Here is a 57,080-nt window from a genome sequence, read left to right on the forward strand (position 1 = left end):
CGAAGACGAGGGTGGAGGGGATCGCCTGGGGGTTGAGGGTGCCGCGTTCGAAGCGGAGCATCAGCTTGCCCGTCGGGTCCCTCCCCACGAAAAGCCCTTCACGCCACAGAAGCTCAAGCCACCGAGGCGATCCGCATCCTGATGTCGTCCGGTGACAGCGCCCCCTTGGCCGTCACATGGTCGCCGGACGACTCCCCGCGCAGCCGGCGACCGATCCACGGCACCAGGAACTCGCGCGCCCAGTGGACGTCGTCCCGCCGGATGTCGAGGGTGCCGCGCGGCGGCAGCGGGGGCCACTCCTGCTCGGGGTCGGCCGGCACGTCGAGACCGAGCACCTGGCCCGCGCGGAGCGCCACGCGCGTGTGCCCCTCGGGCGACAGGTGCAGCCGGTCGGCGTCCCAGGCCCTGCGGTCCTGCACGCTGCGCAGGGACCACAGGTCGAGGACCGGGCAGCCGTACCGGTCGGCGACGGCCCGGACGTGTCCGTTGTAGGTGGCGATCTTGCCCCGCAGGTGCTTGAGCACCGGCATGCCACGCGTGTCGAAACCGGTCGTCACCATCACCGTGCCGGACACGGCGGTGAGCTGGGCGACCGCCCGCTCGAAGCGCTCGGCCACCTCGTCCGGATCCGTGCCGGGCCGGAGGATGTCGTTGCCCCCGGCGCAGAACGAGACGAGGTCCGGGGCCATGTCGACGGCCCGCGGCACCTGGTCCGCCACAATCTGGTCGAGGAGCTTTCCGCGTACGGCGAGGTTGGTGTACCGGAAGTCGCCCTCGGGCCGGAGGTCGGCGAGCAGGACGGCGAACCGGTCGGCCCAGCCGACGAACGCCCCGTCGGGGCCGGGATCACCGACGCCCTCGGTGAAGCTGTCCCCCACCGCCACGTACGACCCGATCACTGCTCTGCTGTCACTCTTCGAATCGTCTGCCACAGCCGTTCATGATTCACCCTCGAATGTGACCTACGCGACCGTAGGAAAGGGTTGACGGGCGGTGAGATAAGCCACTCCTAAAGTGTTCGCCAACTGAGGAATAGGCGGCCCGTCAGGGATGTTTCGGGGCAAGCCGCCAGACCCGGAAGTCCGTGATCCGGAAATGGCTCCACACCGTCCGGAAGGCGAAGTGGCCGCCGGTGTAGGGCCGCGGGTCGGTGTGGTCGAAGACGAGCCGCCCGTTGTTCCACCACCTGACCGTGGAGCCGTCGGAGACGATCCGGACCCGGTTCGGCTCGTTCGGGACCAGCAGCGGCTCGGCGTAGTCGAAGACCAGGGGGCGGACGCCGGGCTCGCCGACGTAACGGCGCAGCCGGGTCGTGGTGTTGTAGTTGGCGCCGTAGCCGGCGTAGTACGTCGTGAGGTGGTCGTACTCGTCGAGGGCCCCGCCGCGGGGCGTCGCGAAGAGGTCCTCCGGGGAGCGGACGTCGGTGGCGTTCCAGAAGTTGTTGAGGTCGGAGACGCGGTCGTTGACCCCGCCCTCGGAGACGGGGGTGGCGGTGTACCCGAGGACGTACGGCCCCTCCAGCCGCTGCCTGAACCAGACCGTCGCCCCGCTCGGCACGTCGATCTCCAGGACGCCGCGCGAGGCGGTGACGCTGCCGCCGTCCTGCAGTTCGGTCGCCCACCGGCCGAGTCCGTGGCGGAAGTCGTCGTGGGCGATGAGCCGGCGGTGCCGGGGCGCGGCGTGCGCGGCCGTCGTCGGGGCGAGGGCCGCGAGGGCCGCTCCGGCGGCCAGGGCTCCGAACGTTCTGCGGGTGGTCGGCACGGGACACAGCTCCTTCAGAAAGCGCTTGCACTCACGACGGGATCACTGTGTCCCAACTGCCGCCCGCTGTCGATCCCTTGGGCCCGTCGGCAGGCGGACACACCGACGGCCGGACCCGGGGATCGGGGTCCGGCCGACGGTCGCGTGTCAGGCAGGTGGTCGTGCGGTCGGTCAGCCGACGGAGACGCCGTGCGAGCGCAGGAAGGCGACCGGGTCGATGTCCGAGCCGTAGCCCGGCGCGGTGCGGATCTCGAAGTGCAGGTGCGGTCCGGTGACGTTGCCGGTCGCGCCGGACAGGCCGACCTGCTGGCCGGCGGTCACGGTCTGGCCGGCCGAGACGGAGAGCTGGGACAGGTGGGCGTACTGGGCGTAGTGGCCGTCGTTCAGCTTGACGACGACCTGGTTGCCGTACGCGCCGCCCCAGCCGGCGGAGACGACCGTGCCCGCGCCGACGGCCTTGAGGGAGGTGCCGGTCGGGACGACGAAGTCGACGCCGGTGTGGTAGCCGCTGGACCACATGCTGCCGGACATGCGGTACGGGGTGCCGACGGTGGCGCCGTCCACCGGGGAGGTGTAGCCGCCGGCGTTGCTCTCGGCGGCCGGCTTGGCCGCGGCCGGCTTCGCGGCGGTCTCCGCCTTCGCGGGCGACTCGGCCGCGGAGGACTTCTTCGCCGGCTTCTCGGCCGAGGCCTTCGGCGCGGACGGCGCCTCGGGCGCGCTCGCCGCCGCCTTCTTGCCGATCGAGAGCTTCAGGCCGGGGTGGATCAGCGACGGGTCGTCGCCGACGGCGTCACGGTTGTCCGCGTAGAGCTTCTTCCAGCCACCGCTGACGTCCTGCTCGTCGGCGATCTTCGCGAGACAGTCACCGGCCTTCACGGTGTACGTGCGCGCGCCGGTGGCCTTTTCGGGGGCCTGCTTCTCGGCGGCCGGAGCGGACTGGACGGCCTTTTCCGGGGCCGACTGCGGGGTGGCGGCGTGGGCGCCGGCGGCCCCCATGAGCGGAAGGGCGAGAGCGGCCCCGCCGGTTCCGGCGACGGCGATGGAGCGGGTGAAACGCTGGGTCTTCGGGCGGCGGTGCTTACCCTTCGCGGGCATGGCGAATTCCTCTCCGGCGCCTACGAGGTGAGCTGTCGGGTGCGGGCTGGAGATGCCCGGCCGCGCCGAGGCGTGGCTTAACCCCAAGCCGTTCCGGGAACCGGAACAGGCGTCGTACCTGTGGGTCCCCCGCTCCTGCCGTACACGGGTCAGTGTGTGCGGGCTCCGGGCGGCGGCAGGATTAGGCGTCCGTCCGGATTGGTGTGGAACGTAAGCGACCAAGACGCAACGGGACAAGCTTGCGGTTGCCTGTGACGGCGTTTTTCTTGACGCGCCGCCACATTTCCCGTCACCGAGCGTGGATTGCCGATCTCCCGTTTTCCGCAATGACCCTGAATAACGCCGGAATTACGTGAACATGGCGACAACGGATCGTCACGAATATGACGATGGTCACGCACCCCGACCCCATCTCCTTTACGATCGGGGCACGTTATATCCAAACGACCGAAGCGACCTATTCGGACAAGAACGACTACTTCCGCTTAAGACGGACGACAGTGGCATCCAGGTCCCCGCGCAGGCCGACCCGCAGCCCGTGGTGCAGCAGCACGGCGCCCCGGTGAACTTCGCCCGTTTCGAGGCATTCGTACACCGCTGTCGGGTCGAGACCCCGCAGCCGCAGCGCCGGCACGGGCTCGCCGAAGCGCTGCGCCTGGAGCCAGGCGAGGACCACGGTCTCGTCGCCGAGGACGTACTGCACCGCGCTCAGGCCGCCCTCCGGGGGCCGCAGCCGGTAGAGGTCGCCGCGCTGCACCACGGGCCGGATCTCCTTGTAGAGCTCCACCCATTCCCTCGCCTCGGCGAGCTCCTCCGGCGTCCACTTCGTGAGGTCCCCGCCGACCCCGAGCACCCCGGCCATGGCGCTGACGAACCTGAACCGCAGGGAGCTGGCCCGGTGGTTGAGCATGGCGTTCGGGCTGTCGGTGACCCAGGCGGCCATCACGCGCGCGGGGTGGAGCTGGCTGAAGCCGTGCTGGATGGCGAGCCGGTCGAGCGGGTCGGTGTTGTCGGAGGTCCACACCTGGTCCGTGCGGCTCAGCACCCCGAGGTCGATCCGGCCGCCGCCGCCCGAGCAGGACTCGAAGGCGACGCCCGGGTGGGCGGCCCGCAGGCGGTCCAGCAGGGCGTACAGGGCGTGCACGTGGTCGACCCAGAGCCGCTGCGGGTAGGGGTCGTCCGGCCAGCCGGCGTCGGTGAAGCAGCGGTTGAAGTCCCACTTGACGTAGTCGATCGGGGCGCTGGAGAGGAGCCCGTCGAGCTGCTCCCACAGGTACTGCTGGACGTCCTCGCGGGCCAGGTTCAGCACGAGCTGATTGCGGAACTCCGTCCTCTTTCGTCCCGGTTGGTACTGCACCCAGTCGGGGTGGGCCCTGTACAGCTCGCTGTCCGGGTTGACCATCTCGGGCTCGACCCAGATGCCGAACTGCATGCCGAGCCCGTGCACCTGGTCGGCGAGCGGCTTCAGCCCGCCGGGGAAGCGGTCGGGGTTGGGCGTCCAGTCGCCGAGCCCGGCCCGGTCGCTGGTGCGCGCCCCGAACCAGCCGTCGTCGACCACGAACAGCTCGACGCCCATGGCGGCGGCCCGCTCGGCCAGCGCCCGCTGCTGCTCCTCGGAGATGTCGAACTCGGTGGCCTCCCAGGAGTTGAACAGCACCGGGCGGCCCTGGTGGGCATCCGGGATCACGTGGGCCCGCTGGTAGGCGTGCCAGGCCCGGCTCGCCCCGCCGAATCCGCCGTCGGTCCACAGCCCGGCGAAGACGGGGCTCGTGTACGACTCCCCCGTGCCCAGCATCAGCAGGCCCGAGTCGTCGTGGCCGGCGCCGCCGGTGATCTGCACGCGCGCGTCCGGGAGCTGGGCCACGGCGATCCGCCACGACCCGGACCAGCCCAGGGCGCAGCCGTAGACCTCGCCGCGCTCCTCGGTCGCGTCGGTGTCGAGCGCGACCCACGGCAGGTGCTGGTGGGAGGTGTGGCCGCGGCGGCTGCCGATGACCTTCTCGCCGTGGGTGAGCGCGGAGCGCGTCAGCCGGGACTCGGCGCCCCAGCGGCCGTGCAGCTGGGACAGCCGCCAGGCGTCGCGGTCGGGCAGGGTCCAGGTGGCGGAGTCGGCGCGCAGCACCTCGACGGCGGGTCCCCGGTTCTCCAGGGTCACCCAGCGCTCGACGACATCCGACGAGGAGCGCATCCGGTAGTGCAGCGTGACGGCCAGGTCGCCGTCGCGGAAGCGGAGCCGCAGCTCACCGTCCTCGGCGTCATGGCCCTCGTGGACCCACTCGGTACCGCGCCGCTCGGGCGTGCGCACGGACAGGGCGGGCCGGGCGAACCGGGGGCCGCCCTCGACCGGGTACTCCTCGCGCCCGTCGAGCGGGGACTCGAAGGGCCAGTACTCGGGCAGCGGCCGGACGGCGAGGGCCTCGGCGTCGGCGAGGCCGATCCGCGCGCCCCAGTGGAGGTGCAGCAACTCGTCCCGGTCGGTGACGTGGACGGCGTAGCTGCTGGCCGGTCCCGACAGCACCCACGTACGTCCGTCTTCGGAGATCTCCAGCATCAAGCCCTCACAGATTCGAACAAGCCCGACCAGGTGCGACCAGGCCGCAACATCATCAAGGGCTCGGGGGGCTCCCTGCAACGCCTGTGGACAACTCATTTCCCCAGGCAGGCATGTCGTATCGTCGAGTGGTGCCCGTCGACGAGCCGCGCCGACGGCGCCGAAGGGGAGGAGCCCTCGTGACGCAGCAGGTCCCGTCGACCGAGCCCGAGCTGGCCGGAGTGCGCAACTTCCGTGATGTGGGCGGCTTGCCGACCGTGGACGGACGGCGGGTGCGGCAGGGCGTGCTGTTCCGCAGCGGCCACCTCGCCCACGCGACCGGTGAGGACGCCGCCTTCCTGTCCGGCCTGGGTCTGCACACGATCTTCGACTTCCGCAACGCGGCCGACCAGAAGCTGGAGGGGCCGGACGTCGAGCTGCCGGGCGTGCGCAATGTGAACCTGCCGCTGAGCGACCCGGCCGACGGCGCCGAGTTCTGGCGGATGGTCCGCGACGGCGATCTGGACCAGCTGCGCGCGATCCTCTCGGACGGCAAGGGCGCGGACCGCATGATCGCCTCGTACCGCATGATCATCGGAAGCCGCACGGCCGAGCACTCCCGCGTGCTGCACGCGCTCGCCGAGGACAGCGTCCCCGCGCTGATGCACTGCGCGGCGGGCAAGGACCGCGCGGGCCTGTCCATCGCGGTGACGCTGCTCGCGCTGGGCGTCGAGCGCGAGGCGATCGTCGAGGACTACCTGAAGTCCAACGCCAAGCACCGCCGTTACAAGGTGCACCGCAGCAGCTCCCACGCCTCGGCCTACTCCCCCGAGGTCATGGAGCTGCTCAGCCCGCTGTTCGACGCGCGCGCCGAGTACCTCACGGCCGCCTTCGACACCATCGAGGAGACCTGGGGCGGTGTCGACCCCTACCTGGAGAAGGGGCTGAAGCTCGCCCCGGAGACCCGGGAGCGGCTGCGCGAGCGGCTCCTCGACTGAGGCGCCGCCGGGGGGGCTACTTGGCACCCACCTCGAACAGCAGGTAGATGAACGCGGCGAAGACGTGTCCCAGGATGAGATAGATGAACAGCCGCACCCACAGGGCGCGCGGGAACTTCTCCTCCATGTCCCTCATGGCGTCTCTCCAGGCGTCGGGCCCAGGCAGAGGGCGGCCGAGGGGCTCTGCAGCAGGGTGTGGACGAAGAGCAGCTCGACGCCGTCGTGGTCCTCGGCGGCGATGCGGTGCGGGGTGAGCGAGTCGAAGTGGGCGCTGTCGCCGGGCGCCAGCCGGTGCGTGGTGTCCCCGAGGCGCAGCCGCAGCCGGCCGCGCAGCACATGGAGCCATTCCTCGCCGGGGTGGACGCGCACGATGTCGCCCTGGGAGCCGTACGGGACGTGGACCCGCAGGGCCTGCATCCCGCGCCCGGGGGCGCCGGCCTGCCAGTAGGTCCAGCCGCCCGCCGCGGTCGGTTCCATGTCGGCGGCGCGGACGACGGCGTCCCGGCCGGCGACCGTCTCGCCGAGCAGCTCGGAGACGGTCGTACCGTAGACCCGGGCGAGCGCGAGCAGCATCGGCAGCGAGGGCTGGCGCTGCCCGGTCTCCAGACGGGAGAGGTGGGCGGGTGACAGCCCGGCGGCGCGGGCCGCGGCCTCCAGCGTCAGGGAGGCCTGGCGCCGCAGCGCCCGCAGCTGGGGCGCGACCACGGCGGGCAGCGCACCGGCCGGCTGGTCGGCCGGCGAGTCGGCCCCGAGGGGCCGCTCGATCTCGGAGGAGCTCATGCCTCCATTCAGCCGGAGCCTTGCCTCAGCGGCAAATTTCTTGCCTCACAGGCAAAAAGCCGCGCGCCGCCGCGTGCGGCGCGCCTCAGCGGTTGGCCACCGCCTGCTTGACCAGTGTCTTCCCGAAGTCCCACACCAGACCGCCGTCGTGCGCGTCGTCCATCACGGCCGTGAAGGCGTCGACGAACCGGTCCACCTCCCGCTCGCCGATGATCAGCGGCGGGATCAGCTTGATCACCTCCATGTGGTCGCCGGAGACCTGGGTGAGGATCCGGTGCTTCTGCAGCAGCGGTACGACGACCATCTGCGCGAACAGTCCCTTGCGCGCGGCCTGGAGCATGGTCCAGCGGCTGCGCAGCTTCAGCGATCCGGGCCGGCCGAACTCGATGCCGATCATCAGTCCCCGGCCGCGCACCTCGGCGAGCATCTCGTACCGGTCCGTCAGCGCCGCGAGCCGGGACCTGAGCCGCTCGCCGGTGGCCCGGACGTTGGCGACGATCTGCTCGTTCTCCATCACCGACAGCACCGCCAGGCCCGCCGCCATGGCCTGCGCGTTCGACCCGAAGCTCGCCGAGTGGACGAGCACGCGGTCCATGGACGAGTAGACCTTCTTGAAGATCCAGTCCTTGCCGAGCGTGGCGCCCACGGGCACATAGCCGCCGGAGAGCGCCTTGGCCACGCACACCAGGTCGGGTTCCACCCCGTCCTCGTGCTGGTAGCCGTAGAAGTCGCCGGTGCGGCCGAGGCCCGTCTGCACCTCGTCGGCGATGAGCAGCGCCTTGTGCCGGTGCAGCAGCTCCTGGGCGGCGAGCAGGTAGCCGGGCGGGGACTCCAGCACGCCCTTGCCCTGGATGGGTTCGACGATCAGGGCGGCGACGTCGCCCTTCCTCAGCTCGCGCTCCAGGGCGTCGAGGTCGCCGAGCGGTACGGCCGTGTCGGGCAGCAGCGGGGCGAAGCCGTCGCGGAAGCCGGACTCGCCGTTGACGGAGAGGGAGCCTGTGGTCAGGCCGTGGAAGGCGTGCGCGCAGTACAGGACCCTGGGGCGGCCGGTGACGAACCGGGCGAACTTCAGGGCGCCCTCGACGGCCTCGGTGCCGCTGTTGCCGAAGAACACCCGGTCCAGGTGCGGACTGTGCGCCAGCAGCTTCTCGGCCAGCAGTCCGGGCAGCGGCTGGCAGTCGAACCGCGTGAGGTCGGCCAGCTGCGCGTCCAGGACGTCGTGCAGCGCCTTGCGGATCACGGGGTGGTGGCGGCCGAGCCCCATCACCCCGAACCCGGCGAGCATGTCCAGGTAGTCGCGCCCGTCCGCGTCGTAGAAGTAGGCGCCCTCGGCGCGCTCGTAGACCTTGTCGAAGCCGATGGTGTGCAGCATGCGCGGGAGCTGGTGGTTGAGGTACCGGGTGTGCAGCTCGTAGCGCTCGGCCCCGCGCTCGGCCAGCAGCGCGACGAGGTCGAATTCCCCGGCCTGCGACGACTCCGACGCGGACTCGGCGGTTGTCATTCCTGTGGCTCCTTGGACAGCTCATCCTTGACGGTCAGGCTCGCGCTGATCCGTCCGGCGATCTCGACGGGGGTCAGACCGATGTCGGCGAGCACCTCCGCGCGCTTGGCGTGCGCGAGGAACTGCTCCGGGATGCCGAACCGCCGTACGGGCACGTCGACGTCGGCGTCACCGAGCGCCAGCGCCACGGCCGAACCCACCCCGGCGGCCCGGCTGTTGTCCTCGACGACGGCGACCAGGCGGTGCTCGGCGGCGAGCCCGGGCAGCGCCGGGTCGACGGGCTTGACCCAGCGCGGGTCGACGACCGTGCAGCCGATGCCGCGGGCTTCGAGGAGTTCGGCGGCCTGGAGGCAGACGGGCGCCATCACGCCCACGGCCACCAGGAGCACCTGCGGCTCGGCGACGCGGTGCAGCACGTCCAGTCCGCCCACGCGGTCGACGGCGGGGATCTCCGGCCCCACCGACTCCTTCGGGAAGCGCACCAGGGTCGGCGCGTCGTCGACGGCGACCGCCTCGCGCAACTGGGCCCGCAGCTGGTCGGCGTCCCGCGGCGCGGCGATTCTGAGACCCGGCACGACCTGAAGGACGGACATGTCCCACATGCCGTTGTGGGAGGCCCCGTCGACACCGGTGACACCGGCCCGGTCCAGCACGAAGGTCACCCCGCAGCGGTGCAGGGCGACGTCCATGAGGAGCTGGTCGAAGGCGCGGTTGAGGAAGGTGGCGTAGACGGCGACGACCGGGTGCAGGCCGCCGGTCGCCAGGCCGGCCGCGGAGACGGCCGCGTGCTGCTCGGCGATCCCGACGTCCCACACCCGGTCCGGGAACCGCTCGGCGAAGGCGCCGAGACCCACCGGGTGCAGCATGGCGGCGGTTATCGCCACCACGTCCGCCCGTTCCTCGCCGATCCTCACGATCTCGTCGCCGAACACGGACGTCCAGGACGGGCCGCCGGCGGGCGAGAGCGGCGCGCAGGTCAGCGGGTCCATCACGCCGACGGTGTGGAAGTGGTCCTCCTCGTGCGCGAGGGCGGGCTCGTAGCCGCGGCCCTTCTCCGTGAGGCAGTGCACGAGGACCGGCCCGTGGAAGCGTTTCGCGCGCCGCAGGGCGGACTCCACGGCCCCGATGTCGTGCCCGTCGATCGGGCCGACGTACTTCAGGCCCAGGTCCTCGAAGAGGCCCTGCGGGGCGAACGCGTCCTTGAAGCCCTTCTTCGCGCCGTGCAGGGCCTCGTAGAGGGGGGTGCCGATCAGGGGCGTGCCCTGGAGCACGTCCTTGCCCCAGGCCAGCACCCGCTCGTAGCCGTCGGTCGTGCGCAGGGTCGCGAGGTGGTTGGCGAGCCCGCCGATGGTGGGGGCGTAGGAGCGTTCGTTGTCGTTGACGACGATGATCAGCGGGCGGTTCTTGGCGGCCGCGATGTTGTTCAGGGCCTCCCAGGCCATGCCGCCGGTGAGCGCCCCGTCCCCGATGACGGCGACGACGTGGCCCTTCTCCCCCTGCACCTGGCGGGCCTTGGCGAGCCCGTCGGCCCAGCCGAGCGCCGTGGAGGCGTGGCTGTTCTCGATGACGTCGTGCTCGGACTCCTCGCGCGAGGGGTAGCCCGACAGGCCGCCCTTGCCGCGCAGCTTGGAGAAGTCCTGGCGTCCGGTCAGCAGTTTGTGGACGTAGCTCTGGTGGCCGGTGTCCCACAGGATGCGGTCGGCCGGTGACTCGAAGACCCGGTGCAGGGCGACGGTCAGCTCCACCACCCCCAGGTTGGGCCCCAGGTGGCCGCCGGTTCTGGCGACCGCGTGCACCAGGAACTCCCTGATCTCGTCGGACAGTTCACCGAGTTCCGCCTCGGACAGCGCCTTCAGGTCGCGTGGTCCCCGGATGGTCTCCAGAATCGTCACGCTCGGGCCCCCTTCGCATTCCGTGCTGCTCAGCTCACGGTGACGGCCGGCTCCCCCGACCCCACGCCGTCCTGCTCCATCTGCTCGGCGAGCTTCATCGCCTCTTCGATCAGCGTCTCGACGATCTTCGACTCGGGGACGGTCTTGATGACCTCGCCCTTCACGAAGATCTGCCCCTTGCCGTTGCCGGAGGCCACTCCCAGATCGGCCTCCCGTGCCTCGCCGGGACCGTTGACCACGCACCCCATGACGGCCACGCGCAACGGCACTTCCATGCCCTCCAGCCCTGCCGTGACCTCCTCGGCCAGCTTGTACACGTCGACCTGGGCGCGTCCGCAGGAGGGGCAGGAGACGATCTCCAGCCGGCGCTCCCGCAGTCCCAGCGACTGCAGGATCTGGATGCCGACCTTGACCTCCTCGACCGGCGGCGCCGACAGCGACACCCGGATCGTGTCGCCGATGCCCCGGGAGAGCAGCGCGCCGAAGGCCACCGCCGACTTGATCGTCCCCTGGAACGCCGGACCGGCCTCCGTGACTCCCAGGTGCAGCGGGTAGTCGCACTGCTCGGCGAGCTGCCGGTAGGCCTCGATCATCACCACCGGGTCGTTGTGCTTGACGGAGATCTTGATGTCCCGGAAGTCGTGCTCCTCGAACAGGGACGCCTCCCACAGCGCGCTCTCCACGAGCGCCTCCGGGGTGGCCCTGCCGTACTTCTGCAGCAGCCGGCGGTCCAGGGACCCGGCGTTGACGCCGATCCGGATCGGTGTGCCGTGGTCCTTGGCGGCCCGGGCGATCTCCTTGACCCGGTCGTCGAACTGCTTGATGTTGCCGGGGTTGACGCGTACGGCGGCGCAGCCCGCCTCGATGGCCGCGAAGACGTACTTGGGCTGGAAGTGGATGTCGGCGATGACCGGGATCTGCGACTTGCGGGCGATGGTCGCCAGCGCGTCCGCGTCGTCCTGCGTGGGGCAGGCGACCCGGACGATCTGGCAGCCGGACGCGGTGAGTTCGGCGATCTGCTGCAGCGTGGCGCCGACGTCCGAGGTGCGGGTCGTCGTCATCGACTGCACCGACACCGGGGCCCCGCCCCCGACCGGCACCGGACCGACCTGGATCCGGCGCGACGCGCGCCGCTGTGCCACCGGCCGGACCGGCACCTCGGGGACGCCCAGCGGGATGGCGGTCATGACGTCACTCCCGGTTCCCGGAGACCGTCTCGCGCATGGCGCGCAGGGACTCCTTCAGCGATCCCATGGTGGCGAGGACGGCGGTGGGCTCGTAGCCGCAGTGCGCCATGCAGTTGGCGCAGCGCGGGTCCTTGCCGCGGCCGTACTTGTCCCAGTCGGTCTCCTCGACCAGCTCCCGGTAGGTCGGCACGTACCCGTCGCTCATCAGGTAGCAGGGGCGCTGCCAGCCGAAGAGCGAGTAGTTCGGGATCGCCCAGGCCGTGCACGGGAAGTCGACCTTGCCCTCCAGGAAGTCCAGGAAGAGCGGGGAGTGGTTGAGCCGCCAGCGCCGCCGGTTGCCGCCCGCGAAGGCCTTCTTGAACAGCTCGCGGGTCTGTTCCACGCCGAGGAAGTGCTCCTGGTCGGGGGCCTTCTCGTAGGCGTAGGCGGGCGAGATCATCATCTCGTCGACCTGGAGGTCGTCGTTGAGGAAGTTGAGCACCTCGATGATGGTCTGCGGGGTGTCGGTGTTGAAGAAGGTCGAGTTGGTGGTGACCCGGAAGCCGCGCCGCTTGGCCTCCTTGATCGCCTCCACCGCCTCGTCGAAGACGCCCTCCTTGGCCACCGACTCGTCGTGCCGCTCGCGCAGGCCGTCGATGTGCACCGCGAAGGCGAAGTAGGGCGAGGGCGTGAACTGGTCCATCTTCTTGCGCAGCAGCATGGCGTTGGTGCACAGGAAGACGTACTTCCGCTTGGCCACCAGCTGGCGGACGATCTCGTCGATCTGCGGGTGCATCAGCGGCTCGCCGCCGGCGATGGACACCATCGGGGCACCGGACTCCATGACCGCCCCCACGGCCTGGGCGACCGGCATCCGCTGCTTGAGCACCCCGGCCGGATGCTGGATCTTGCCGCACCCCTCGCATTTGAGGTTGCAGGCGAACAACGGCTCCAACTCGACGATCAGGGGGAACTTGTCCCGCCGGCGGAGCTTCTGTTCAGCCAAGTACGTAGCGACCTTGATGGACTGTCGGAGCGGCATGGCCATCTGGCTCACCTCCTGGGGAGCAGCAAGGAACGGTGCCATTCGAAGAAAGCGGGAAGGACGGAACGAAGAACACGGAAAGCTGATATTCCACCGCGCACCGTGCCGATCCGGACGAGTTCATGTTCAGGAGCGTCCACGACCACCCGGACGGCCGCAACCGGGCGCTCGCCCGCGCGCACGGCGCTCAGGAGCGTGGCCGCCGACTCCATGTCGACCGCGATCGCGCCGGTCGCGAGCAGCTCGGACCGTTCCTGGCCGCGCACGACGTGGTCGGAACCGGTGAGCGGCCCGGTGTGCACGGTCCGCCCGGGCACCACCCGGCCCAGCTCCTTGACCAGCAGCTCCGTCCCCACGCAGGGGGTCGTGGAGCGCGGGTCGCGGGTCTCCTCGGCGACGACCAGGTCCCCGGGGTGCATGCCCGGCGCGAGTCCCGCGCAGAAGCCGGTGGCCAGCACGGCGGCGTCGCGCAGGGCCGGGTCGGCGAGCACGCGCGTGACGGACCGCTCGGCCGCCGCGGGCCCCATGCCCGTGCGCAGCACGGTGACCGGCCCGCCGGCACCGCCCCGGCCGCCCGCGCGCAGGGCGAACTGCTCGATGCCGAGCGCACAGGCGATCAGCAGCGGGGCCGGGGCGGGCTGTGGGCTCATCAGCTCCCCTTGAGCCGGTCGGCGAACGGCTCCCCGTGCACGTACCGGCCGAGCGCGGTGAGCGGGAACACCTGCCGGTAGAGGTGGTAGTTGATCGAGAAGTCCCACGGGAAGCCGGTCCCCGTGAAGTACGGCTCGTCCCAGGAGCCGTCCTCCCGCTGGGTGGCGGCGAGCCACTCGACGCCGCGTTCGACGGCCTTGGAGTCCCGCTCGCCCGCCGCGAGCAGCGCCAGCAGGGCCCACGCCGTCTGGGAGGCGGTGGAGGCGCCCTTGCCGCTCCATTCCGCCACGTCCTTGTAGGAGCGCAGGTCCTCGCCCCAGCCGCCGTCGTCGTTCTGCACGGACTCCAGCCAGGCCACCGCCCGCCGGATCGCCGGGTGCGCGGCGGGGATGCCCGCGGCGACCAGGGCGGGGACGACGGACCCGGTGCCGTAGACGTAGTTGACGCCCCAGCGCCCGAACCACGAGCCGTCCTGCTCCTGTTCGGCGAGCAGCCACTCGATGCCGCGCCGGGTGCGCGGGTCGTGGGCGAGCCCTTCGACCGCGAGCATCTCGACGACGTGCGCGGTGACGTCGGCCGAGGGCGGGTCGATGACCTCGCCGAAGTCGCAGAACGGCAGCCGGTTCGGGAAGGGGCTGGTGTTGTCGACGTCGAAGGCGGCCCAGGCGCCGTTCTTCGACTGCATGCCGAGGGTCCAGCGCAGGGCCCGCCCGATCGCCTTGTCGACCCGCTGCGGGTCGTGGTGGGTGATCCGGCGCAGCGCGAGGACGACCTCGGCGGTGTCGTCGATGTCGGGGTAGTTGTCGTTGTGGAACTCGAACGCCCAGCCCCCGGGCGGCAGTTCCGGCCGCCGTACGGCCCAGTCACCGGGCCGGACGATCTCCTCGCCCAGCATCCAGTCCGCCGCCTTGACCAACTGCGGGTGGTCCGGGGGCAGTCCGGCGTCGACCAGCGCGATCGCGGCCAGGCAGGTGTCCCAGACCGGCGACTGACAGGCCTCGATCATCCGGGCCCCGTCCTCGCGCCACACGGCGAACCGGTCGAGGGACGCCAGCCCCTCGCGCATCACGGGGTGCTGGAGGTCGTAGCCGAGCAGGTGCAGCGCGATGATCGAGTAGACGGCCGGGGGCTGGATGCCGCCCCAGCAGCCGTCGTTCTCCTGCCGCTCGATGATCCAGCGGGCGGCGCTGTTCATGGCGGCCCTGCGGAGTCCGCGCGGGGCGACCTTGCGCAGGGTGTGCAGAGCCTTGTCCATCCGCTGGAAGGCCCCGTCCCAACTGAGGGCAGGGGCGAGGGGCTTGGGCGGATTCGGGTGGGCCGGGTCGGTGTGCAGCTCGTCGAGCGGGAACGGCGCGGGGCGTACCGGCCGCTTGGCGGAGACGATCGTCAGGGGGACTATCGTCTGCCGGGCCCAGCAGCCGAAGTCGTAGATGTTGAGCGGCAGCCACTTGGGGAAGAAGATCAGCTCGGGCGGGAGTTCGGGCAGGTCCTCCCACTTCCACCAGCCGAACAGGGCCAGCCAGATCCGGGTGAAGACGCGGGCGGCGGCGATGCCGCCCTGCGCGCGGATCCAGGCGGAGGCCTTCGCCATGTGCGGGGCGTCGGGGGCGTCGCCCGCCAGCCGGAGGGCGACGTACGCCTCGATGCTGGCGGAGAGTTCGCCCGGGCCGCCGTAGAAGGTGCCCCAGGTGCCGTCCTCGCGCTGCTCGCCGCGGATGAAGAGCGCGGCGGCCTGCGTGGTCTTCTCGTCGCGGATGCCGAGGAACTGACGGAGCAGCAGGTCCTCGGCGTCCATCGTGACGTTGGTCTCGAGGTCGCCCTTCCACCAGCCCTGGGCGTCCTGGCGGGAGAGCAGGAAGTCGGTGGCGCGCCGTACGGCGCGGGCGGCGGCTTCCGGTACCCCGGCCGCCGCGGGGATGTCGGTGTCGGTGTCGGTGTCGCTGGCCGCGGCGGCTCGGGGTGGCAGGGCCCCGGTGCTTCCGTCGGTCGTCGCTGTCATGGCTTCCCCTTCGTGCAGTCCTGCAAGGCGTGCATCTGCTGTGGGTCCGCCGTCGGCCGGTGTCACGAGGAGACTCGCGGCACCGGCCGGCGACTACGCGAGGGCTATTCGACCGATAGTGATCATCTCTTCCGTACGACGACGAAGTCCGCGAGCGCCGTGAACTGGGCCCGCACCCGGTCGGGCATGTCGACGGCGTCGAGGGCCTCGATGGCGATGGTGTGCTGACGGCGAGCCTCGTCGGCGGTCCACTCGCGGCCGCCCGCCTCCTCGATGAGGGCGGCGCGGGCCGCGAACTCCTCCTCGGAGAAGTTCGCGAAGTCGCTGGCCTTGGCGTCGGCGGCGAGCATCTCGCCGAGCCGCTCGGAGGCGGGTCCGCCGGCCGCGAGCGCGGCCACGACCGGCAGCGACTTCTTGCGCTGGCGCAGGTCGCTCCAGGTCTGCTTGCCGGTGGAGACCGGGTCGCCCCAGATGCCGAGGAGGTCGTCGACGGCCTGGAAGGCGAGCCCCAGGTGGTAGCCGTACTTCTCCAGGGTGTCGGCGGTGCTGTCGTCGGCGCCGCCGAGGACGGCGCCGATCGAGCTGGCGCAGGCGAGCAGCGCGCCGGTCTTGTTGCCCTCCATCTCCAGGCACTCCTCGACGCTGACGCGGTCGCGGTGCTCGTAGGAGATGTCCTGCGCCTGGCCGTCGATGAGGGCGCGGGTGGCGGTGGTCAGGCGGCGGGTGGCGCGGCCGGCCTCGACAGTGCCCAGTTCCAAGAGCACCTCGCCCGCGAGGGCGAACAGGGCGTCGCCGACCAGGATGGCCTGGGCGGGCCCGTGCACCTTCCAGACCGTGTCGCGGTGGCGGCGCTGTTCGTCGCCGTCCATGAGGTCGTCGTGGAGGAGGGAGAAGTTGTGGACGAGTTCCACGGCGACGGCGCCGGGGATACCCGTTTCGGGGGCGGCGGACATGACCTCGGCGGACATGACGGCGAGGGCGGGGCGCACGGCCTTGCCGCCGTCACCCTCGGCGGGCCTGCCCTGGGCGTCGATCCATCCGAAGTGGTAGGCGGCAACAGTGTCCATGGGAGGTGCCAGGCGGTCGATGGCCGCCCGCAGTACCGGTGTGGCCAGGGTCCGGCCGCGCTCCAGCAGCGCGGTCACGTCCACCGCCTCGGCAGTCTTCGAGGCCGGGGGCACAGTGGGCACAGTCTCTCCTCTTGTTGCGGTACCGGGGGTGCGGGGGCCGCCTGCCGCGTCGTGCCGAGCGAGCATCACGCCGCCTCCTCGAACTCGAAGAGGTGCTGCGGGCGGGGCCGGCCCAGGGCGCCCAGCACGGCGTCCGCCGCGCTCACACCACTGCGGACCGCACTCTCCATGGTCGCGGGCCACCCGGTGGCGGTCCACGCTCCGGCCAGGTAGAGGCCGGATGCCTTGGTGCGGGCGCCGGGCCTGAGGCGCCCGACGCCGGGGGTGGGAGCGAACGTCGCCGTGCGCTCCCGGGTGACGAAGAAGTCCCTCACTTCGGCGCCGCGGGTCAGCGGCAGCAGCCGTTCGAGCTCGGGCAGGTACCGCTCGCGCAGCACGGCCACGGGCGCGTCGATCTCGTCCTGGGCCGCCGACTGCGACAGGGCGAGGTACTGGCCCTGGCGCAGCCCGGAGGCCTCGGTCCGGTCGAAGACCCACTGCACCGGGGTGCCGAGGGCGCTGAAGAACGGCCGGGCGAGCACCTTGCGGTCGTACACCACATGGACGTTGAGGATCGGTGCGGTGCCGATCTGCAACAGCCGTTCCGGCGCGTCGAGGGCGCCCTCGGGCAGCAGGTCGTGCGCCTCGCGCTGCGGTACGGCGAGCACCACCGCGTCCGCTTCGAGGGTCTCGCCGGGAACCTCGACGCTCCACCGTCCGTTCACCTCCGCGGAGACGGAGGTGACGCGTGTACGGACCTCGGTACGGACACCCGCCGAGTCGAGCGCCTTGCGGGCCAGGCGGTCGTGCAGTTCGCCCAGCGGGACGCGCGCCCAGCCGATGTCGGCCGCGCCCGGGTCGGACAGCAGACCGGTCTTGAACACCATCGCGGCGAGCCCCAGGGAGGCGTCGGAGGCGACCGCGTTGAGGGTGGCGACCCCGACCAGGTCCCACAGTGCCTCGACGGCGCGCGCCGACTGGCCGTGCGCGGCCAGCCAGCTGCCGAAGTCCTGAAGGTCCAGCGCCGGGTCGGCGAGGTCGAGCCCCTTGAGCGCGAGCGCCGCGCGGCCCACCTTGGCGCGGTCGGCGAGCGACAGGTGCGGATAGGTGGCGAGGCTGCGCCCCAGATGCAGGGGCACGGGCAGCGCGTCCCGCCGCAGCCTGCCGAGCCGCCGCCCCGCGGGCCGCGTCACGTCCAGCACGGGTACGTCGAGCCGGTCCTGCAGCGGGGCCAGTGCCGCGCCCTCGATGCGGTCGAGGAACCAGCGGTAGGCGGTGCAGCAACGCAGGTACACGTGCTGTCCGTTGTCGACGGTGAGGTCGCCGCGCTGGAAGGAGAAGGCCAGGCCGCCCAGTCTCGGCCTGCCCTCCAGCAGGGTGACGCGCACCCCGGCGTCGGCGAGCGCCAGCGCGGTGGTGACGCCGGCGAGCCCGCCGCCCACCACGACGGCGTGCCGTCCGTCCGCGACCGGTCCCTGGGACCGCGTGCCGTGGGTCATCACGCCCCCTCCCCTGCGCGGCGGCCGTGCTGCTCGAACGGCACACGGCCGGCCGTCTCCGTCAGGGACGCGGGCCCCTGCCGGAGGGTTGCCCGCCGCTTCGTACCGATGCCGGCGTCTGTGTGCGTCACGCACGCCTCCTGACGGTCCGTCGGGTCACATGCCGGGCGTCCAGGCCGGACAGGCCGCGTACGGCGACGTACGCCTTCTCCCGGCCGGGCAGGGAGACCCGGCCGCGCAGCACGGCCTCCGGGTCGCGCTCGATGCGGTCGAGGAGGCGGCGGTAGATGCCGGCCATGGCGGCGACACAGGCGCCGCTGCGCCGGTCGAGCATGGGCAGCAGCCGGTAGCCCTCGGCGAAAAGAGCGCGGGCCCGTCGCACTTCGAAGTGCACAAGGCCCGCGAAGTCGGAGCCCTCGGGTGGCCGGGGTCCGCTGAACCCGGCCGAGCAGCCGAATTTCGCGAGATCGTCGGCGGGCAGGTAGGTGCGTCCGCCCACGGCGTCCTCGCGGACGTCCCGGAGGATGTTGGTGAGCTGGAGCGCGAGCCCGAGCGTGTCGGCGTACTCGGGCGCGCGGTCGACGCCGCGCGCCCCCGGTTCGGTGCCGAACACGCCGAGCGAGAGACGCCCGATGGCGCCGGCCACGCAGCGGCAGTAGACCTTGAGGTCGTCCCAGGTCTCGTAGGTCTCGCCGCGGACGTCCATCAGGACGCCGTCGATGAGCTCGTCGAGGCCGCCGAGCGGGATCGGGAAGTGCCCGGCGGCGTGCGTGAGGGCGACGGCCACCGGGTCGGTGTCGTCCTCGTCGACCTCGCCGTCCCGGATCCGGGTGAGCAGCGCCCGGGTCTCCTCCAGCCGGGCGACCTTGACGTCATGGGCGAGCGCGCCGTCGCCGATGTCGTCGACCCGCCGCGAGAACGCGTACAGCGCCGACATCGCGCGGCGCTGGGCCGTCGGCAGCAGCCGGATGCCGTAGGCGAAGTTACGGGCCTGCCGCCCGGTGACGGCCTCGCAGTAGCTGTAGGCGGCGAGTACCGGTGGGGACGCGTGTGGTTCCGACTCCACGGTCCGGATCACCCCTCTCCTCGCAGAGTCACGCCCACCTCACGCAGCAACTTGACCTTGCCGGGCTTGGGCGGGCCGGGAAGTACGTCGTAGTCGGCGGCGGCGATCGCGTGCAGAGCCGCCCTTCCCCCCGCCACGAACCCTGCGAGCAGCAGCTTCAACCTGCCGTGGACGCTACCCACCAGGGGGGCGCCTTCATTCAGGAGATCCCGGGCCCTTTGCGCTTCGTACGCAATCAGCGCACGGACCGACGCTCCGGCGGTTTTCGTGGCGAGATCCGCCTCCTGGACGTGAAAACGCTTCATGTCGGCGGCGGGCAGGTACACACGGTCGCGGCCGAGGTCCTCGGCCACGTCCTGGAGGTGCTCGACGATCTGGAGGGCGGTGCAGATCATGTCGGAGCGGCGGATCCGCTCGGGCGTCGAGGTGCCGGTGACGGCGAGGACGAGACGGCCGACGGGGTTGGCGGAGAGCTCGCAGTAGGCGAGCAGGTCGTCGTAGGTCTCGTAGCGGCCGACCAGCTGGTCCTGGCGGTTGGCGGCGATCAGGCCGAGGAACGGCTCGGGGGTCAGCGAGCACCGGCGGACGGTCGGCTGGAGGCGGCGCAGCAGCGGGTGGCGGGGCGTCGCGCCGAAGACCCGGCGCAGGTCGGCCTCGAAGGCGTCCAGCAGGACCAGCCGGTCCTCGGCCGCCTGCGGGGAGACACCGAGCAGCCGGGCGTCGGCGCCGCCGGGGGCCAGGTCGCCGTCGCCGATGTCGTCGACCAGGCGGGCGAAGCCGTAGACGGCCATGAGGTCGGTGCGCCAGGCCCGGGGCAGGAAGAACGGGGCCACCGGGAAGTTCTCGCCCGCGGCCTTGTCGAGGGTGCCGCGCTCCGGGTCGAGGGGGCGCGCCGTGCCGGTGCCCGTCACCGACCGCCGCCCGGTGCGGGGACGGCACGTGCTGTGTGGAGCTGGGGAGTTTCCGTAGCCATCGCCGTCACATCTCCCGTTCTACACTGCCGACCCAATGCATACTATTTCGGACACGCCGCCCGGCCGTCCGCACGGCGGTGCGACGGGCGGTGTCGCGCATTATCGCCCTGATTGCCGTGTTTCGGGACCGGTACAGCTTACGTTGTACAACGCATCGAGGATCGTCAGGGTGTCCCGCACATCACGAGAACACACCGATTGGCCCCAAGATTCCATAAACCGGCCGGAGTTGACGCTTCCTTTGCAGACGCGGGGCCCCGACCGGACAGTTCCGGCGGGGCCCTGGCCGAGCCGGACTACTTGCCGGTGAACTTCTCGTACTCCTTGAGCACCTCGTCGGTCGGGCCGTCCATGCGCAGCTCGCCGCGCTCCAGCCACAGGACGCGGTTGCAGGTGTCGCGGATGGACTTGTTGTTGTGGCTGACCAGAAACACCGTGCCGGCTTCCTTGCGCAGCTCCCGGATGCGGTCCTCGGAGCGCTTCTGGAACTTGCGGTCGCCGGTGGCGAGGGCCTCGTCGATCATCAGGACGTCGTGGTCCTTGGCCGCGGCGATGGAGAACCGGAGCCGGGCCGCCATGCCGGAGGAGTACGTGCGCATCGGCAGCGTGATGAAGTCGCCCTTCTCGTTGATCCCCGAGAAGTCGACGATGTCCTGGTAGCGCTCCCTGATCTCCTCGCGGGACATGCCCATGGCGAGCCCGCCCAATATGACGTTGCGCTCGCCGGTGAGGTCGTTCATCAGGGCCGCGTTGACGCCGAGGAGGGAGGGCTGGCCGTCGGTATAGACCTTGCCCCGCTCGGCCGGGAGCAGGCCGGCGATGGCGCGCAGCAGGGTCGACTTGCCGGAGCCGTTGGAGCCGATGAGGCCGATGGCCTCACCGCGGTAGGCGACGAAGGAGACGCCGCGCACGGCGTGCACCTTGCGCACGCCCCGCTCCTCGCCGCGCTTGACGATGCGGCTGAGGGCGGCGGTGGCGCTGCCCTTGCCGGTCTTGGCGCCGTTGACGCGGTAGACGATGTGCAGGTCGTCCGCGATGACGGTGGGGATCCGCGCGTCGTCGTTCCGCTCGGCGTGCTGCTCAGCCACGGCCGTACCTCTCCTCCGCCTTCCAGAAGTACACGAAGCCGCCCAGGGCGAACAGCACGGCCCAGCCGCCCGCGACCGCCCAGACGTGGTCGGGCAGGTACTTCTGGTCGTACTCGTCGATGAGGGCGAAGCGCATCAGGTCCATGTAGATCGCGGCCGGGTTCCACTGCAGGACGTTCGCCATCCAGGCCGGCTTGTCCGCCAGGAAGATCGGGATGGAGAACATCACGCCGGACGCGTACATCCACGTCCGCATCACGAACGGCATCAGCTGCGCGAGGTCGGGGGTCTTGGAGCCCGCCCGGGCCATGATCAGCGCGAGGCCGGTGTTGAAGCAGAACTGCAGGACGAGCGCCGGCAGGATCAGCACCCAGGACAGGTCCGGGTAGTGGCCGAAGCCGACCGCGACGGCGAACAGCACGATCATCGAGAACAGCAGCTGCTGGAGCTGCTGCAGCGCGAAGGAGATCGGCAGCGAGGCCCGCGGGAAGTGCAGGGCGCGGACCAGGCCGAGGTTGCCGGAGATCGCGCGGACGCCCGCCATCACCGAGCTCTGCGTGAAGGTGAACACGAACACGCCCGTGACCAGGAACGGGATGTACACCTCGCGGGACATGCCCCGGTCGGCCTCCAGCAGCAGGCCGAAGATGAAGAAGTACACGGCCGCGTTCAGCAGCGGCGTCGCCACCTGCCACAGCTGGCCGAGCTTGGCCTGGCTGTACTGGGCGGTCAGCTTCGCCCGGGAGAAGGCGAGGATGAAGTGCCGCCGGTCCCAGAGCTGACGGACGTACTCGATGAGGGACGGCCGGGCGCCGCTGACGCTCAGCCCGTGCTTGGCGGCGAGTTCCGCCGCCGTGAGGCCCTCGTCGGGCGCCGCGGGCGCGCTCACCGCGACCGGGGCGTCGTGCGTTGTCTCACTCACTAGTGGAAACTTTCGTCTTCGAGATGCGCGGCCTGTGCGGGCCTGGCATGAGCCGGGGGCCAGGGTACGGCCCGGGTGCTCCCGGACACTCCGGATACGAGCTTGTCAGATCACCGGGGGCCGGCCCAGCCGGGTCAGCCGCCACACCGTACGCCACTTCATGGGCCGGCGGGGTCCGCACGGGGTGGTCCAGCCCTCGCGGAAGCCGCCGAACCAGGCACGCAGGGCGCGGCGGGAGGGGCGGCGCACGAGGGTGAGCAGCAGCCACACGCCGAGGTAGACGGGGACGAGGGCCGCGGGGAGGTTGCGGCGGGCCAGCCAGACGCGGTTGCGGGCGACCATGCGGTGGTAGACCGCGTGCCGCGAGGGAGCGGTCGTCGGGTGGTAGAGCACCATGTCGGACCGGTAGTCGATCATCCAGCCCGCGTCGAGGGCCCGCCAGGCCAGGTCGGTCTCCTCGTGGGCGTAGAAGAACGCGTCCGGGAGCCCCCCGACGTCGGCGAAGACGCGGGTGCGGACGGCGTTGGCGCCGCCCAGGAAGGTGGTGACCCGGGAGGAGCGCATCGGGTCGGCGGCGCGCAGCCGGGGGACGTGGCGGCGCTGGGTGACGCCGGTGTCCGGGTCGGCTATGCGGAAGCTGATGATGCCGAGCTTCGGGTCGGCCTCGAACGCCTTGCGGCACAGCTCGGCGGTGTCGTGACTCGCGAGGAGGCCGTCGTCGTCGAGGAAGAGCAGGACGTCGACGTCCCGGCCGGCCGGGCCGAAGGCCTCGATGCCGACGTTGCGGCCGCCGGGGATGCCGAGGTTCTCGGGCAGTTCGATGGTGCGGACGCCCTCGGGGACGTCCGGGACGGGCGAGCCGTTGCCGATGACGACCACCTCGACGGGGTCGCCGTCCTGCTTGGCGACCGAGTCCAGGAGGGCGCGCAGCTCGTCGGGGCGGTTGCCCATGGTGATGATGACGGCGCCGACCTTCATGCCGCTCACTTCAGCCTGCTCGAAGCGAGGATGGACACCAGGTGCAGCAGGGTCTGCACCAGGGCGATGCCGGCCAGCACGGCCACGCCGAGCCGGGAGAAGAACAGGTCGCCGCGGACGTGGTCGACGATCGCGAGGACCAGGATCAGCAGGGACGCCTCGATGCCGAGGATGAGGCGGTGGAACTTCAGGAAGGCGGCGGCCTTGCGGGCCAGCGCCATGCCGGAGGAGCGCATCTCGGCGGCGGCCTCCTTGACCGGCGGCTTGCCGGCCTGGTGGCGGGCGACGCCGACGAGGTCGGTCTCGGCCTTGATCAGGATGGCGCCGAGGGCGGCCAGGGTGCCGAGGAAGGCCCACAGCCAGTCGATGCGGCCCGTGCCCCACAGGTCGGCGGCGCGCAGGCCGAAGCCGGTGAGCACGGCGGCGTCGGTGAGGTAGGCGCCGACGCGGTCCAGGTAGACGCCGTTGAGGGAGTACTGCTTCTTCCAGCGCGCGATCTCGCCGTCGACGCAGTCCAGCAAGAGGTACATCTGGACGCACACCACGCCGAGGACGGCGCCCGGGATCCCCGGCACGAGCAGTGCCGGGGCCGCGAGCACACCGAAGACGGTCATCAGGTACGTGAGCTGGTTGGGCGTGACCCTGGTGTTGACCAGGTAGCGGTCGACCCGCAGGGACACCTCTCGCATGTAGAGGCGCCCCATCCAGTGCTCACCGCTGCGCCGGTCCTTCACCCCAGCGGGGTGAACGACGGGGCGTAGTTCAGCTACCGATGGCCTTGACATAGTCGGTGTAGGTGTCCTTGATCTGTTCGGTGTTCAGGTCGAGGTGTTCGAGAATGGTGTAGCGGCCGGGCCGGGTCTCGGGGGCGAACTCGACGGCCTTGACGAACTCGTCCGTCGTGAAGCCGATCTCGTCCGGCAGCACGGGCAGCCCGTGGCGGCGCAGGACCTCCGCCATGTACGCCGACTCCTCGTGCGCCCCGCGCAGCCACATCGCGAAGGCCGCGCCGAGACCGCACTGCTCGCCGTGGGCGGCGGCCCGCTTCGGGTAGAGCAGGTCGAAGGCGTGGTTGATCTCGTGGCACGCCCCGGAGGACGGCCGCGAGTCACCGGAGACCGACATCGCGATGCCGCTGAGGACCAGCGCCTCCGCCAGCACCTGGAGGAAGTCGTTGTCCCCGATGCCGCCCGGGTGCCGCAGGACGGCCTCGCCGGCCTGGCGGGCCATGGCCGCGGCGAGGCCGTCGATCCGCTCGCCCTTGACCCGGTTGGCCAGCTCCCAGTCGGCGATCGCCGAGATGTTGGAGACGGCGTCGCCGATGCCGGCGCGGACGAAGCGGACCGGGGCCTCACGGATGACGTCCAGGTCGATGACGACCGCGATCGGGTTCGGCACGCCGTAGGAGCCGCGGCCCGCGTCGTTGTCGAGGGTGGCGACCGGCGAGCACAGGCCGTCGTGCGCGAGGTTCGTGGGCACGGCGACCAGGGGGAGGCCGACGCGTGCCGCGGCGAACTTGGCGCAGTCGATGATCTTGCCGCCGCCGAGGCCGACGACCGCGTCGTAGTGGCCGGCCTTTATGTCACTGGCCAGCCGGACGGCGTCGTCGAGGGTGCCGCCGCCGACCTCGTACCAGGTGGCGCCGGGCATGCTCGGCGAGATGCGCTCGCGCAGCTTCGCGCCCGAGCCGCCGCTGACGGCGACCGCGAGGCGGCCGGAGTGCGAGATGCGCTCGTCGGCGAGGACGCACGCCAGGTCGTCGAGGGCACCCGGGCGGATGTCCACGACGAGCGGCGAGGGGATCAGCCGGGTCAGTACTGGCATGCGATCTCCCGTCCGCGGGCGAGATCGTCGTGGTTGTCGATCTCCACCCACTTGACGTCGCCGATCGGCGCCACGTCGATCCGGAAGCCGCGGTTCACCAGCTCCTGGTAGCCGTGCTCGTAGAACTGCTGCGGGTCGGTCTCCCACACGGTCTTCAGCGCGTCGGCCAGCTCGGGGGCGGCGTCGCCCTCGATGAGGGTGACGCCGATGTACTCGCCGGTGGCCTCGGCGGGGTCCATCAGCTTGGTGATCTTCGTCATGCCCTTGGCGGGGTCGACGACGACCTTCATCTCCTCGTCGGCCAGGTCCTTGACGGTGTCCAGGGCGAGGATGATGCGACGGCCCTCACCACGCGCGGCGAGCAGCGTCTTCTCGACGGAGACCGGGTGGACGGTGTCGCCGTTGGCGAGGATCACGCCGTCCTTGAGGGCGTCACGGCCGCACCACAGGGAGTAGGCGTTGTTCCACTCCTCGGCCTTGTCGTTGTCGATGAGGGTGAGCTTGAGGCCGTACTTCTTCTCCAGCGCGTCCTTGCGCGCGTAGACGGCCTCCTTGCGGTAGCCGACGATGATCGCGGCTTCCGTCAGGCCGACCTCGGCGAAGTTGGCCAGGGTCAGGTCGAGAACCGTTGGTTCGCCCTCTATGCCCGCGGGCCCCACCGGCACCAGCGCCTTGGGAAGGCTGTCGGTGTAGGGGCGCAGACGCCGTCCGGCGCCGGCCGCCAGCACGAGGCCGATCATGCGGGTTCTCCTTCATCGTGTACGGCGGGCGCCCCTGCGGACACCCAGAAGCGGATGCTCTCGACGAGCACCACCAGGGCCACGGCCACGGCGAGGGCCGTGAGCGCGACCGTGAACTGCGAGGCGGTGAGCAGCGCGGCGAGGACGGTGACGAGCAGCGTCCGTCCCTCGTGCCCCCCGATGGAACGCACCAGCCAGGCGGGGGGCGCTCCGGCGTCGCCGCGGATGCGGTACACCGTGTCGTAGTGATGGTAGGCGACCGCGGCCACCAGCCCGAAAGCCGCAGGAAGGGCTCCGTTCACGTCCGCCTTGGCCGCCAGGAGCAGGATCGTGCAGTACTCGGCGGCGCGGAAGAGCGGGGGGACGAGCCAGTCGAGGGGGCCCTTGAGGGGCTGCATGAGCGCGCAGCCCGCGAGCACTGCGTAGAACGGCGCGGTGAGGGCCGCTCCCCCGGCTCCCTGGCGGACCGTGTTCACCAGCAGGAGTGCGGCACCGAGCGCGGCGACGAGGACCGGCGTGTACGGGAGGATCTTGCCCCGGGGGTTGCGCAGCCTGGAGACCAGCTCCGCGAGCGGGCCGGAGTCGGTGAGGTCGGCCAGTGCCCGCGCCGCCCGGTCCGTCCGCTGGGCCTTGCGCGTCAGGGACCGCAGCACCCGGCCCGCGGTCGTGTACGTCGCCGCGAAGGCGCAGCCGATGAGCAGCGCGTAGAAGGTGATGCGGGGGGTGGCGAGGGCCGTGAGGACCGCGATCATCGCCCAGCGCTCGCCGATGGGCAGGACGATCATGCGCCGTACCCAGACCGTCCAGCCGACGCTGTCGAGCTTGTCGGAGAGGGCGGCGGTGGGGCTGGTGTTGGCGGTGGCGTCGTGGTTGGCCTCGTTGAAGGAGAAGTCCACGACGTGCCGGCAGGTCTGCAGGACCATGGCGCCGAGGGCGAGGGCCCAGACGTCGTCGCCGCCGCGGGCCGCGCCGAGGGCGAGTCCCGCGTAGTAGGCGTACTCCTTGGCCCGGTCGAAGGTGGCGTCCAGCCAGGCGCCGAGGGTGGAGTACTGCAGGGAGTAGCGGGCGAGCTGCCCGTCGGTGCAGTCCAGCACGAAGGAGGCGATCAGCAGGACGCCGGCCGCGACGAAGCCGCCGCGGGTGCCGGTGGCCGCGCAGGCCGCCGCTATGAGGGCGGTGAGCAGCGAGGCGGTGGTGACCTGGTTCGGGGTCAGGCCCCGCCGGGCGCACCAGCGGGCGATGTAGCGGGAGTACGGGCTGACGCAGTAGGTGGTGAAGAAGCCGTCGCGGGACTTCACGGCCGACTTCAGGCGGACGGCCTCGTCGTCGACCTCGGCCACGGCCTGCCGTGCCTCGTTGCGGGCCTGCGGGTCGGCCGGGACGGCGGCGACGAGGCTGCCCAGCTCGGGGCGGTGCACGTCGGTGCCGTCGGCGTCCAGGGCGGTGAGGATGCGGTCGGCGAGGCTGTCGACCAGGGTGGTGCCGCCGCCGGCGGAGTTCTCGCGGGCCATCGCCCTGGTCAGGGCCTGGCGGCCGGCCGGCTGGGCGGTGACGGCGCCGGGGATCGCGGCGAGCGGGAAGCGGGGGTCGGTGAGGCCGAGGCGCAGCGCGTGCACATGGCCCACGAACCGGGCGTCGACCAGGGCGACCCGCTCCTCGAACGGCACCTCGGCGAGCAGCGTCTCGGCCTCGGCGGCGTCGGTCGCGGTCCGCACGTCGAACCCGAGGGACCGCAGGTCGTCCTCGATCGACGATCCGGGGACCGGCTGACCGGTGAGGATGGCGGTCGACAACCGAATTCACTCCCTGGGTACCGACGCGTCCGCGCCAGTGAGGTGCATGGTGGGGGCGCCCGCGCCGGTGGCTCCCGGGCGGCATGTCGGCAGAGGCTATCGGATGCCGGGAAGGCCACGTTCACCGCCCGTTCGGCGGATGGATCGACGTGGTTCGCACAAGCCCCTGCCGCGATCATCATCGTGGATCCGGGGCCCGCCCCACAAACCGCGTCGCACAGACCGGACATCGGGGACATCGCGTGGGCCGCGGCCGGTGCCGCATAGGGTGGACGACCATGACTTGGCTGATCACCGGCGGGGCCGGCTACATCGGGGCCCACGTGGCCAGGGCCATGACGGAGGCCGGCGAGTCCGTCGTCGCCCTGGACGACCTCACGGCCGGGGTGCCCGCGCGGCTCCCCTCCGGCATCCCGCTGATCGAGGGCTCGTCGCTCGACGGGGACCTGCTGAAGCGGGTGTTCGCCGAGCACGGCGTGACGGGTGTGGTGCATCTCGCGGCGCGCAAGCAGGTCGCCGAGTCCGTGGCGCAGCCGACCCGGTACTACCGGGAGAACGTCGGCGGTCTGGTGACCCTGCTGGACGCGGTCGCCGGGGCGGGGATCGAGCGCTTCGTGTTCTCCTCGTCGGCGGCCGTGTACGGCGACCCGGGTGTGGACCTGATCACGGAGGAGACGCCCTGCGCGCCGGTGAACCCGTACGGCGAGACCAAGCTCGCCGGGGAGTGGCTGGTGCGGGCGGCGGGGCGGGCACACGGGATCTCCACCGTCTGTCTGCGGTATTTCAACGTGGCGGGCGCGGCGGCGCCGGAACTGGCCGACACGGGCGTCTTCAACATCGTTCCGATGGTCTTCGACCGGCTGACCCGCGACGAGGCGCCGAGGATCTTCGGCGACGACTACCCGACCCCGGACGGCACCTGCGTCCGCGACTACATCCACGTCGCGGACCTGGCCGAGGCGCACCTCGCGGCCGCCCGGCGGCTCGCCGAGGGGGATCTCGCGGGCGACCTGACGGTCAACATCGGACGCGGCGAGGGCGTCTCGGTGCGCGAGCTGATCACGGTCATCGGCGAGGTCACCGGCGACCGGCGCCCTCCGCTCGTCGAGGGGCGCCGCCCCGGGGACGCGCCCCGGGCGGTCGCGTCCGCCGCGCGGGCGGCGGAGGAACTGGGCTGGACCGCCCGGCGCGGGGTGCGTGAGATGGCCGAGTCGGCATGGCGGGGCTGGCTGCTGCATCACGGCTCCTGAGACGGCTCCCTAGGTACTGAGGGTGCCCTGACCTGCGCTTCGTTTCCGCAGGTCAGGGCACATGACAACGGTGTTCAGTGCCGCGTTGCACATACCCCCTCCCCGTAGTTCACTGGGGTCCCCGAGCACGATCAGGCGGACACCGGAGGGTGACTTTTCATGGGGGCAGGGCACGATCACGGGCACGCGCACGGCGCGGCGGCCGGTACGGCGACCACGGCGTACCGCGGCAGGCTGCGGGTGGCGCTGGCGATCACGCTCGGCATCGTGGTCGTCCAGATCGTCGGCGGCTTCCTCGCCGACTCGCTCGCGCTCGTCGCGGACTCGGCGCACATGGCGACCGACGCCCTGGGCCTGGGCATGGCGCTGCTCGCGATCCACTTCGCCAACCGCCCGCCCAGCGACCGGGCCACCTTCGGCTACGCCCGCGCCGAGATCCTCGCCGCCCTGGCCAACTGCCTGCTGCTGCTCGGGGCCGGCGGGTACGTCGTGTACGAGTCGGTCCAGCGCTTCATCACGCCGGCCCACACCGAGGGCGGGCTGACGGTGGTGTTCGGTGGGATCGGACTGGTCGCGAACCTGGTGTCGCTGTCGCTGCTGATGCGCGGTCAGAAGGAGAGCCTGAACGTGCGCGGCGCGTTCCTGGAGGTGGCGGCCGACGCCCTCGGCTCGGTCACGGTCATCGTCTCGGCCGTGGTGATCATGCTCACGGGCTGGCAGGCCGCCGACCCGATCGCCTCGCTCGTCATCGCCCTGATGATCGCGCCCCGGACGTGGAAGCTGCTGCGCGAGACCCTCGACGTGCTGCTGGAGGCGGCGCCCAAGGGCGTGGACATGGCGGAGGTGCGGGCCCACATCCTGGCGACGGAGGGCGTGGAGGACGTCCACGACCTGCACGCCTGGACGATCACCTCCGGCATGCCGGTGCTGTCGGCACACGTGGTCGTCAGCTCGGAGGCGCTGAGTGCGATAGGCCACGAGAAGATGCTCCACGAGCTGCAGGGCTGCCTCGGCGACCACTTCGACGTCGAGCACTGCACCTTCCAGCTGGAGCCCGGCGGGCACGCCGAGCACGAGGCGCACCTCTGCCACTGACGCGCCGTCCGGTGAGGCGCCTGGGACTGGTGGGGCGCGTTCGGATGTGAGTGCGCCGGGTGACGCGGGCCTCCGGCGCGCGCCCGCGCCCTGCCTCCCCCGGCACCGCCGGAAACGATTTTCGGCCCATCGCGCCGGGCACGATCACCTACTGGGTCCCTGTTCCGGCGTCCGAGCGGCGCCGTCCGCCCTCCGTGCCGCCGCGCGGGACATGCGGGCGCGTCGCGAAGTGCCGGGAGTGCCGGATTCGTACGGCAGACTTGGGGCGCGAAGACCGATGTGAAGGATGGGTATGCCGATCACACCTGCCACCGCGACGCACAGCCCGTCGAACGGCACCGCAGACGCGATTTTGCTGGAACTGGTCGACGAGGACGGCGTGACGATCGGCACCGCGGAGAAGCTCGCCGCCCACCAGCCGCCCGGACAGCTGCACCGCGCGTTCTCGGTGTTCCTCTTCGACGAGTACGGCCGGCTGCTGCTCCAGCAGCGCGCGCTGGGCAAGTACCACTCCCCCGGTGTGTGGTCCAACACCTGCTGCGGCCACCCCTACCCCGGGGAGGCGCCCTTCGCGGCGGCGGCACGGCGGACGTTCGAGGAACTCGGCGCCTCCCCGTCCCTGCTGGCGGAGGCGGGCACGGTCCGCTACAACCACCCGGACCCGGAGTCGGGCCTGGTGGAGCAGGAGTACAACCACCTCTTCGTCGGCATGGTGCAGGCCGTGGTGCGGCCGGACCCGCAGGAGGTGGCGTCGACGGCGTTCGTGACCCCGCCGGAGCTGGCGGAGCGGCACGCCAAGGACACCTTCTCGTCCTGGTTCATGACCGTCCTGGACGCGGCCCGGCCGGCGATCAGGGAGCTGACGGGCCCGTCGGCCGGCTGGTGACGAGGGTCCGGGCGAGCGGCGCTAGGAGTAGCGCGCGGGCTTGAGCGGCAGGGCGGCCCAGATCACCTTGCCGCCGCTCGCGGTGTACTCGACCTCGCAGGCACCGCCTGCCTCGTGGGTGATCTCGCGGACGAGGAGCAGTCCGCGGCCGCCGGTCCGGCCGTGGTCGGCCTCCAGCGCGGTCGGCCGGTACGGGTGGTTGTCCTCCACGGCCACGCGGATCCACTCGGCGCCGACGGCCACTTCGACGGCGATCGTCGGCGACAGGACGGCCGCGTGCTTCACGGCGTTCGTCACCAGCTCCGAGACGATCAGCAGCAGCCCCTGGGCCAGGTCGTCCGAGACGGGCACCCCCTGACGCAGCAGCAGGTCCCGTACGGCGTGCCGCGCCTGCGGGACCGAGGCGTCGACCGCGGGTGCGGTGAAGCGCCAGATCCCTTCGTACGGCAGCGGATCCGCGGGCCCGGGGCCGAGGGGCGCCGCGCCGCCCTCTGGGCGTGGGCCGAAGCCGCGCCCGTCGTCGTCCATCGTCCGGTCGCCACCCTCGCGCTCGATTGTCGCCACACCTCGAGTGTTGGTAACGATGCGCTCCCCACCCCGGGCCTGAACAGAAGTCAGCAACTATCGAGCGTTTCTGACCGTTGGCGTATGACACGGTCAGTTGTGGGACTGCTCCTGTCCCTGTTGTGCCGTCTCGGCGAACTATTCGGGTTGTACGGGTTTGGCATCCGGATAGCATCCGGCGCATGGATCCGCAGCTGCAGTACGGCGTCACCGACTCGGTCGCGACGGTCGTCATCCGCCATCCGGAGAAGCGCAACGCCATGACGGCCGCGATGTGGCGTGCCCTGCCGTCGCTGCTGGCGGAGTCGGCGGGCGATCCCGCCGTGCGGGCGCTGGTGCTGACCGGTGAGGGCGGGACGTTCTGCGCCGGGGCCGACATCTCGACGCTGCGGGGCTCGCCGGAGGAGGCGCAGGGGCTGGCGGTGCGGGCCGAGGAGGCGCTCGCCGCGTTCCCGAAGCCGACCGTGGCGGCGATCCGCGGCCACTGCGTGGGCGGCGGGGCGCAGCTCGCGGCGGCCTGTGATCTGCGGTTCGCCGAGGAGGGCGCGCTGTTCGGGGTGACGCCCGCGAAGCTCGGCATCGTCTACCCGGCGTCCTCGACCCGGCGGCTGGTGTCGCTGGTGGGGCCCGCGACCGCCAAGTACCTGCTGTTCTCAGGGGAGTTGGTCGACGCACAGCGCGCGCTGCGCACCGGTCTCGTCGACGAGGTGCTGCCCGAGGGCGAACTCGGCAAGCGGATCGCCGAGTTCACCCGGATCCTGGTGTCCCGTTCGCAGCTGACGCAGGCGGCGGCCAAGGAGTTCGCGGACGGCCGTACCGACCGGGACGCGCACTGGGCCGGGCAGGCCCGCGCGAGCGGCGACACCGCGGAGGGCGTCGCCGCGTTCCTGGAGCGCAGGCAGCCGCGGTTCGGCTGGAGCGTGCCTACGTCAGGATGAGGCCTGCGTGCGACCGGAGCAGTTCGACGACGTGCGCGGGGGCCTTCTCGGGCGATCCGGCGTCGTAGGGCGGCTGCGGGTCGTACTCGGTGGCGAGCTGGACGATCTGCGCGTGGTCGTCGCCGGCGATGCGGCCGAGCAGGGTCAGTCCCATGTCGATGCCGGAGGAGACGCCGGCCGCGGTGACGTACTTGCCGTCGGTGACGACCCGCTCCCCCGTGGACACGGCGCCGTGGCGCTCCAGCTCGTCCAGGGCCAGCCAGTGGGAGGTCGCGCGGCGGCCCCGGAGCAGTCCGGCGGCGGCGAGCAGCAGGGAGCCGGTGCACACGGACGTCGTCCAGGTGCTGGTGACGTCGGCGCCGCGCAGCCAGGTGAGCAGGGGGCCGGCCGACGCCAGCGGGAGCGGGCCGGGGCCGCCGGGGACGACGATGATGTCGGGGTTCGGCACGTCCTCCAGGGCCCGGTCGGCGGTGAGTGCGAGGTTGCCCGAGTCGTTGCGCACCGGGCCGGGCCGCTCGGCGACGAAGACGGTCTCGGCGCCCGGGATCCGGCCGAGGGTCTCGTACGGGCCGACGGCGTCGAGGGCGGTGAAGCGGTCGTAGAGGACGATGGCGATCTGCATGGGGTCCCTTCCGTCTGTTCGATGGGGCTCAGGGCGTCGTCGCGGGGCGGAAGCGGCGGCGGTACTCCGCCGGGGACGTTCCGAGGGCCTTGACGAAGGCGCGGCGCATGGCCTCGGGCGTGCCGTAACCGCTGGTGCGGGAGATCTCCTCGATGCCGTCGGAGGTGTCCTCCAGCAGGCGGCGGGCGTGTTCGAGGCGGACGCGGTCCACATAGCGGCCCGGTGTCATGCCGGTCTCGGCGCGGAAGGCACGGGCGAAGTGGCGGGGCGAGAGACGGGCCCGGGCGGCGAGGGCGGTGACCGAGAGGTCGGCGTCCGGGCGTTCGGCGATGTGGCGCTGGACGTCGCGCAGGGGCTCGCGGTGGGCGGTCTGGGCCGCGAGCTGGGCGCTGAACTGGGCCTGGTTCCCGGGCCGGCGCAGGAACACCACCAGGTGCCGGGCGATGGTGAGGGCGACGTCCCGGCCCAGGTCCTCCTCGACCAGGGCGAGGGCGAGGTCGATGCCGGCGGTGACACCGGCCGAGGTGGCGATGTGCCCGTCGCGGACGTAGACCGGGTCGGGGTCGATCTCGACGGCCGGGTGGTCGCGGGCGAGCCGGTCGCAGTACGCCCAGTGGGTCGTGGCGCGGCGGCCGTCCAGGAGGCCCGCCGCGGCGAGCACGGCCGCACCGGTGCACACGGAGACCAGGCGCGTGGCGCGCGGCCCGTGTTCGCGCACCCAGTCGACCAGGCGCGGCTCGGGCCGCAGGCTGCCCGTCCCGCCGGGGACGAGGAGGATGTCCGGGTCCCGCGCCGTGTCCAGGGACTCGTCGGGGACGAGGGTCAGGCCGCTGGTGGTCCGCACGGGCCGGCCGTCCAGGGCGGCCGTGCGGATCCGGTACGTCCCCGGGGAGTGCAGATCCGCGCCCGCGAAGACCTCCACGGGCCCGGTGACGTCGAGAGACTGCACGCCGTCGAAGAGCACGGCGAGAACGGTGCGCTGGGCCATGCCGTCGATTCTTCGCGGGCCCGGAGGACGGCCGCAATGACGAGTCCCCCACCTTTTCTGCCATGGCCCGCACGACCGTGGAGCGCATACCAAGCGGTTGGTAACCTGCCCGGCATGACGACTGCCGCCCTTGAGCCGCGCGCCGGCCGACGCTGCCACAACGTGCTCAACTCCCTGCACTCGACGCACTACTTCTCGCCCGATTTGGGACGCGAGATGGCGGCCGCCGGGGTCACCCACCCCCGGGCCGTGAACTTCGCCGTGCGCTCCGCCGCCCTCGGGCCGGTCGGGGCCGGGACGGTCGCGGCGACCTTCTACAACTACAAGTACGAGCTCGTCGCCCGGCACGTGCCGGCGGTCTGGGAGAGCACCACGCCCGGCCGGGTGCTGGCGGCACGCGCGCGTGCGGTCGACGCGACACTGCGCCGGCTGCTGGGCGAGGAGGCCGTGGCGTCGGCGGAGATGGCCGAGGCCGCACGGCTCGCGCTGCGCGCCGCCGAGGCCTGTTCCCGCGAGGCGCGGCCGCTGTACGCCGCCCACGCCGACCTGCCCGTCCCCGAGGAGCCGCACCTCGCGTACTGGCACGCGGCGACCCTGCTGCGCGAGCACCGGGGCGACGGGCACCTGGCCACCCTGATGTCGGCAGGGCTGGACGGACTCGAAGCGCTGGTGACCCACACGGCGACGGGCAAGGGCATGACACCGAAGTGGGTGTTCGGCACCCGGGGCTGGAGCCAGGAGGAGTGGGACGCCGCGTCGGACCGGCTGCGCGAGCGCGGGCTGCTGGACGGGACCGGTGAACTCACCGAGCGGGGCATCGCCCTGCGCCAGGAGATCGAGAACGAGACGGACCGCCTCGACCGGGCCCCGTACGAGCACCTGGGTCCCGAGGGCGTGGCCCGGCTGACCGAACTGGGCGGCGCCTTCGCGCGCGCGGCGCTCATGGCGGGGGCCTTCCCGGCGGACCTGATCGGCAAGGGCTGATACATGTGTTCGGCCGTGACGCATGGTGAGGCTTCTTCGCGGTACCCGCTCTCCACCGGCCGGCGCGGCCGGGAGTGGAGAAAGGGGAATTTCGTGTTCCGTGCTATCGCAGACGTGCTGCGCCAGATCGGCGGCGCCATCGCCACCGTCGTGACGCTGCCCTTCCGGGCCCTGGCCCGGCTCTTCGGCGGGGCCTCGTCCTCCACCCGCAGCCGCAGGGCCTGACCCGGTCCCCGACCTGCCGCGTGCCGCCCTGATCCCCGAGTGTCGGTGTCACCTGCCACAATTGCCGCGCAACCTCAGTGGAGAAGGCGGTACGGGATCGTGACGACACCCGGGTCCAACGGGTCCATCAACGCAGGGACCATCGAAGGCAGGATCGCCGAGGAACTCGGCGTACGGGAGCGGCAGGTCAGGGCTGCCGTGGAACTGCTCGACGGCGGTTCTACGGTGCCCTTCATCGCCCGCTACCGCAAGGAAGCGACCGAGATGCTCGACGACGCGCAGCTGCGCACGATCGAGGAGCGGCTGCGCTATCTGCGGGAGCTGGAGGAGCGGCGGGCGGCGATCCTGGAGTCGGTGCGCGAGCAGGGCAAGCTCACCGACGAGCTGGAGGCCCGGATCCGCGCGGCCGAGACCAAGGCGCGTCTGGAGGACATCTACCTCCCGTACAAGCCCAAGCGGCGCACCAAGGCGCAGATCGCGCGCGAGGCGGGGCTGGAGCCGCTGGCGGAGGGGCTGCTCGGCGATCCGGGTGTCGAGCCCCTCGCCGCGGCCGCCGCGTTCGTCGACGCGGACAAGGGCGTCGCCGATCCGCAGGCCGCCCTCGACGGCGCGCGGGCGATCCTCACCGAGCGGTTCGCGGAGGACGCCGACCTGATCGGCGAGCTGCGCGAGCGCATGTGGGTGCGCGGACGGCTCGCCGCCAAGGTGCGCGAGGGCAAGGAGGAGGCGGGCGCCAAGTTCGCCGACTACTTCGACTTCGCCGAGCCGTTCACCGAGCTGCCCTCGCACCGCGTCCTGGCCATGCTGCGCGGCGAGAAGGAGGAGGTCCTCGACCTCGTCCTGGAGCCCGAGGAGCCGACGGACGGGCCGTCGTCGTACGAGGGGATCGTCGCGAACCGGTTCGGGATCGCCGACCGGGGCCGCCCCGCCGACAAGTGGCTCACGGACACGGTCCGCTGGGCGTGGCGCACCCGTATCCTCGTCCACCTCGGCATCGACCTCAGGCTGCGGCTGCGCACGGCCGCGGAGGACGAGGCGGTGCGGGTCTTCGCGGCGAACCTGCGCGACCTGCTGCTCGCCGCCCCGGCGGGCACGCGCGCGACGCTCGGTCTGGACCCCGGTTTCCGGACGGGCGTGAAGGTCGCCGTGGTGGACGCGACCGGCAAGGTCGTCGCCACGGACGTCATCCACCCGCACGTCCCGGCCAACCGGTGGGACGAGGCCATCGCCAAGCTGGCCCGGCTCGCGAAGGAGCACGCGGTCGAGCTGGTCGCCATCGGCAACGGCACCGCGTCCCGTGAGACGGACAAGCTCGCCGGGGAGCTGATCACCAAGCACCCGGAGCTGAAGCTCACGAAGGTGATGGTGTCCGAGGCCGGCGCGTCGGTGTACTCGGCGTCGGCATTCGCCTCGCAGGAGCTGCCCGACATGGACGTGTCGCTGCGCGGCGCCGTGTCGATCGCCCGGCGGCTCCAGGACCCGCTGGCCGAGCTGGTGAAGATCGACCCGAAGTCGATCGGCGTCGGCCAGTACCAGCACGACCTGTCCGAGGTGAAGCTGTCGCGCTCGCTGGACGCGGTGGTGGAGGACTGTGTGAACGGCGTGGGCGTGGACGTCAACACGGCGTCGGCGCCGCTGCTCGCCCGGGTCTCCGGCATCACCTCCGGGCTCGCCGAGAACATCGTGGCGCACCGCGACCAGAACGGGCCCTTCAAGTCCCGCGGTGAGCTGAAGAAGGTGGCGCGGCTCGGCCCGAAGGCGTACGAGCAGTGCGCGGGCTTCCTGCGGATCCGCGGCGGTGACGACCCGCTGGACGCGTCGAGCGTGCACCCGGAGGCGTACCCGGTGGTCCGGCGCATGGTGAAGACGGCCGGGCAGGAGGTCGCCGGTCTCATCGGCAACACGGCGGTGCTGCGTTCGCTGAAGCCGCAGGAGTTCGTGGACGAGACGTTCGGTCTGCCGACCGTCAGCGACATCCTCAAGGAGCTGGAGAAGCCGGGCCGGGACCCGCGTCCGGCGTTCAAGACCGCCGTCTTCAAGGAGGGCGTCGAGAAGATCTCCGACCTGTCGGCCGGGATGGTCCTGGAGGGCGTCGTGACGAACGTGGCCGCCTTCGGGGCGTTCGTCGACGTCGGCGTCCACCAGGACGGTCTGGTGCACGTCTCCGCGATGTCGAAGACGTTCGTCAAGGACCCGCGGGACGTGGTGAAGCCCGGGGACATCGTCAAGGTGAAGGTCCTCGACGTCGACATCCCGCGCAAGCGGATCTCCCTGACCCTGCGGCTGGACGACGAGGCGGCCCCGCAGGGCGGCCAGGGCGGCGGCACCGGCGAGCGCCGCCAGCGGGGCGGGCGTCCGCCGCAGCAGCGGCAGGGCGGTGGTGGTGGCCGCGGCGGGCAGGGCGGTGGTCGCGGCGGCCAGGGCGGCGGGTCGCGTCAGGCGCCGGCGCCGGCGAACAGTGCGATGGCCGATGCTCTGCGCCGGGCCGGTCTGGTCGATCCGAAGAACGATCGCCGCTGACGGCTGCGCCGGTCGGCAGTGGGGAGCTGCGGGCCCGTCGTGGCCGGTCGCGCAGTTCCCCGCGCCCCTCACGGGGCGGAACTAGACTGGGCGTTATGTCTGCCGCACACATCCTCACCTGGGAAGTCTCCGCGAGCCGGGGGGTCGAGACCGCCTGGGTCCAGGTGCGGGACGGCGTGCTGCGGGCGCGTGGGCGGGCCGTCGGGACCGAGCCGGAGCCCTACTGGGTCACGTACGACCTCGACACGGCCGACCCGTTCGTCACGCGCCGGCTGCGGGTGACGGTCGACTCCGCCGACGGCAGCCGCACGCTCGATCTGCGGCACGACGGCGGGGGCGCGTGGACCGCGGACGGCGAGCGGCTCCCGGACGTCGACGGAGCCCTCGACTGCGATCTCGGGCTGTGCCCGCTGACCAACACCATGCCGGTGCTGCGGCACGGACTCCATCGCGGGCCGGGCGAGCTGGAGCTCCTGATGGCTTGGGTGTCCGTCCCGGACCTGACGGTGCGGCCGTCGCGGCAGACGTACACGCATCTCCGCCCCGGGCGGGTCCGGTACGCCTCCGGTGACTTCAGCAGCGACCTGGTGCTCGACGAGGAGGGCTTCGTCGTGGACTACCCCGCGCTGGCCACGCGCCTGGCGGCGGCTTCCCGCTAGCGCTCGGTCACCTTGCCGTCCGCCACCTCCAGGCGGCGGGTGACGTGCACGGCGTCCAGCATGCGGCGGTCGTGGGTGACCAGCAGGAGGGTGCCCTCGTAGGCGTCGAGAGCCGACTCCAGCTGTTCGATGGCGGGCAGGTCGAGGTGGTTGGTGGGCTCGTCGAGGACCAGGAGGTTGACGCCCCGGCCCTGGAGCAGCGCCAGGGCCGCTCGGGTGCGCTCGCCCGGGGAGAGGGTCGCCGTGGGGCGCAGGACGTGGTCCGACTTGAGGCCGAACTTGGCCAGGAGGGTGCGGATCTCGACCGGTTCGGTGTCGGGGACGGCCGCGCGGAAGGCGTCGAGCAGGGCCTCCTCGCCGTGGAACAGCTTGCGGGCCTGGTCGACCTCGCCGAGCAGGACGCCCGAGCCGAGCGCGGCATGTCCGGCGTCCAGGGGGACGCGGCCGAGCAGGGCGGCGAGCAGCGTCGACTTCCCGGCGCCGTTGGCGCCCGTCACGGCCACCCGGTCCGCCCAGTCGATCTGGAGGGAGACCGGGCCGAGGACGAAGTCGCCCCGGCGCACTTCGGCGTCGCGCAGGGTCGCCACGACGGCGCCGGAGCGCGGCGCCGACGCGATCTCCATGCGCAGCTCCCACTCCTTGCGGGGCTCCTCGACGACCTCCAGGCGTTCGATCATGCGCTGCGTCTGGCGGGCCTTCGCGGCCTGCTTCTCACTCGCCTCGCTGCGGAACTTGCGGCCGATCTTGTCGTTGTCGTTGCCCGCCTTGCGGCGCGCGTTCTTCACGCCCTTGTCCATCCAGGAGCGCTGCGTCTGCGCGCGGTCCTGGAGGGCGGCCTTCTTGTCGGCGTACTCCTCGTACTCGTCGCGGGCGTGCCGGCGGGCGACGTCCCGCTCCTCCAGATAGGCCTCGTAGCCGCCGCCGTAGAGGTTGATCTGCCGCTGGGCGAGGTCGAGTTCGAGGACCTTGGTGACCGTGCGGGTGAGGAACTCGCGGTCGTGGCTGACGACGACCGTGCCGGCGCGCAGGCCGCTCACGAAGCCTTCCAGGCGTTCCAGACCGTCCAGGTCGAGGTCGTTGGTCGGCTCGTCGAGGAGGAAGACGTCGTAGCGGGACAGCAGCAGTGAGGCGAGGCCGGCCCGGGCGGCCTGGCCGCCGGACAGGGACGTCATCGGCTGGTCCAGACCGACCGCGAGACCGAGGGAGTCGGCGACCTCCTCGGCCCGTTCGTCGAGGTCGGCGCCGCCGAGGCCGAGCCAGCGCTCCAGGCTCGTCGCGTAGGCGTCGTCGGCGCCGGGCGCCCCGTCGACCAGGGCCTGCGTCGCCTCGTCCATGAGCCGCTGCGCCTCGGCGACGCCGGTGCGGCGGGCCAGGAACGCCCGTACGGTCTCGCCGGGCCGGCGGTCCGGCTCCTGCGGGAGGTGGCCGACGGTGGCGGTCGGCGGGGACAGGCGCAGCTCGCCCTGCTCGGGGGCGGTGAGTCCGGCGAGCATCCGGAGCAGGGTGGACTTGCCCGCGCCGTTGGGTCCGACCAGGCCGATCACGTCGCCGGGCGCGACGACGAGGTCGAGCCCGGTGAACAGGGAGCGGTCGCCGTGGCCGGCGGCGAGGTTCTTGGCGACGAGGGTGGCAGTCATCAGAGCGCCGATCCTAATGGGCCGCTCATCGGGTCACGGCGGTCGCCAGGACGCTTCCGGAGGTGCGGGCCACGAGGAAGGACTGCCCCTTGACCGCCCTGGCGTCCAGGGCGATGCGGTGACGGCCGGGCTCCAGGACGCCGTCGAAGAGTTCGTGGGTATGGGTGCGGGAGAGCCGGTCGAGGCGGTATGCGGTGAGGGTGACGCGGCAGGCGGAGGTGACCTCGACGTCGGCCGCGGCGTCGGTGGCGGTCAGGGCGGTGAGGCGGCGCTGTCCGGCCGGGCTGCGGTCCAGGGCGTGTTCGATCTGGGCGACGAGGAGCGGCACGATCGGGGCGAGGCCGTCGACGTAGGCGACCGGGACCCGGGCGCTGTCGAACGCGCGGCGGACGGCGGACCGTTCCCGCTCGGCGATCCCCGGGCCGAAGGCGACGGCGCCGTAGCCACGCAGTTCGTCGTCGGGCACGCCGTCGGCGTCGTGGGCGATGTCGGCGCCGACGCCGATGGTGCGCAGGGCCGCGGCGAGCTTGGCCAGGACGGCGGCCCGGGCGCCGATCAGCAGGACGCGGGGGCGGGTGTCGGGAGCGGAGCCGTTCAGCAGGGCGCTCAGGGCCGCCCGGTACTCGGCGCCGCGGAAGCGGAACGGGCCGATGCCGTGGTAGCCGTTGAGTTCCAGGTCGGCGTGGTCGTCGGTCTGCCAGGCGAAGTCCCGCCAGATGAAGTCCTCGCCGTCCCGCAGGATGACCGCGGTGACGGCCCCGCAGGCCAGGTCCTCGCACTCGGGGCAGCCGTAGACGACGTACCGGCCGCCGGGCAGCGGCGCCGGGCTCTCCAGGAGCAGGCTGCGGACCTGCGCGGTGAAGATGGCGGGCGGTACGTCGGCGGCGAGCGGGGAGACCGCGTCGAGGTCGGAGAGCCGGAACAGCAGCGGGCGCCCGTCGACGATGAAGTCCAGGAAGTCCCGGTGCACCTGGTAGCCACCGTCGGTGAGGACGCCGCCGGCCCGCATCGCGGGTGCCAGGCCGAAGGTCGTGTACGCGGCACACATGCTGTGAGTATCCCCACACCGCGCGTGATGTGAGCACGGCATGACACATTCCGCTACGGTCCGGGCCATGGCAAGCGAGCTGAGTGACGAGATCGTGGTGGTCGGTGGCGGGGTCGTCGGGCTGACGACCGCTGTGGTTCTCGCGGAGGGCGGGCGCCGGGTGCGGGTCTGGACGCGGGACGCCGTCGAGGCGACCACCTCCGCCGTTGCCGGTGCGCTGTGGTGGCCGTACCGGATCGAGCCGGCCGCGCTGGCGCGCACCTGGGCGCTGCGGTCGCTGGAGGTGTACGAGGAGCTGGCGGAGGCAACGGAGCCGGCCGGCGTACGCATGGTCGAAGGGGTAATGGGTGACACCCGGCTCGACGAGGTCGACGGGTGGCTGGCGGGGCGGGTGCGGGGGCTGCGGGCGGCCACGGCCGGGGAGGGTCCGGGGACGGGCATCCGCGCCCGGCTGCCGCTCATCGACATGCCGGCTCATCTGCCGTGGCTGCGGGAGCGGTTCGTCGCGGCGGGCGGGGTCGTCGAGACGCGCACGGTGACCTCCCTCGCGGAAGCCGACGCGCCCGTGGTGGTCAACTGCACGGGGCTCGCCGCGCGGGAGCTGGTGCCGGATCCGTCCGTGCGGCCCGTGCGCGGGCAGCTGGTCGTGGTGGAGAACCCGGGGGTCGACACCTGGCTGGTCGCCAACGACGAGGCCGGGGAGCACGCGTACATGTTTCCGCAGCCGGGCGGGCTCGTCCTCGGCGGTACGACCGAGGAGGACGTGTGGTCGCTTGAACCCGACCCCGCTACGGCCGAGGCGATCGTCCGCCGCTGCGCGGCGCTGCGGCCGGAAATCGCCGGGGCGCGGGTGCTGGAGCACCGGGTGGGGCTGCGGCCGACCCGGCCGGCGGTCCGTCTGGAACGCGACGCCCTGCCGGACGGGCGGCTGCTGGTGCACAACTACGGCCACGGCGGCGGGGGTGTGACGGTGGCCTGGGGCTGCGCGGAGGAGGCGGCCCGGCTGGTCACCGGCTGAGGCGCCCTCGGCCGAGAACGACCGCGACCGGCCGAGGATGACCGCGACCGGCCGCGACCGGCACGAGAGGACCGAGCGGCCCGGCTGCATGCCTCCGGGCCGCTCAGTCCTCTGTTTTCTGTCCGTCCTCTCGCTCAGTGCTTGCCGATCGGGTCGCCCTCCACGTCCGGGCCGCGGCCCGGGCCCACGCGGAACTCGAACTCGCCGTCGTACTTCTTGTGGCCCTCGATGACGGCCAGTTCCACGGCCTCGGAGCCCATCTGCTCCCGCACGATGACCGGGTCGCGGCGCAGGTCGCGCATGAGGGCGACGCACATGAAGGTCATCACGACGACGAACGGCGCCGCCGCGAGGATCGTGAGGTTCTGCAGGCCCGTCAGGGCGTCGCCCTGACCGCTGCCCACCATCAGCATGATCGCGGCGACCGCGCCGGTGACCACGCCCCAGAACACCACGACCAGTCGGCCAGGTTCGAGCGCGCCCTTCTGCGACAGCGTGCCCATGACGATGGAGGCCGCGTCCGCGCCCGAGACGAAGAAGATGCCGACCAGGATCATCACGAGCAGACTGGTCGCGGTGGCGATCGGGAACTGCTGGAGCACGTCGAAGAGCTGGCCCTCCGGGGTCGCCTCCTTGCCGAGCCGCCCCTCCTCCTGCATCTTCATCGCCGAGCCGCCGAAGATCGCGAACCAGATCAGGCTGACGGTGCTGGGCACGAGGATGACACCGCCGACGAACTGCCGGATGGTCCGGCCCCGGCTGATCCGGGCGATGAACATGCCGACGAACGGCGTCCAGGAGATCCACCACGCCCAGTAGAAGACGGTCCAGCTGCCCAGCCAGTCCGCGACGCCCTCGCCGCCGCTGGCCTCCGTGCGCCCGGCCAGCTGGGGCAGGTCGCCGAGGTAGGCGAAGACCGAGGTGGGCAGCAGGTCCAGGACGATGATGGTCGGCCCGGCGACGAACACGAACAGGGCGAGCACCAGCGCCAGCACCATGTTGGTGTTGGACAGCCACTGGATGCCCTTCTCGACGCCCGACACCGCGGACGCGACGAAGGCCAGGGTCAGCACCGCGATGATCGCGACGAGCAGCCCGGTGCTCACCTTGTCCATCCAGTTCAGCTCCTGCACACCGGAGCCGATCTGCAGCGCGCCGAGCCCCAGGGAGGCGGCGGAGCCGAAGACGGTCGCGACGATCGCGAGGATGTCGATGACCCGGCCGGCGGCACCGTTCGCGTTCTTCTTGCCGATGAGCGGGGTGAACACGGCGCTGATGGTCTGCCGCCGGCGCCTGCGGAAGGTGCTGTAGGCGATGGCGAGACCCACCACGGCGTAGATCGCCCAGGGGTGGAGCGTCCAGTGGAAGAGGGTGGTCGCCATGGCCGTCTCCATGCGGTCGCCGGAGTCGGCCGGGTCGGTGCCCGGCGGGGCCGTGGAGTAGTGCGACAGCGGCTCGCTCACGCCGTAGAACATCAGGCCGATGCCCATGCCGGCGCTGAACATCATGGCGACCCAGGAGACCGTGCGGAACTCCGGTTCCTCGCCCTCCGCGCCCAGGTGGATCCGGCCGTAGCGGCTGATCGCGAGCCAGAGGGCGAAGACGACGAAGCCGGAGGCGGCGAGCATGAACGCCCAGCCGCCGTTGTGCATCAGGCCGCTGAGCATGCTCGTGGAGACGTCTTCGAGCGAGTCGGTCGCCGCGGCGCCCCAGACCACGAAGGCGAGGGTGAGCACCGCTGTGACGCCGAAGACGATGCGGTCGGTCTGCGGCCGGTGCTGACCGGGCAGGCCCGCTTCCGACCCCGGCAGCGCGGCTCCCTCGTGGGAGTCCTTGTCGCTTGGTCGTTCTTGCGTCACAGGCGGCACCTTTCATCGGGGACAGCACGGAGAATCGGTTCCTCCGTAACGCTGCTACCACGTGTGGCGTATTTTCACCCCCCTCAGCACACGGTTTCGGGTGAACCTCCTGTCAGGTGGTACTCGGCCCGGTCGTCGAGCAGCAGGGGGACGAGTGCCCGCAGGGGCTGCCGCAGCGGGACGAGAACGCCCTCGCCGTCCTTGCGCACGCGCACGCCGTGCAGGGCGAGTTCGTCGCCCACCTCGGCGTACTGGGCGGCCGTGAGACCGTAACCGCAGGGCGGGTTCGGGATGATTTCGCCCGATTCGGGCGGGTCGTTGTCGGCGCCGCCGACGTAGACGGGGCCGGTGGTGGCGTAGCCCGCCAGCCGGGCCCGGCCGGTCGCCGCCTCGATCCGGCCTCGGCGTGCGTCGGCGTAGGTGAACAGGCCCTTCAGCGCCGCCAGTTGGGAGCCGACCCGGCGCCGGTTGTTGACCGCCTCGTCGGCCTTCTCGGCGTCGGTGAGCGGGTCGACGCGGCTCTCGATGAGCAGGCCGACGGAGTGTTTCAGTCCGGACATGTTGCGCAGGATGCGCTCCTGCCCGTCTCCGGCGACCTGCTTGACCGGCTCGCCGGTGACCGGGTCGGTCCAGATGCCGTAGGTGCCGGTCGAGTGGCCGGCCCGCTCCGCGGCCGGGCGGACGTACGCCCCGGACAGTGTCCGCGCCTCCTCGTGGACCGCGTCGTGGGTGTTGAGGTTGCGCGGCCAGAGGTCGAACAGGGCCTTGTCGTAGTACGGCGGTGTGGCCCCGTACTCGTGCAGGTCGTAGATGATGTCGGGCCGGTGGTCGCGGATGACGGCGGCGAGGGCGCGCCCCTCCGCGGTCCGCAGGGCGAGGTGGTCGCGGTTGATGTCGACGCCGTCGCTGTTGCCGCGGGTGTCGGCGGCCCGGCCGTCGGGGTTGGCGGTGGGCACGACCAGGACCGTCGTGCGGTCCAGGAAGCGGCGGGTGCGGCTGTCCCGGGCGTACGCGAGGTCGCGGATCGTGGTCAGGCAGGCCTCGCGGCCGGAGGGTTCGTCGCCGTGCTGGCTGCAGACGAGCAGCACCGTGCCGGCGCTCGGCCGGGTGCCGATCCGGACGAGCTGGAGCGGGCGGTCCTGCTTGGTCGTGCCGATGCGGGTCAGGGAGACGCGGCTGCTCGACCGGTCGACGGCCCTGAGGAAGTCCTGCTCCTCGGGCTGGGTGGTCCAGCGGGCACCATCGGTCTGCTCGAAGCCGGTGCGCGGGGGTGGGTCCGTGGTCGTCGCCTCGGCCGGAGTGGCGACCAGGGTGGCGGCGAGTGCCGCGGCGGTCAGGGTCAGGGCGCGGACGCGGGTCACTGGGTTCCCTCCGGGACGCGGTGGGTGGTGCGCGGCTCCCGTACGCCGTCCAGGACGCCGGCGTCGGGCGTGGCGAACGGGGCGCCCGAGGTGGCGCGGGCGAAGGCGGTGGCGCCGCCGACGAACGGCACGCGGGCCGAGGTGCGGGCGAGGTCGAGCGTGAGCTCAGGGCGGTCGGCGGGAGGGTCGATGAGGTCCTTGTCGGTGCCCGCGACGATCAGCGCCAGGCGGTGGCCCTTGGCCACGACGTGGTCGGTCGCCGCCAGGTCGAGGGTGATCGTGTACCGCTTGCCCGGGGTGAGCGGGGCGCCCTCGAGGTCCGAGGCGTGGTTGCCGAGGTCGGCCCAGCCGCGGCTGACGACCGTGTAGTCGACGTCGGCGGTCCTGGCCTTCGTCTCCTTGAAGCAGGAGCTGTCGCCGGCGGTGCTCGGGCCCCAGCAGGTGCGGTCGGAGAGGGTGGTGATGCCTTCGCCGGCGTCGGCGTAGTCGCGGATGGTGGCGGGGCCGACGTCCACGAGGACGGCGGAGAGGTGGGCCGTCGGGGTGGAGGGCGTGGCGGTGACGGTGACCTCGGAGGAGCCGGACAGGCGCAGGTCGCGGGTGAGCGGCCCGGTGACGAACCCGGCCTTCTCCGCCGTCGGCCTGTCGATCTGCGCGGCCCAGTCGGTCTCGCTCCGTGCCGGGTCGTCGGTGAAGGTCTCGGTGCCGTGGCCGCGGTGCAGGCCGAGGGTGCCGACGCCCGCCTCGGTGCCCCTGTCGGGGCGCAGGGTGGCGGCGCGGGTGCCGCTCGGCGGCCAGGTCCTGGAGGTGTCCCACTGGTCGGGCCGGCGTTCGATGTCGGCCATGGGCTCGCGGTCGATGCCGTTGTCGTAGCCCATGAGTTCGTGGTCGAACCAGCGGTGCAGGGTGTCGACCCACTCGGCACGCCGGAAGTCGAAGGGGTCGACGTGGCCGGTCTGCGAGAGCCAGATCTTGCGCTCGACGCCGTTCTTCGCGAGGGCGTCCCACCACTGGCCGACGTGCTTCATGCGGACGTTGAGGTCCTGCATGCCGTGGATCAGGAAGACGCTGGCCCTGACCTTGCGCGCGGCCTTCACGTAGTCGCGCTCGGTCCACAGCGGGGTCCAGTCACCGCTGCGCGGGGCGCCGTCGACGAGCTTCTGCTGGACGGCTCCGCACTTGGCGCGGGCGTCGGGGCTGTCGACGTAGTTCGAGAGCCAGTCGGGTCCGGAGTCGTAGAGCGGGGCGCCCTGCTGGAAGTAGTAGTCGTACCAGGAGGAGATGGCGCTGATCGGGACGATGGTCTCCAGGCCCTTGACGCCGGTGGCGGCGACGCCGTTGGCGATGGTGCCGTCCCAGCTCTTGCCGATCATGCCGGTGCGGCCGTTGGTCCAGCCGGCCTGGGCGCGGGTCGTGCCGGTGCGGGTGGTGTAGGCCTTCGCGCGGCCGTTCAGCCAGTCGACGACGGCCTTCGCGGACTGGATGTCGGAGCGGCCGCCGACGTCGACGCAGCCGTCCGAGCGATTGGTTCCGGCCAGGTCGACGCCGACGAAGGCGTAGCCGCGCGGCACGAAGTAGTTGTCGTAGAACAGCGGCATCTGGACGACGTCGCCGTTCGCGTCGTACGTCTTCTTCTGGCTCTCGTTGCCGCGCCCGCAGCAGGAGTAGTACGGGCTGGCGTCCATGATGACGGGGATCTTCCGGCCCTGGCGGGCGGGTTCGCGGGGGCGGACGATGTCGACGGCGACCCGGTCGGCCTTTCCGTCGCCGTCACCGTCGAGTCCGGTGTCCACCCAGACGGCCTCGCGGATGGCGTTCTCGTAGGAGTAGACGGGTTCGCTCCCGCGGGGGGCGGCCTGCGCGGCCGCCGGGGTGAGCAGTGTGGCCATCAGGGCGGCCGTGGCCGCCGTCGCGAGCGGTCTCCAGGTCGTGAAGCGCGTGCGTTTCGGCATGCGCCGGACGCTACATCGGTGAACTCCCGTTCAGAAGAGGGCAGCTGACGGACCGGCGTGTCCCGAATCGACTGGTGGGCCGGGAGTCACATGTCGGCCGAATGGCGATCGTGTGACAGCAGGGGCCATGGACATGACCAGAGGGACAGGGAGTGAATAGGCTCCGGACAGACTTCGGGACCTACGACTTGGAGCTTGCGTGCACCGCAGCATCATCGCGCCGGGAGCCCTGGCAGCGGCCGTTCTCCTGCTGGCGATCCCGGCATCGGCCGCTCCCCACTCCCCTGGCGCGCCGGGTATCGGCGACCCCTACTACCCGGCTTACGGCAACGGCGGATACGACGTCTCCCACTACGACCTGAGGCTGAAGTACCAGCCGGCCACGGACGAGCTGGAGGGCACGGCGACCCTGGTGGCCCGCACCACGCAGGACCTGTCCAGCTTCAACCTGGACTTCCTGCTGGACGTCGCCGAGGTGCGCGTCAACGGGGCGGCGGCGGCGTTCACGACCTCCGGCGAGCACGAGCTGGAGGTCACGCCGAAGACGCCGCTGGCCAAGGGCACGCCGGTCACGGTCGTGGTGCGGTACCGCGGGGTGCCGTCGTCGAAGAAGGCCTACGGCTTCACCAGCTGGCACCGCACCCCGGACGGCGGCGTCGCGGCGAACGAGCCGGAGGCGGCGGCGTGGTGGTTCCCCAGCAACGACCACCCGCTCGACAAGGCCACCTACGACGTGTCCGTGCTGGTCCCGGACGGCACCCAGGCCATCTCCAACGGCACGCTGCAGTCGACGAGTTCACGCCTCGGCTGGACCCGGTGGAACTGGCGGTCCAACAAGCCGCAGACCACGTACCTGGCCACGCTGGCGGTCGGGAAGTTCGACATCACGACCGGCAGGACCGAGAGCGGCATCCCGGTCCTCAACGCCTACAGCAAGGACCTGGGCGACCACGCCGGCGCGGCGCGCGCGAGCATCGAACGCACCGGGGAGATCGCGGACTGGCTGGCCGAGTACTTCGGGCCGTACCCCTACAACGCGCTCGGCGGGTACGTGCCGAACACCACGACCGGGTACGCGCTGGAGACCCAGACCCGGCCGTTCTACAGCCCGCGGCAGTTCGCGAACGGGTCGAACGTGTCCCTCGTCGTCCACGAGCTGGCCCACCAGTGGTACGGGGACGAGGTGTCCCTGAAGCGCTGGAAGGACATCTGGATCAACGAGGGGTTCGCGCGGTACGCGCAGTGGCTGTGGTCCGAGCACGAGGGCGAGGGCACGGCGCAGGAACTCGCCGACTACGTGTACGCCTCGCATCCGGCGGACGACCCGTTCTGGACGGTGAAGCCCGGCGATCCGGGCCCCGACAACCAGTTCGACATCGCGGTCTACGACCGGGGCGCCCTGGCGGTGCAGGCGCTGCGGAACGAGATCGGCGACGAGGCGTTCTTCGCCGTCCTCAAGGGCTGGCCCCAGAAGTACGCCCACGGCAACGCGTCGGTCGCCGACTTCCAGCGGTACGCCGAGGAGGTCTCCGGCAAGCCCCTGGCCGCCCTGTTCGACACGTGGCTGTTCCAGCCGTCGAAGCCGGGGGCGCCGGCGGCCCGGGCCGCCGCGGTGGCGAAGACGAAGGCCGTGCCGCAGCCGAAGTCGTGGAAGAAGATCGCGGCCACCAACGGGGTGCACGGGCACGCGGAGCGTGGACACGGGGAGCGCGGGCACGCGGAGCACGGGCACGCGGAGCACGGGCACGCGGAGCACGGGCACTGAGAGGCCCGTCCTGACCGGCGTCCCCGGGGCGTCGAGGGCGGTGCCGCCTCGCACGCCCCACCCGGTCGCGCAGTAACCGGGCCTGCCGGAGGCCGCCCCGCGGCTTACGGTGGGCCCATGCGCGCCGGTCGCACGGGCCCGGCGGCGTGGACAGGGCGGCCGACCGAGGAGCCGGACGTGCGGAACGTGGCGATCATCGAGGCACCGTCGGTCCTCGGGCTGCGCCCGACGGGCGTCGAGGACCTGGCGTCGGCGCTGCTCGACGCCGGGCTGGCCGAGGCGCTCGGCGCGGAGCCGGCGGGCCGGGTCGAGCCGCCGCCGTACGACCCGGAGCGGGATCCGGACACCGGGGTCCTCAACCCGGGCGGCATCGCCGCCTACTCCGCGACGCTGGCCGACACCGTGGGCGGTGTCCTCGACGAGGGCCGGTTCCCCCTCGTGTTCGGCGGCGACTGCAGCGTGCTGCTCGGCAACCTGCTCGCGCTGCGCCGCCGGGACCGGCACGGTCTGCTGTTCCTCGACGGGCACACCGACTTCTACCAGCCCTCGGCGGAACCGGCCGGCGAGGTGGCCTCCATGGAACTCGCCCTGGCCACCGGGCGCGGCCCGCGCGTGCTGGCCGACCTGGAGGGCCGGGGCCCGCTGGTGCGGGACGAGGACGTCGTCGCCCTGGGGTTCCGGGACGCCGAGGAGTCCGCGGCGTACGGCATGCAGCCGCTGCCGGACGCGCTGCACGCGATGGAGCTGGACACCGTCCGGGCCCTGGGCGCGGCCGAGTCGGCCCGGCGCGCGGTCGGGCTGCTGGCCGGTGACGGCGCGGGCGCCGGGTACTGGGTGCACCTCGACGTCGACGTCCTGGACGACGCCGTGATGCCCGCCGTGGACTACCGGCAGCCCGACGGCCTGACCTGGCAGGAGTTGGAGACCGTCCTGCGCACGGCGCTGTCCGGCGGCGGGGCCGTCGGCCTCGACGTCGCGATCTTCAACCCCCGGCTGGATCCCGACGGGACGATCACGCGGCGCCTCGCCGACTGCCTGGCCCGGGCCTTCGACGGCGGGGAATGAGCCTTGCGGCGGGGCCACCGGCCGTGGCCCCGGACCGCTACTTCGTCAGCCGGGACAGTTCCTGGTCCGCCGCCTGGGAAACGCGGCGGCGAACGCCGTACCAGCCCGCGACCAGCATGACCGCGATCAGCGGGATGAGCAGGAGCGTCTTGCGGCCGACCTCGGGGTCGTTCCACATCATGCCGAGGCAGGCCAGCAGGAAGGCGATCGTGGCGATCTCGGTGACCGGGCTGCCGGGCAGGCGGAAGGAGGGCCGGGCGACCAGGCCCGCCTTGGCGCGGCGGACGAACACCAGGTGGCAGATCATGATGATCACCCAGGTGCTGATGATGCCCAGCGAGGCCACGTTCAGCACGATCTCGAAGGCCTGGGCCGGCACCAGGAAGTTCAGGCCGACGCCGAGCACGCACACCGCGCAGGTCAGCAGGATGCCGCCGTAGGGGACCTGGCTGCGGTTCATGCGGGCGGTGAACTTCGGGGCCGAGCCGGCCATCGCCATCGAGCGGAGGATCCGGCCTGTGGAGTACAGGCCCGAGTTGAGGGAGGACATGGCGGCGGTCAGGACCACCAGGTTCATCACGTCGCCCGCCGCCGGGACGCCGATCTTCGACAGCACCGTGACGAACGGGCTCTGGTCGGCGGAGTAGACCGAGCCGGGCAGCAGCAGGGCCAGCAGGACGACCGAGCCGACGTAGAAGAGGCCCACGCGCCACATGATCGAGTTCACCGCGCGCGGGACGACCTTCTCCGGCTCGGCGGTCTCGCCCGCGGCGACACCGACCAGCTCCAGCGCGGCGTACGCGAAGATCACGCCCTGCATGACGAGGACGACGGGCATCATGCCGTGCGGGAAGACGCCGCCGTTGTCCGTGATCACGCTCAGGCCGGGCGTCTGGCCGCCCACCTCCTGCTGCGTGGCGAGCAGGAAGATGCCGATGAACATGAAGCCGACGAGCGTGGCGACCTTGATGATCGCGAACCAGAACTCCATCTCGCCGAAGATCTTCACCGAGATCAGGTTCACGGCGAGCACCACCGCCAGCGCGGCCAGCGCGAGCACCCACTGCGGGATGTCGGTGAACAGGCTCCAGTAGTGCGTGTACAGCGCGATCGCGGTGATGTCGGCGATGCCGGTGGTCGACCAGTTCAGGAAGTACATCCAGCCGGCGACGTAGGCGCCCTTCTCGCCGAGGAACTCGCGCGCGTACGACACGAAGGAGCCGGAGGAGGGGCGGTAGAGCACGAGCTCGCCGAGGGCCCGGACCACGAAGAAGGCGAAGATGCCGCAGACCAGGTAGGCGATTGCCAGGGCGGGGCCCGCGTTGTGGAGGCGGCCTCCGGCGCCCAGGAAGAGTCCGGTGCCGATCGCGCCGCCGATGGCGATCATGTTGACGTGGCGGGCCTTGAGGTCCTTGCTGTAGCCGGCGTCGCCCGCGTCCGCGGGCACCTGGGCCGCGTCACTGGGGGATGCGGCGGCTGCCGTGTTCACGGCGTCCTTGCTCACGGTGGATCCACTCTCTGGTGCGCCCGAGCGGGTCGCGCTCGGCTTCCGGACGTACATAAGGTCTGCGCCCTCGGTAAAGGCACAGACCAAGGGGCCACCTTCCCCCACGCCGCGCGGCTCACGCGGTGGCGTACGTCACAGAGCGCTACTTCTCACACGGCCGTCACCCCAGTCGCCGGAGGTTTCACAGCACTGGTGAGACAGCGATACTGCTGCACATGACGACCGAGACCGAGCAGCCGACCCTCACGATCGACGAGCTGGCCGCCCGGGCCGGTGTCTCGGTGCGTACGGTGCGTTTCTACGGCACGAAGGGCCTGCTGCCCCCACCGGTGCTCGGTCCCCGGCGCGTGGGGCACTACGGGCGGGAGCACCTGGCCCGGCTGGCGCTGATCGAGGAGTTGCAGCAGCAGGGCATGACGCTGGCGGGCATCGAGCGCTACCTGCGGCAGCTGCCGCCGGAGCTGAGCGCACACGACCTGGCCATCCACCGGGCCGTGGTGGCCTCCTGGGCGCCGGAGGCCGTCGGGACGGTCACGCGGGAGGAGCTGGAGCGGCGGGCCGGCCGGCCCCTCGGCGACGAGGACGTCGAGCGGCTCGTCGCGATGGGCGTGGTCCGGCCCGGGGAGGACGGCTACGAGGCCGACCTCGGTCTGCTCCGGCTGGGCGTCGGCCTGCTGGACGTGCCGCTCTCCCAGGAGGCGATCTTCGCGGCGCGCACGGTTCTCGTGGAACACACGCGCGCCGCGGCCCGGGAACTCTCCCAGCTCTTCCGCGGCGAGGTGGCGGAGCGTGACGCCCGGGACGTGCGGTCCCTGTCCGCGCACATGCACCCGCTGGTGGTGCAGGCACTCCTCACGGCCTTTCAGCGGTCGCTGAAGGAAGAGCTGGGCGAGTGGCTGACCGAGCCTTCCCAGGGTTCAGCCGCGGGCTGAGTCGCCGAACCGCTCCCCCCGCTCCGCCTTCTCCACCAGCAGCGCGGGCGGGGTGAAGCGGTCGCCGTAGCGTTCTGCGAGTTCACGCGCGCGTGCCACGAATCCGGGCAGGCCGACACCTGCCCCGGCGCCACCGTCGTAGCCGTTGATGTACTGGAGCACGCCGCCGGTCCAGCCGGGGAAGCCGATGCCGAAGATCGACCCGATGTTGGCGTCGGCGACGGAGGTCAGCACGCCCTCCTCCAGCAGCCGGACGGTGTCCAGCGCCTCGGAGAACAGCATGCGTTCCTGCATGTCCTCGAACGGGATCCGGTACCCGGGCCGGGTGAAGTGCTCGCGCAGGCCCGGCCAGAGCCCGGCGCGCCTGCCGTCCTCGCCGTAGTCGTAGAACCCGGCACCGCCGCTGCGGCCCGGGCGGCCGAACTCGTCGACCATGCGGTCGATGACGGCCTCGGCGGGGTGGGGCGTCCAGGTGCCGCCGGCCTCCTCGACCGCGCGCTTCGTCTCGACCCGGATCTTGCGGGGCAGGGTCAGCGTCAGCTCGTCCATCAGGGAGAGCACCTTGGCCGGGTAGCCGGCCTGGGCGGCGGCCTGTTCGACGGAGGCGGGCTCGATGCCCTCGCCGACCATGGCGACGCCTTCGTTGATGAAGTGGCCGATGACGCGGGAGGTGAAGAAACCCCGCGAGTCGTTGACGACGATCGGCGTCTTGTTGATCTGCCGGACCAGGTCGAAGGCGCGGGCCAGCGCCTCCTCGCCCGTGCGCTCGCCCTTGATGATCTCGACGAGCGGCATCTTGTCGACCGGCGAGAAGAAGTGCAGCCCGATGAAGTCGGCCTGCCGCTCGACGCCTTCGGCGAGGGCGGTGATGGGCAGCGTGGAGGTGTTGGAGCACAGCAGCGCGTCGGGGGCGACGACGTGCTGGATCTCCTGGAACACCTTGTGCTTGAGGGACGTGTCCTCGAAGACGGCCTCGATGACCGCGTCGCAGCCGGCCAGGTCCTGGACCTCGGCCGTGGGGGTGATCCGGGCGAGCAGCGCGTCGGCCTTCTCCTGGCTGGTCCGGCCCTTGGCGACGGCCTTGGCGCACAGCTTCTCGGAGTAGCCCTTGCCCTTGAGGGCCGCCTCCAGGGAGACGTCCTTCAGGACGACGTCGATGCCGGCGCGGGCGCAGGAGTAGGCGATGCCGGCGCCCATCATGCCGGCGCCGAGGACGGCGACCTTGCGGGCCTTGCGGGGCTCCACGCCCTTGGGGCGGTTGGCGCCGGAGTTGACGGCCTGGAGGTCGAAGAAGAAGGCCTGGATCATGTTCTTCGAGGTCTGCCCGGCCGCGAGTTCCACGAAGTAGCGGGCCTCGATGACCTGGGCGGTCTCGAAGTCGACCTGGGCGCCCTCGACCGCGGCGGCGAGGATGTTGCGCGGGGCCGGGTAGGGGGCGCCGCCCGTCTGCTTGCGCAGGGTGGCCGGGAAGGCGGGCAGGTTCGCCGCGAACTTGGGGTTGGCCGGGGTGCCGCCCGGGATCCGGTAGCCCGGCTTGTCCCAGGGCTGCTGGGACTCGGGGTTGGCGTCGATGAAGGCGCGAGCCTTGGCGAGCATGTCCTCGGGGCTGTCGGCGACCTCGTCGACGAGGCCGTTCTCCAGGGCGCGGCGCGGGTTGTACTGGGTGCCCCGGAGGAGGACCTTCAGCAGGGCGTCGGCGATGCCGAGCAGGCGGACGGTGCGCACGACGCCGCCGCCTCCGGGCAGCAGGCCGAGGGTGACCTCGGGGCAGCCGATCTTGGAGCCGGGCGCGTCGAGGGCGACGCGGTGGTGGCAGGCCAGGGCGATCTCGTAACCGCCGCCGAGCGCGGCGCCGTTGAGGGCGGCGACGACGGGCTTGCCGAGGGTCTCGATGCGGCGCAGGTTCCGCTTGATGGCCATGCCGCCGTCGAACAGCTCCTGGGCCGTCTCGGGGGTGACGCGGATGAGGTCGCGCAGGTCGCCGCCGGCGAAGAAGGTCTTCTTCGCGGAGGTGATGATGACGCCCCGGATGGTGTCCCTCTCGGCCTCCAGACGGTCGGTGACGGCGGCGAGGGAGTCGCGGAACGCCTGGTTCATGGTGTTCGCGGACTGGTTCGGGTCGTCGATGACCAGGGTGACGAGGCCGGTGCGGTCCTGTTCCCAGCGGATGGTGGTGGATTCAGTGCTCATGTGGAGGTGCTCCGTGTGATCCGTCGGGAGGGGGTCAGATGCGCTCGACGATGGTGGCGACGCCCATGCCGCCGCCGACGCACAGCGTGGCGAGGCCGTAGCGCTTGTCCTGGCGCTCCAGTTCGTCGACGAGGGTGCCGAGGATCATCGCGCCGGTGGCGCCGAGGGGGTGGCCGAGCGCGATGGCGCCGCCGTTGACGTTGACCTTGTCCAGGGACAGGCCCATGTCCCGCGCGTAGCGCAGGACGACCGCCGCGAACGCCTCGTTGATCTCGACGAGGTCGATGTCGTCGATGGTCAGACCGGCCTTGGCGAGGGCCTTGCGGGTGGCGGGGGCGGGGCCGGTGAGCATGATCGTGGGCTCGGAGCCGGAGACGGCGGCGGAGACGATGCGGGCGCGGGGCGTCAGGCCGTAGCGCTCGCCGACCTCCTTGGAACCGATCGCGACGAGCGAGGCGCCGTCGACGATGCCGGAGGAGTTGCCCGCGTGGTGGACGTGGTCGATCTTCTCCACCCAGTGGTACTGCTGGAGCGCCACCGCGTCGAAGCCGCCGAGTTCGCCGATGTCCGCGAAGGACGGCTTCAGCTTGGCGAGGGAGTCGGCAGTGGTGCCGGGGCGCATGTGCTCGTCGTGGTCGAGGACGACGAGGCCGCTGCGGTCCTTCACCGGGACGACGGACTTCTCGAAGCGCCCTTCCTTCCAGGCGGTGGCGGCCCGTTCCTGGGAGAGGGCCGCGTACTCGTCGACGTCCCGCCGGGAGAAGCCCTCGATGGTGGCGATGAGGTCGGCGCCGATGCCCTGCGGCACGAAGTTGACCTGGAGGTTGGTCATCGGGTCGTTGAACCAGGCGCCGCCGTCGGAGGCCATCGGCACGCGGGACATCGACTCGACGCCGCCCGCGAGGACGAGGTCCTCCCAGCCCGAGCGGACCTTCGCCGCGGCCAGGTTGACGGCTTCCAGGCCCGAGGCACAGAAGCGGTTCTCCTGGACGCCCGCGACCGTGTCGGGCAGCCCGGCGGCGATGGCCGCGATCCGCGCGATGTCGGAGCCCTGGTCGCCGACCGGGCCGACGACGCCGAGGACGATGTCGTCGACGGCGGCCGGGTCCAGGCCCGGGAAGCGGGCGCGGATCTCGTGGATGAGTCCGACGACCAGGTCGATGGGCTTGGTGCCGTGCAGGGCGCCGTTGGCCTTGCCGCGCCCGCGCGGGGTGCGGATCGCGTCGTAGACGTACGCTTCGGTGCTCACGAGGAGGCCTTTCACTGAGGGGTGCGGGGCGCGGACAGGAGCCCGGGGACGTCCCAGTCCCGGGCGACGTCCGCGGTGTCGGCGCCCGGCCGGGCCGGGCCGCTGCGGACGGAGGTCGGGGTCGCGGAGAAGCGCGGGGCCGGGGCGGGCTGGGTGAGGCCGTCGTGGTCGGTGAAGGTGCCGCGGGCGGCCAGGTGCGGGTGGTGCGGGGCCTCGCGCAGGGAGAGCACGGGCGCCACGCAGGCGTCGGAGCCGTCGAAGACGGCCGTCCACTCGTCCCTCGTACGGCTCTTGAAGCGGGCGGCGACCCGTTCGCGCAGTTCACCCCATCGGGCGATGTCCTTGCGGGCCGCGGCCTGGTCCTCGACGCCGAGGAGGGCGAGGAACTCCGCGTAGAACCGCGGCTCCAGGGCGCCCACGGCCATGTGCTTCCCGTCGGCCGTCTCGTACGTGCCGTAGTACGGGCAGCCGCCGTCCAGGAGGTTGGCGCCGCGGCGGTCCTGCCAGCCGCCGGCGGCGAGCATGCCGTGGATCATCGCGGCGAGGTGGGCGGTGCCGTCGACGATGGCGGCGTCGACGACCTGGCCGGTGCCGGTCGCCCGCGCGTGGTGGAGGGCGGCGAGGACGCCGACGACCAGGTAGAGGGAGCCGCCCGCGTAGTCGCCGAGCAGGTTGGCCGGGACGGCCGGAGGTTCGTCCGGCCGGCCGATCATGCCGAGGACGCCGGTGGGGGCGATGTACGCGATGTCGTGTCCGGCGCGGTGGGCCAGCGGGCCGTCCTGGCCCCAGCCGGTCATCCGGCCGTAGACGAGACGCGGGTTGCGGGCGTGGCAGGGCTCGGGGCCCACGCCGAGGCGCTCGGCGACACCGGGGCGGTAGCCCTCGATCAGGACGTCGGCGCGGGCGGCGAGGCCGAGCACCTGGTCAGGGCCGTCCGGGGACTTGAGGTCGACCACCACCGAGCGCTTGTTGCGGTTGGTGACGTCGTACGCCGGGTCGATCGCGAGGCCGGGGCCGCCGGGCCGGTCCACGCGGACGACGTCGGCGCCGAGGTCGGCGAGGAGCATGGCGGCGAACGGGCCGGGCCCGATGCCGGCCAGCTCGACGACGCGCACACCGGTGAGCGGGCCGTGCCCTGGCGTCCCTGCCGTGGTCATCCAGCCCCCAGTGCTGTGACACAAGTGATGTAACACCAGCGATGCTAAGAACACGTTCCAGTCGGCACAAGACCTGAACGAGCAAGCGCTTAGCAATCTGCCGGACCGGGTCAGGGCGCGTCCAGCTCCGCCGTCAGC

At 71.9% G+C, this 57,080-nt stretch carries 50 protein-coding genes, 1 pseudogene and 1 riboswitch (1 of these 52 running past the window's edge); of the genes and pseudogenes, 13 read left to right on the plus strand and 38 right to left on the minus strand.

Annotated elements, in window-relative coordinates; translation table 11 throughout:
• The 5 genes and pseudogenes from ABZ948_RS18080 to ABZ948_RS18100 form a co-directional block, all read right to left on the minus strand.
• A pseudogene (locus tag ABZ948_RS18080) lies at positions 1–79 on the minus strand (TlpA family protein disulfide reductase); the annotation flags it as partial.
• Between the two features lie 34 nt (positions 80–113).
• Positions 114–899, minus strand: coding sequence for an SGNH/GDSL hydrolase family protein (locus tag ABZ948_RS18085; RefSeq protein WP_359760783.1), 786 nt, complete (start codon positions 897–899; stop codon positions 114–116).
• Between the two features lie 145 nt (positions 900–1,044).
• Positions 1,045–1,761 (minus strand): DUF6250 domain-containing protein, encoded by a 717-nt coding sequence (locus tag ABZ948_RS18090; RefSeq protein WP_359760639.1) that lies wholly within the window; start codon positions 1,759–1,761, stop codon positions 1,045–1,047.
• 171 nt (positions 1,762–1,932) lie between these two features.
• Positions 1,933–2,856 carry a M23 family metallopeptidase gene (locus ABZ948_RS18095; protein ID WP_359760641.1) on the minus strand — a complete coding sequence of 308 codons (924 nt, stop codon included), beginning with the start codon at positions 2,854–2,856 and terminating at the stop codon, positions 1,933–1,935.
• 4 nt (positions 2,857–2,860) lie between these two features.
• Positions 2,861–3,021: riboswitch (cyclic di-AMP (ydaO/yuaA leader) on the minus strand.
• Positions 3,022–3,331: 310 nt separating this feature from the next.
• Positions 3,332–5,407 (minus strand): alpha-galactosidase, encoded by a 2,076-nt coding sequence (locus ABZ948_RS18100; RefSeq protein WP_359760643.1) that lies wholly within the window; start codon positions 5,405–5,407, stop codon positions 3,332–3,334.
• A gap of 179 nt (positions 5,408–5,586) precedes the next feature.
• On the opposite strand from ABZ948_RS18100, the gene ABZ948_RS18105 reads away from it, so the two are divergent.
• Complete coding sequence (locus tag ABZ948_RS18105) at positions 5,587–6,384, plus strand: tyrosine-protein phosphatase (RefSeq protein WP_359760644.1); 798 nt, start codon at positions 5,587–5,589, stop codon at positions 6,382–6,384.
• A gap of 16 nt (positions 6,385–6,400) precedes the next feature.
• On the opposite strand, the gene ABZ948_RS18110 is transcribed toward ABZ948_RS18105, so the two are convergent.
• The 20 genes from ABZ948_RS18110 to ABZ948_RS18205 all read right to left on the minus strand — a co-directional run bounded on the left by ABZ948_RS18110 (position 6,401) and on the right by ABZ948_RS18205 (position 27,471).
• Positions 6,401–6,520: a DUF6126 family protein gene (locus tag ABZ948_RS18110; protein ID WP_037865280.1), complete on the minus strand. Its 120-nt coding sequence runs from the start codon at positions 6,518–6,520 to the stop codon at positions 6,401–6,403.
• The gene (locus ABZ948_RS18115; protein ID WP_359760647.1) at positions 6,517–7,164 is read right to left on the minus strand and encodes a helix-turn-helix domain-containing protein; all 648 of its coding nucleotides are present in this window, start codon (positions 7,162–7,164) and stop codon (positions 6,517–6,519) included. Before ABZ948_RS18115 ends, ABZ948_RS18110 begins: the two co-directional genes overlap by 4 nt.
• Positions 7,165–7,249: 85 nt before the next feature.
• Positions 7,250–8,665, minus strand: a complete 1,416-nt coding sequence (locus ABZ948_RS18120) for an aspartate aminotransferase family protein (protein ID WP_359760648.1) — start codon at positions 8,663–8,665, stop codon at positions 7,250–7,252.
• Positions 8,662–10,557 (minus strand): 1-deoxy-D-xylulose-5-phosphate synthase, encoded by a 1,896-nt coding sequence (gene dxs / locus ABZ948_RS18125; protein ID WP_359760650.1) that lies wholly within the window; start codon positions 10,555–10,557, stop codon positions 8,662–8,664. Before dxs ends, ABZ948_RS18120 begins: the two co-directional genes overlap by 4 nt.
• Positions 10,558–10,586: 29 nt before the next feature.
• Complete coding sequence (ispG, locus tag ABZ948_RS18130) at positions 10,587–11,744, minus strand: flavodoxin-dependent (E)-4-hydroxy-3-methylbut-2-enyl-diphosphate synthase (protein WP_359760652.1); 1,158 nt, start codon at positions 11,742–11,744, stop codon at positions 10,587–10,589.
• 4 nt (positions 11,745–11,748) lie between these two features.
• Complete coding sequence (hpnH, locus tag ABZ948_RS18135) at positions 11,749–12,771, minus strand: adenosyl-hopene transferase HpnH (protein ID WP_114256569.1); 1,023 nt, start codon at positions 12,769–12,771, stop codon at positions 11,749–11,751.
• 5 nt (positions 12,772–12,776) lie between these two features.
• Positions 12,777–13,418: a phosphorylase family protein gene (locus ABZ948_RS18140; protein ID WP_359760654.1), complete on the minus strand. Its 642-nt coding sequence runs from the start codon at positions 13,416–13,418 to the stop codon at positions 12,777–12,779.
• A complete protein-coding gene (gene shc, locus ABZ948_RS18145) occupies positions 13,418–15,418 on the minus strand; it encodes a squalene--hopene cyclase (RefSeq protein WP_359760656.1) in 2,001 nt (666 codons plus the stop codon). Before shc ends, ABZ948_RS18140 begins: the two co-directional genes overlap by 1 nt.
• Before the next feature lie 122 nt (positions 15,419–15,540).
• Positions 15,541–16,674 carry a polyprenyl synthetase family protein gene (locus tag ABZ948_RS18150; RefSeq protein ID WP_359760785.1) on the minus strand — a complete coding sequence of 378 codons (1,134 nt, stop codon included), beginning with the start codon at positions 16,672–16,674 and terminating at the stop codon, positions 15,541–15,543.
• Positions 16,674–18,086: a hydroxysqualene dehydroxylase HpnE gene (gene hpnE, locus ABZ948_RS18155; RefSeq protein WP_359760658.1), complete on the minus strand. Its 1,413-nt coding sequence runs from the start codon at positions 18,084–18,086 to the stop codon at positions 16,674–16,676. The genes ABZ948_RS18150 and hpnE overlap by 1 nt, the downstream gene beginning before the upstream one ends.
• Complete coding sequence (locus ABZ948_RS18160) at positions 18,086–18,217, minus strand: DUF6380 family protein (protein ID WP_359760660.1); 132 nt, start codon at positions 18,215–18,217, stop codon at positions 18,086–18,088. Before ABZ948_RS18160 ends, hpnE begins: the two co-directional genes overlap by 1 nt.
• Positions 18,214–19,164: a presqualene diphosphate synthase HpnD gene (gene hpnD, locus ABZ948_RS18165; RefSeq protein ID WP_359760662.1), complete on the minus strand. Its 951-nt coding sequence runs from the start codon at positions 19,162–19,164 to the stop codon at positions 18,214–18,216. Before hpnD ends, ABZ948_RS18160 begins: the two co-directional genes overlap by 4 nt.
• Positions 19,161–20,063, minus strand: a complete 903-nt coding sequence (hpnC, locus tag ABZ948_RS18170; RefSeq protein WP_359760664.1) for a squalene synthase HpnC — start codon at positions 20,061–20,063, stop codon at positions 19,161–19,163. The genes hpnD and hpnC overlap by 4 nt, the downstream gene beginning before the upstream one ends.
• Positions 20,064–20,422: 359 nt before the next feature.
• Positions 20,423–21,214 (minus strand): ABC transporter ATP-binding protein, encoded by a 792-nt coding sequence (locus tag ABZ948_RS18175; protein ID WP_359760666.1) that lies wholly within the window; start codon positions 21,212–21,214, stop codon positions 20,423–20,425.
• The gene (locus ABZ948_RS18180) at positions 21,207–22,136 is read right to left on the minus strand and encodes an ABC transporter permease (RefSeq protein ID WP_359760667.1); all 930 of its coding nucleotides are present in this window, start codon (positions 22,134–22,136) and stop codon (positions 21,207–21,209) included. Before ABZ948_RS18180 ends, ABZ948_RS18175 begins: the two co-directional genes overlap by 8 nt.
• Before the next feature lie 105 nt (positions 22,137–22,241).
• A complete protein-coding gene (locus ABZ948_RS18185; RefSeq protein ID WP_359760787.1) occupies positions 22,242–23,114 on the minus strand; it encodes a glycosyltransferase family 2 protein in 873 nt (290 codons plus the stop codon).
• A gap of 5 nt (positions 23,115–23,119) precedes the next feature.
• The gene (locus ABZ948_RS18190) at positions 23,120–23,899 is read right to left on the minus strand and encodes a CDP-alcohol phosphatidyltransferase family protein (RefSeq protein WP_359760669.1); all 780 of its coding nucleotides are present in this window, start codon (positions 23,897–23,899) and stop codon (positions 23,120–23,122) included.
• Complete coding sequence (locus ABZ948_RS18195) at positions 23,877–24,938, minus strand: iron-containing alcohol dehydrogenase family protein (RefSeq protein ID WP_114256559.1); 1,062 nt, start codon at positions 24,936–24,938, stop codon at positions 23,877–23,879. The genes ABZ948_RS18190 and ABZ948_RS18195 overlap by 23 nt, the downstream gene beginning before the upstream one ends.
• Positions 24,926–25,678, minus strand: coding sequence for a phosphocholine cytidylyltransferase family protein (locus ABZ948_RS18200; RefSeq protein ID WP_359760670.1), 753 nt, complete (start codon positions 25,676–25,678; stop codon positions 24,926–24,928). The genes ABZ948_RS18195 and ABZ948_RS18200 overlap by 13 nt, the downstream gene beginning before the upstream one ends.
• Positions 25,675–27,471 (minus strand): DUF5941 domain-containing protein, encoded by a 1,797-nt coding sequence (locus ABZ948_RS18205; protein ID WP_359760672.1) that lies wholly within the window; start codon positions 27,469–27,471, stop codon positions 25,675–25,677. The genes ABZ948_RS18200 and ABZ948_RS18205 overlap by 4 nt, the downstream gene beginning before the upstream one ends.
• A gap of 278 nt (positions 27,472–27,749) precedes the next feature.
• Between ABZ948_RS18205 and galE the strand changes: the two genes are divergently transcribed.
• The 3 genes from galE (at position 27,750) to idi (ending at position 30,702) form a co-directional block, all read left to right on the plus strand.
• Positions 27,750–28,721, plus strand: a complete 972-nt coding sequence (gene galE / locus ABZ948_RS18210; protein ID WP_359760674.1) for a UDP-glucose 4-epimerase GalE — start codon at positions 27,750–27,752, stop codon at positions 28,719–28,721.
• A 159-nt stretch (positions 28,722–28,880) separates the two neighbouring features.
• Positions 28,881–29,816, plus strand: a complete 936-nt coding sequence (locus tag ABZ948_RS18215; RefSeq protein WP_359760676.1) for a cation diffusion facilitator family transporter — start codon at positions 28,881–28,883, stop codon at positions 29,814–29,816.
• Positions 29,817–30,108: 292 nt separating this feature from the next.
• On the plus strand, positions 30,109–30,702 hold the full coding sequence (gene idi / locus ABZ948_RS18220) for an isopentenyl-diphosphate Delta-isomerase (RefSeq protein WP_359760677.1): 594 nt from the start codon (positions 30,109–30,111) through the stop codon (positions 30,700–30,702).
• Positions 30,703–30,723: 21 nt separating this feature from the next.
• Here the strand turns inward: idi and ABZ948_RS18225 are convergent, their stop codons facing one another.
• Positions 30,724–31,230: an ATP-binding protein gene (locus ABZ948_RS18225; protein WP_359760789.1), complete on the minus strand. Its 507-nt coding sequence runs from the start codon at positions 31,228–31,230 to the stop codon at positions 30,724–30,726.
• A gap of 218 nt (positions 31,231–31,448) precedes the next feature.
• Between ABZ948_RS18225 and ABZ948_RS18230 the strand changes: the two genes are divergently transcribed.
• Positions 31,449–32,204, plus strand: a complete 756-nt coding sequence (locus tag ABZ948_RS18230; RefSeq protein ID WP_359760679.1) for an enoyl-CoA hydratase/isomerase family protein — start codon at positions 31,449–31,451, stop codon at positions 32,202–32,204.
• On the opposite strand, the gene ABZ948_RS18235 is transcribed toward ABZ948_RS18230, so the two are convergent.
• Complete coding sequence (locus ABZ948_RS18235) at positions 32,191–32,826, minus strand: DJ-1/PfpI family protein (protein WP_359760680.1); 636 nt, start codon at positions 32,824–32,826, stop codon at positions 32,191–32,193. The genes ABZ948_RS18230 and ABZ948_RS18235 overlap by 14 nt on opposite strands.
• A 28-nt stretch (positions 32,827–32,854) precedes the next feature.
• On the minus strand, positions 32,855–33,814 hold the full coding sequence (locus tag ABZ948_RS18240) for a GlxA family transcriptional regulator (protein ID WP_359760683.1): 960 nt from the start codon (positions 33,812–33,814) through the stop codon (positions 32,855–32,857).
• Between the two features lie 114 nt (positions 33,815–33,928).
• Between ABZ948_RS18240 and ABZ948_RS18245 the strand changes: the two genes are divergently transcribed.
• The 4 genes from ABZ948_RS18245 to ABZ948_RS18260 all read left to right on the plus strand — a co-directional run bounded on the left by ABZ948_RS18245 (position 33,929) and on the right by ABZ948_RS18260 (position 38,202).
• Positions 33,929–34,798 (plus strand): SCO6745 family protein, encoded by an 870-nt coding sequence (locus ABZ948_RS18245; RefSeq protein WP_359760685.1) that lies wholly within the window; start codon positions 33,929–33,931, stop codon positions 34,796–34,798.
• A 93-nt stretch (positions 34,799–34,891) separates the two neighbouring features.
• A complete protein-coding gene (locus ABZ948_RS18250; protein ID WP_252100478.1) occupies positions 34,892–35,023 on the plus strand; it encodes an LPFR motif small protein in 132 nt (43 codons plus the stop codon).
• 99 nt (positions 35,024–35,122) lie between these two features.
• Positions 35,123–37,543 carry a Tex family protein gene (locus ABZ948_RS18255; protein WP_359760687.1) on the plus strand — a complete coding sequence of 807 codons (2,421 nt, stop codon included), beginning with the start codon at positions 35,123–35,125 and terminating at the stop codon, positions 37,541–37,543.
• 95 nt (positions 37,544–37,638) lie between these two features.
• A complete protein-coding gene (locus tag ABZ948_RS18260; RefSeq protein ID WP_359760689.1) occupies positions 37,639–38,202 on the plus strand; it encodes a putative glycolipid-binding domain-containing protein in 564 nt (187 codons plus the stop codon).
• On the opposite strand, the gene ABZ948_RS18265 is transcribed toward ABZ948_RS18260, so the two are convergent.
• Complete coding sequence (locus tag ABZ948_RS18265; protein ID WP_359760691.1) at positions 38,199–39,839, minus strand: ABC-F family ATP-binding cassette domain-containing protein; 1,641 nt, start codon at positions 39,837–39,839, stop codon at positions 38,199–38,201. The two genes, ABZ948_RS18260 and ABZ948_RS18265, sit on opposite strands and share 4 nt — an antisense overlap.
• Before the next feature lie 25 nt (positions 39,840–39,864).
• A complete protein-coding gene (locus ABZ948_RS18270) occupies positions 39,865–40,887 on the minus strand; it encodes an oxidoreductase (RefSeq protein ID WP_359760693.1) in 1,023 nt (340 codons plus the stop codon).
• 67 nt (positions 40,888–40,954) lie between these two features.
• Between ABZ948_RS18270 and ABZ948_RS18275 the strand changes: the two genes are divergently transcribed.
• On the plus strand, positions 40,955–41,905 hold the full coding sequence (locus tag ABZ948_RS18275; protein WP_359760695.1) for an NAD(P)/FAD-dependent oxidoreductase: 951 nt from the start codon (positions 40,955–40,957) through the stop codon (positions 41,903–41,905).
• Positions 41,906–42,039: 134 nt separating this feature from the next.
• Here ABZ948_RS18275 and ABZ948_RS18280 read toward each other — a convergent pair whose 3' ends face one another.
• The 3 genes from ABZ948_RS18280 to ABZ948_RS18290 form a co-directional block, all read right to left on the minus strand.
• The gene (locus ABZ948_RS18280) at positions 42,040–43,764 is read right to left on the minus strand and encodes a BCCT family transporter (RefSeq protein WP_359760697.1); all 1,725 of its coding nucleotides are present in this window, start codon (positions 43,762–43,764) and stop codon (positions 42,040–42,042) included.
• A gap of 83 nt (positions 43,765–43,847) precedes the next feature.
• Positions 43,848–45,125, minus strand: coding sequence for a M14 family metallopeptidase (locus tag ABZ948_RS18285; protein WP_359760699.1), 1,278 nt, complete (start codon positions 45,123–45,125; stop codon positions 43,848–43,850).
• Positions 45,122–47,077 (minus strand): Xaa-Pro dipeptidyl-peptidase, encoded by a 1,956-nt coding sequence (locus ABZ948_RS18290; RefSeq protein WP_359760701.1) that lies wholly within the window; start codon positions 47,075–47,077, stop codon positions 45,122–45,124. Before ABZ948_RS18290 ends, ABZ948_RS18285 begins: the two co-directional genes overlap by 4 nt.
• A 199-nt stretch (positions 47,078–47,276) precedes the next feature.
• On the opposite strand from ABZ948_RS18290, the gene ABZ948_RS18295 reads away from it, so the two are divergent.
• Positions 47,277–48,842 (plus strand): M1 family metallopeptidase, encoded by a 1,566-nt coding sequence (locus ABZ948_RS18295; protein ID WP_359760703.1) that lies wholly within the window; start codon positions 47,277–47,279, stop codon positions 48,840–48,842.
• Positions 48,843–48,959: 117 nt separating this feature from the next.
• Positions 48,960–49,907, plus strand: coding sequence for an arginase family protein (locus ABZ948_RS18300; protein WP_359760705.1), 948 nt, complete (start codon positions 48,960–48,962; stop codon positions 49,905–49,907).
• A 37-nt stretch (positions 49,908–49,944) separates the two neighbouring features.
• Here the strand turns inward: ABZ948_RS18300 and ABZ948_RS18305 are convergent, their stop codons facing one another.
• Positions 49,945–51,411, minus strand: coding sequence for an amino acid permease (locus ABZ948_RS18305; RefSeq protein ID WP_359760707.1), 1,467 nt, complete (start codon positions 51,409–51,411; stop codon positions 49,945–49,947).
• A 218-nt stretch (positions 51,412–51,629) separates the two neighbouring features.
• Between ABZ948_RS18305 and ABZ948_RS18310 the strand changes: the two genes are divergently transcribed.
• Entirely contained in the window at positions 51,630–52,346 is a 717-nt protein-coding gene (locus ABZ948_RS18310; RefSeq protein WP_359760708.1) for a MerR family transcriptional regulator, read from the plus strand.
• On the opposite strand, the gene ABZ948_RS18315 is transcribed toward ABZ948_RS18310, so the two are convergent.
• The 4 genes from ABZ948_RS18315 to ABZ948_RS18330 form a co-directional block, all read right to left on the minus strand.
• Positions 52,332–54,536: a 3-hydroxyacyl-CoA dehydrogenase NAD-binding domain-containing protein gene (locus ABZ948_RS18315; RefSeq protein WP_359760710.1), complete on the minus strand. Its 2,205-nt coding sequence runs from the start codon at positions 54,534–54,536 to the stop codon at positions 52,332–52,334. The two genes, ABZ948_RS18310 and ABZ948_RS18315, sit on opposite strands and share 15 nt — an antisense overlap.
• 34 nt (positions 54,537–54,570) lie before the next feature.
• Entirely contained in the window at positions 54,571–55,785 is a 1,215-nt protein-coding gene (locus tag ABZ948_RS18320) for an acetyl-CoA C-acetyltransferase (RefSeq protein WP_359760712.1), read from the minus strand.
• An 11-nt stretch (positions 55,786–55,796) separates the two neighbouring features.
• Positions 55,797–56,942: a CaiB/BaiF CoA transferase family protein gene (locus ABZ948_RS18325; protein WP_359760714.1), complete on the minus strand. Its 1,146-nt coding sequence runs from the start codon at positions 56,940–56,942 to the stop codon at positions 55,797–55,799.
• Positions 56,943–57,052: 110 nt separating this feature from the next.
• Positions 57,053–57,080, minus strand: partial view of an MmcQ/YjbR family DNA-binding protein gene (locus ABZ948_RS18330; RefSeq protein ID WP_359760715.1) — the final stretch only. Its footprint extends 353 nt past the window's final position; 28 of the gene's 381 nt are visible here — the last part of the coding sequence; the start codon falls outside the window, past its right edge; it ends in the stop codon at positions 57,053–57,055.

The sequence above is a fragment of the Streptomyces olindensis genome (assembly GCF_040645895.1).
Classification (GTDB): Bacteria; Actinomycetota; Actinomycetes; order Streptomycetales; family Streptomycetaceae; genus Streptomyces; species Streptomyces olindensis.

Bases quoted from the DNA above. Each gene is read 5' to 3' on its own strand.
- ABZ948_RS18095 (WP_359760641.1), bottom strand. From the start codon at position 2,856: ATGCCCGCGAAGGGTAAGCACCGCCGCCCGAAGACCCAGCGTTTCACC.
- ABZ948_RS18100 (WP_359760643.1), bottom strand. From the start codon at position 5,407: ATGCTGGAGATCTCCGAAGACGGACGTACGTGGGTGCTGTCGGGACCG.
- ABZ948_RS18110 (WP_037865280.1), bottom strand. From the start codon at position 6,520: ATGAGGGACATGGAGGAGAAGTTCCCGCGCGCCCTGTGGGTGCGGCTG.
- ABZ948_RS18115 (WP_359760647.1), bottom strand. From the start codon at position 7,164: ATGAGCTCCTCCGAGATCGAGCGGCCCCTCGGGGCCGACTCGCCGGCC.
- ABZ948_RS18120 (WP_359760648.1), bottom strand. From the start codon at position 8,665: ATGACAACCGCCGAGTCCGCGTCGGAGTCGTCGCAGGCCGGGGAATTC.
- ispG (WP_359760652.1), bottom strand. From the start codon at position 11,744: ATGACCGCCATCCCGCTGGGCGTCCCCGAGGTGCCGGTCCGGCCGGTG.
- hpnH (WP_114256569.1), bottom strand. From the start codon at position 12,771: ATGGCCATGCCGCTCCGACAGTCCATCAAGGTCGCTACGTACTTGGCT.
- ABZ948_RS18140 (WP_359760654.1), bottom strand. From the start codon at position 13,418: ATGAGCCCACAGCCCGCCCCGGCCCCGCTGCTGATCGCCTGTGCGCTC.
- shc (WP_359760656.1), bottom strand. From the start codon at position 15,418: ATGACAGCGACGACCGACGGAAGCACCGGGGCCCTGCCACCCCGAGCC.
- ABZ948_RS18150 (WP_359760785.1), bottom strand. From the start codon at position 16,674: ATGCTCGCTCGGCACGACGCGGCAGGCGGCCCCCGCACCCCCGGTACC.
- hpnE (WP_359760658.1), bottom strand. From the start codon at position 18,086: ATGACCCACGGCACGCGGTCCCAGGGACCGGTCGCGGACGGACGGCAC.
- ABZ948_RS18185 (WP_359760787.1), bottom strand. From the start codon at position 23,114: ATGAAGGTCGGCGCCGTCATCATCACCATGGGCAACCGCCCCGACGAG.
- ABZ948_RS18190 (WP_359760669.1), bottom strand. From the start codon at position 23,899: ATGTCAAGGCCATCGGTAGCTGAACTACGCCCCGTCGTTCACCCCGCT.
- ABZ948_RS18195 (WP_114256559.1), bottom strand. From the start codon at position 24,938: ATGCCAGTACTGACCCGGCTGATCCCCTCGCCGCTCGTCGTGGACATC.
- ABZ948_RS18200 (WP_359760670.1), bottom strand. From the start codon at position 25,678: ATGATCGGCCTCGTGCTGGCGGCCGGCGCCGGACGGCGTCTGCGCCCC.
- galE (WP_359760674.1), top strand. From the start codon at position 27,750: ATGACTTGGCTGATCACCGGCGGGGCCGGCTACATCGGGGCCCACGTG.
- ABZ948_RS18215 (WP_359760676.1), top strand. From the start codon at position 28,881: ATGGGGGCAGGGCACGATCACGGGCACGCGCACGGCGCGGCGGCCGGT.
- idi (WP_359760677.1), top strand. From the start codon at position 30,109: ATGCCGATCACACCTGCCACCGCGACGCACAGCCCGTCGAACGGCACC.
- ABZ948_RS18225 (WP_359760789.1), bottom strand. From the start codon at position 31,230: ATGGACGACGACGGGCGCGGCTTCGGCCCACGCCCAGAGGGCGGCGCG.
- ABZ948_RS18230 (WP_359760679.1), top strand. From the start codon at position 31,449: ATGGATCCGCAGCTGCAGTACGGCGTCACCGACTCGGTCGCGACGGTC.
- ABZ948_RS18235 (WP_359760680.1), bottom strand. From the start codon at position 32,826: ATGCAGATCGCCATCGTCCTCTACGACCGCTTCACCGCCCTCGACGCC.
- ABZ948_RS18240 (WP_359760683.1), bottom strand. From the start codon at position 33,814: ATGGCCCAGCGCACCGTTCTCGCCGTGCTCTTCGACGGCGTGCAGTCT.
- ABZ948_RS18245 (WP_359760685.1), top strand. From the start codon at position 33,929: ATGACGACTGCCGCCCTTGAGCCGCGCGCCGGCCGACGCTGCCACAAC.
- ABZ948_RS18260 (WP_359760689.1), top strand. From the start codon at position 37,639: ATGTCTGCCGCACACATCCTCACCTGGGAAGTCTCCGCGAGCCGGGGG.
- ABZ948_RS18265 (WP_359760691.1), bottom strand. From the start codon at position 39,839: ATGACTGCCACCCTCGTCGCCAAGAACCTCGCCGCCGGCCACGGCGAC.
- ABZ948_RS18270 (WP_359760693.1), bottom strand. From the start codon at position 40,887: ATGTGTGCCGCGTACACGACCTTCGGCCTGGCACCCGCGATGCGGGCC.
- ABZ948_RS18275 (WP_359760695.1), top strand. From the start codon at position 40,955: ATGGCAAGCGAGCTGAGTGACGAGATCGTGGTGGTCGGTGGCGGGGTC.
- ABZ948_RS18290 (WP_359760701.1), bottom strand. From the start codon at position 47,077: ATGCCGAAACGCACGCGCTTCACGACCTGGAGACCGCTCGCGACGGCG.
- ABZ948_RS18300 (WP_359760705.1), top strand. From the start codon at position 48,960: ATGCGCGCCGGTCGCACGGGCCCGGCGGCGTGGACAGGGCGGCCGACC.
- ABZ948_RS18310 (WP_359760708.1), top strand. From the start codon at position 51,630: ATGACGACCGAGACCGAGCAGCCGACCCTCACGATCGACGAGCTGGCC.
- ABZ948_RS18315 (WP_359760710.1), bottom strand. From the start codon at position 54,536: ATGAGCACTGAATCCACCACCATCCGCTGGGAACAGGACCGCACCGGC.
- ABZ948_RS18325 (WP_359760714.1), bottom strand. From the start codon at position 56,942: ATGACCACGGCAGGGACGCCAGGGCACGGCCCGCTCACCGGTGTGCGC.